The organism is Bradyrhizobium canariense (assembly GCF_019402665.1).
In the GTDB taxonomy this organism is placed as follows: Bacteria; Pseudomonadota; Alphaproteobacteria; order Rhizobiales; family Xanthobacteraceae; genus Bradyrhizobium; species Bradyrhizobium canariense.
In genome coordinates this window covers 56,929-102,240 of the sequence record NZ_VSST01000031.1, presented here as the reverse complement: position 1 = coordinate 102,240, position 45,312 = coordinate 56,929, and the positions used below count along the sequence as shown (strand labels likewise).

Genomic DNA, 45,312 nt, shown 5'->3' with positions numbered 1-45,312 from the left:
CGCGGAGACAGACCCCTCACCCGAGCGAGTCTGCGTCCACCAGCGGAGATGCCCTCTCCCGCAAGGGGCGAGGGCACAATGACACGCAGCCGATTGCAACCAGCGCCTTGGCGCCCTCGCCTCAGTTGACCACGTACACATCCGGATCGAAGCTGGAGCTCGGCTTCTTGAAGGCGTTGCGCAAGGCGCCCGACATCGGGACGTTGTAGTTGAGGCCGTTCGGCGGCGTCGGCGATTCCAGCCACTTCTTGTAGAGGACCTCGATCTCCTGGCTGGCGTATAGCTCTGCAGTCGCGCGGTCGGCGAGCGCCTTGAACGGCGCGTCCTCCCGCCGCAGCATGATCCCGTAAGGCTCGGGCTTCGAGAACGTCTCCTCGCTGATCATGAACAGCTGCGGCTCCTTCGAGCGCGCGATCGCGACCGCGAGCTGCACGTCGTCGAGCGCGTAGGCCTGGGCGCGGTCGGTTTCCAGCAACAGGAAGGCCTCGGCCTGGTCCTTGGCCGGCATCACGTTGATGCCGAGATTGCGCTCGGTGTTGACCTTGGCGAGCTGCGTCAAATTGACCGAGCCGGCCACCGCGGTCACCGCTTTGCCCTTGAGATCGTCGATGGTGTTGATCTTTGCGGCTTTCTTGGCCGCAAATCGCGTTGCGCTGAGGAAGTGCGTGTTGGTGAAGGCGACCTGCTTCTGGCGATCGGCATTGTTGGTGGTCGCCGAGCAATGCAGGTCGAGCGTCCCGTTGACCATCAGCGGAATCCGGTTCGACGACGTCACGGCGAGAGTGTCGACCGCGATGTCGGGCATGCCGAGCTGCTTCTTTACGGCATCCACGATTCTAAGGCAGATATCCATGGCAAAGCCGACCGGCTTCTGGTTGCCATCGAGATAGCTGAACGGGACCGAAGCCTCCTGATAGCCCAGCGTGATCTTCTTGGTCTCTTTGACTTTCTGAAGCGTACCCGACAGGTCTTCGGCGGAGGCGGCAGTTGCAAGGCATGTGAAGGCCAGGACAACAGTGGGTAAACGCATTGGGAACTCCTCGAGGAGGCTCGCGCCTCCATGCCGGGCGCAGCAATCGCACCGTTGATAACGCAGGGGCGCGGCAGCCGCCAGACGAGCTTGCGTCTACCAGCTATCGCGGCTTGCGATATGGTGACCGGCCGTTTGTCTCTGTGGAGTCAGGGCAGCTCAAGCGCCAGGATGGCGCTTACGCATCGATACCGCGCTGGACCAGGATGCGCTCGGCGCTGTCGTTCCAGACATCCATCTTGGTGATCTGGCCATTCCGGACCACGAAGCGGTCGACGTAGCGGTTGCCCTCGAATGAGGTCCCATCTTTCCATTCGCCGTAGAGCGTGCCGACACTATAGACCACGGTCTCGCCGTCGCCGGGGCAGACGTCGAACCGATCCATCTTCTTCTTGACCCAGCGGTAGCGCTTGGCGTTGAACCCGGCCGGGCCCCGCGGATGATCGAACTCGCGCCCGCCGGTAAAGGTGATCACCGTGCCCGGCGCCATATAGGCCGCCGCGGCGTCCGGATCGGGGATCATCGACGCCGTGAGATAGGCTTCAACGATCTCGGCGTCGGACGACGGACCGGCTTCGGCTTTTGCGGTAGCGGACATGGCTCATTCTCCCGGGGTTGCGGAATACTAACGCCGCTCTCGGGGAATACGTGCATATATTTTGAACATTTCCGTCGCTACACTGCCGACAATCTGGAGCCGCCAAACGCGGCCGAATGCACTAAATTCCTTCCCCAAGAGCCATGACAACGCAACCCGCCTTTGACCTCATCTTTCGCAACGCCTTGCTGCGTGGTGCCGCCGACCCGATGGACATCGGCGTCACGCGCGGCCGGATCACCGCCATCGAACCGACGCTCGCCTGCGAGGCCGTTGAGGTCGATGTCGGCGGGCGTCTCGCCCTGCCCGGCTTCGTCGACAGCCACATCCATCTCGATAAAGCCTGCCTGCTAGGCCGCTGCGGGCATGATCACGGCAGCGTCTCCGAAGCGATCCGCGCCGTCTCCGGGATGAAGAAGGATTTCTCGGTCGAGGACGTCTACGCGCGCGGCGCCCGGGTGCTCGAACGTGCCATCGTCCACGGCACCACGCGCATGCGAACCCACGTCGAGATCGATCCGCGCATCGGCTTGCGCGGCTTCGAGGCGGTGAAGGCGCTGAAGCGTGACTATGCCTGGGCGATCGACCTGTCGCTCTGTGTCTTTCCGCAGGAAGGCCTCACCAACGATCCCGGCAGCGAGGAGCTTCTGATCCAGGCGCTGCGCGACGGGGGCGCGGTGATCGGCGGCTGTCCTTACACGGACACCGATCCGAACGCCCATCTCGCACGCATCTTCGACCTCGCCGAGGCGTTCGACGTGGACGTCGATCTCCATCTCGATTTTGATCTCAATCCCTCCTGGTGGCACCTCGACGAGGTCTGCCGGCAGACCGAGCGGCGCAACTACGGGGGCCGCGTGGCAATCGGCCATGCGACGAAGCTCTCCGCACTGCCACCGGAGCGGCTGAGGGCCGCCACTGCGCAACTGGAGAAGGCCGGCGTAGCCGTCACCGTGCTGCCGGCAACCGATCTCTATTTGATGGGGCGCGAGGCGACCCACAACGTGCCACGCGGGCTGACGCTCGTCCACAAGCTCGCCGGCGACGGCGTGCTGTGCTCGATCGCGACCAACAACGTGCTCAATCCCTTCACGCCGTTCGGTGATGCCTCACTGCTGCGAATGGCGAATTTCTACGCCAACGTCGCGCATGCCTCGGTCAACGACTTCGATACCTGCCTTGATCTCGTGACCGAGCTGCCGGCGCGGCTGATGAACCTCGGGGATTACGGCATCGAGGTTGGGAATCCGGCCGATCTCGTTGTGCTCGACACGCAAGACAGCCGCTTCGCCATCGCCGAGCTGCCGGATATCGTGATGGGCTTCAAGAGCGGCCGACAGACTTTTGCACGGCAACGGCCCACTCTATTTCGCCCTGGTTCCTGATCCGCTCTCAATGCATATCTGCATTGAAGGGCGTCTGATTCCCCCGCAGCTTCCGTTCGATGTTACCGCCCATCGTTCCGCAATTCCGAATCCGGTAGATTCCCGGATAGTAGATTCTTGCTGATTCTCGATAGCTGCGCGCATTGCAAGTCCCGCGGTGCCCGTCATAGTAGGATCGGCACTGATGTCTGCATTCAACGGGGAAGCATCGACATGTTCAGCGCATTCAGCGGCATCGAGCACCAATCCAATCGAGCGAGAACGCCCAGCGAGGCCGCGGTGAAGCGGCTCGACGGCATCGGGCACGTCCTGTCGGACCTCGATCTGGCGGGCGTCCGGACACAGGATGAGCTAACGCGCATGCTCCTGACGCTCGATACCGCCGACAAGTGTATTCGATCGATCCGCGCAGAATTCCGGACCGAAGCCGCGAATGATCGGCTGGCCCGCAAGACGGAAGACCTGATGGCGTTGATCGAACGCGCCCGCGACGAGCTCACCGGCAGTCGCACGGCAAAGTCCTGAGCAGGAGCCGCCCTAGCTCTCGCGATTGATCTTCGCCAGGATTCGGTCCGCCTCGGTGCGCCAATCAGCGCTGCAGGCGAACTCCTTGGTGCCTTTCGTTCCGAACAGGCCCTCATCGGCGAGGTCCGCCACCCAGGCCTGCCGCTCGGCGGTGCCCTGCGCGGACCACGGCGTCAGCCCCGCTTCACGCACGGTCTCGGCGACCTCGCGTACTTCCTCGGCGCGGCGGCGGCCATGCTCGATCACGCGCTGGAAGCAATAAGCGCCCTGCTTCTCCCAATCGATCGTGGGAAAGGTTTCCGCCAGCGAAGCCAGTACCGCATCCTCGACGCCATAGGCGCGCGCGGTGGTGAAGCTCTCGATCACCATGGCTTCCAGGCCCTTGATCATGATGCTGCGACACATCTTCACCGCCGAGGAAACCCCGAGCTTGTCGCTCGCAACCTTTGCCGCAAAACCGATCGCGTTCAAGAGCGGCTCGAGTTCCCTGGCGTCGGGACCACCGAGCAGCAACGGCACCTTGATGCGATAAGGCGGCACCGACGTCATCACCGCGCCCTCGACATAACGTCCGGCGGCCCCATCGATCAGCGCGGCAGCGCACTGCTTGGCGCCGGGAGACGCCGAATTGAAATCCAGGAACCAGGTGCCTTGATTGATCGCGGCCGCGCAGGCCTCTGCCACCGGCACGGCCTGGCTCGCCGTGACCGCGGAGATGATGAAATCGGACTTCGCGGCCAGCTCGGCGTGAGACACCGCCAGCGCCACACCGAATTTCGCCGCATGCTCCATCAGCGGTGCGCCCTGCTCGCCCCCGAGCTTGATGTCAAAGGCTGTGACCGTGATGTCCTGCTGGCGCAAATCCTCGGCCAGGATCCTGCCGACCTCGCCGTAACCGACCAGTCCGATCTGCCATCGCCTGGGATCGCCCGCCATCAGTTCAGTCCTCGTGTTGTTGCGTCGAACAGCTCCTCGACAGCATAGCGGCGCGGGATCAGCGCCTGCTGGAACGCGTAGTCGACGATCAGCTCCAGCGACCTTCTGTTCGCTTCGATTCCGAACGGAACAAGGTCCGGCGTTGCCGCAGGCCCCGCCTGCGCCTTGTTTTGCTTGAGCAGATCATAGACGCCCGAAACCACGTCAGGACGCGATTTCGCCAGCTGCTCGGTCACGACCACGAGATGGTTGACCGGGACCACGCTGCGGCGCGCGTACCATATGGCGGCTTCCGCGGCCGGATCGGGGAACAGCGGCCTCAGTTTCGGATCGCTCGAGGCCTCACCGAGGACGGCGTCGAGCTCGCCGTCGAGCAGCATCTGCAAGATCTTCTTGCCCTTCGGCGCGCGCTCGGTGGTGTCGACATATTCGGCGACGTGCGGATCCTCGAAGGTGACCCAGCGGATCTTGCCGAGGTTGACGCCGTAGTCGTTGGCGAGGATGCCCCTGATCCAGGCTCCGGTCGTGGTCGTGAAGGAGCGGATGCCGATGCGCTTGCCTTCCAGATCGGACGGCCCAAGCGTTCCACGCGCAGGATTATAGAGCGCGTAGGAGTGCTGAAAGCGGCCGAGCATGGCTGCAGGCAGCAGCACCAGCGGCTTGCCATGCGCCTTCGCCATCAGATAGGTGACGATTGCCATCTCGCAGACGTCGAAGGCCTGCTCGCGCACCATCGGTTTGAACGCAGTGTTGGTCGGCGTGTATTCGATAAAGTCGAGGTCGAAGCGGTCGGAGCGGAGCTCGCCGCTCTTCACCGCCTCGACATGGCGGTGACTGCCGAGCACGGCCTTCAGCTTGAGACGATCCATCGGCCCACTCCGCTTCTCGAGAGCATGATCCGGAAAAGTGTGAAGCGGTTTTCCGAATAGATCATGCTCAAAAAATACTACGCTCAGACATCCTCAGGATCGTCGACGTAAACGAGCCCCGCTTTCGCCAAGGCCTCACGCATGCTGTACATGTCGAGGCCCAGCTCGCCCGAAGCCAGCCGCTTGCGCTTGCCGCCTTCGTCGGCGTTGCGCTTCTTCGCCTTCTCGGCGACCTCGGCTGCGTAGCGCTTCGGCACGACCACGACGCCGTCGTCATCGGCCACGACGATGTCGCCGGGATCGACGTTGACGCCGGCGCAGACCACGGGGACATTGACCGAGCCAAGCGTCGCCTTCACCGTGCCCTTCGCCGAGACCGCGCGCGACCACACTGGAAAGTTCATCTCGTGCAGCGCTTTGACGTCGCGGCAGCCGGCATCGATAATCAGCCCCTGCACGCCGCGCGCCTGCAGCGAGGTTGCGAGCAGCTCGCCGAACATGCCGTCGGTGTTGTCGGTGGTGCAGCCGACGACGAGAATGTCGCCCTTCCTGCACTGCTCGACCGCGACATGAATCATCCAGTTGTCGCCGGGTTGCGCCAGCACAGTGACGGCGGGACCGGCAATCGCGGCGCCAGCCCAGACCGGCCGCAAATACGGCTTCATCAGGCCGAGCCGGCCATAGGCCTCGTGCACGGTCGAGACGCCGTACTCCGCCATGGCGGCGGGATCGGCGCGCTTGATGTTACGAACGACGACGGGCTTCATGCCAGCTCCTCCGCTACCGTCGGGAACAGCCGCTGATAGGCCTCGCCATAGGTCATCGGCACGCCGGTGTTACGGCTGCCCTGGATGCCACGATTGAGCGCGACGCGCTCGTAATAGCCCCAGAGATGCTTCTGCGCAGCGAGGATCTGGAACGCCTCGTACTTCTCCTTCCAGACCTCGTCGATCTTGAGAAGCAGGTCCGGCTTGTAATTGCATTGCTCCGGCTGGTGCGGCTCGAACAGGAACACCGGCGGCGCCGAATATTTGTACTGCGCTCCGGGCTTGTGACCCATGGCCTGCGCGACCACGCGGGTTTCCTGCGCGAAATGCGCCGCGTTCGGATGGTCGAAATTATAGGGGTCCTCCAGCGCATGCGTCAGCACGAAGCTCGGATTGAGCTCGCGGTAGATGTCGACCATGCGGTTGAAATGCGCCTCGGTCAGCTTCAGCGGATAGTCGCCGCAGTCGAAGAACTCGATCTCGGCGCCGAGCAGTTTTGCAGCACGCTCCGCCTCGTCCTTGCGGCCGGCCTTGACCGATTCCAGCGTCGCGCCCTTCTCCTTCCAGGCGAACTGGCTCTCGCCGCGCTCGCCGAAGGACAAGCAGACGATCTTCATGCGATAGCCCTTCTTCGCATGCAGCGCGATGGCACCTCCAGCGCGCCAGACGAAATCGCCCGGATGGGCCGTGATCACGAGACCTGTTTTCATGGGACAAACTCCCCTCTTCTGTTCGTCAACGTCATAAATTCATCGAGCCGCGGCCGCGGGCTCCTCGCCGTCGAGCACCCGTCGCAGGCGCTCGTGATCGAGCGCGCCTTCCCATTTGGCAATCGCGATCGTCGCGACCGCGTTCCCGATCAGATTGGTCGGCGTCAACCCCTGCGACATCAGGCGGTGGATGCCGAGCACGAGCGCCACGCTCGTCACCGGAATGCTGCCGGTGGCGGACAGCGTTGCCGCCAGCACGACAAAGGCGGCGCCCGCGATTCCCGCCGCGCCCTTGGAGGTCACGAGCAGGATCAAAAGCAACTCGATCTGCTCGGCGAGCCCGAGCGGCGTGTTGGTCGCCTGCGCCAGGAAAACCGAGGCGACGGCCAGGTACAGGCAGGTGCCGTCGAGATTGAAGGAATAGCCGGTCGGGATCACCAGGCCAACGACGCTCTTCTCGCAGCCGGCCTTCTCCAGCTTGGTCAGCATGCGTGGCAGCACCGTCTCAGACGATGTCGTGGCAATGCAGATCAAGAGCTCTTCCCAGACGTAGCGGATCAGCTTGAGCAGCGAGAAGCCGCACAGCCGCGCGACTGGACCGAGCGCCACGACGATGAAGATCACGCAGGTGAGATAAAAGCCGCCGAGGAGTTTGCCGAGGGAGGCCAGCGATCCGACGCCGAACTTGCCGACCGTGAAGGCGATGGCGCCAAAGGCGCCGATCGGCGCCGCCCACATCACGAAGCCGACGACGGTGAATACCATTTTGGCGGCGATGTCGATGAGATAGACCAGCGGCGCGGCGCGCTCGCCGAGCTGCACCAGCGCAAATCCGCACAGTACGGCGATGAAGAGCACCTGGAGGATGTTGCCCTCGGCAAAGGCGCCAATGAACGTCGCGGGCACGATGTTCATCAGGAACGGCACGAAGCCGATCACGCCGGTCTGCTTGACATAGGGTTCGATCGCGCTGGCATTGATGGTGGCTGGATCGATGTTCATGCCGACGCCGGGCTTGAGCAAGCAACAAGGCCAATGATCAGCGCAATCGTGGTCATGATCTCGAAATAGACGATCGCCTTGACCGCGACGCGGCCCACCCGCGCCATGTCGGCCATATGGGCAATGCCATGGACGACCGTGCAGAAGATGATCGGTGCGATCAGCATCCGGATCGCCTTGATGAAGGCGTCGCCCAAAGGCTGCATCCTGGCGCCCGCCTCGGGATTGACGATCCCAAGCGCGACGCCGGCGGCCATGGCGATGAGCACCTGGATCCAGAGCTCCTTCCACCAGGCCCGTCCACGCGGCTTGTCGATCGCCAGCGCCGTCATTGGTCGAACTCGAACAGGCGCGCTGGATTATCGACGAGGATCTTCTGCTGATACTCCGGCTCCGGCGCGAACAGCGGGATCAGGTCGACGAGGTCGCCGTCGTTCGGCATCGCCTTGACGTTGGGATGTGGCCAATCGGTGCCCCAGATGACGCGGTCGGGCGCGGTCTCGACGATCTTTCGCGCGAATGGCACGGCGTCGGTGAACGGCGGACCGGCCGATGACACCCGCTCCGATCCGCAGATCTTGACCCAACACTTCTCGTCGCGCTGCATCAGCTCGATCAGGATCTTGAACGGAAGCTGATCGAGCCCTTCGGACGCCTTCACCCGTCCCATATGGTCGATCGTGTAGCTCAGCGGCAGCCTTGTCAGCATGTCCGCATATTCAGGCAGATCGATCGCGTCGAAATGCAGGTCGATGTGCCAGCCGAGCGGCGCGACCATCGCGACGATGCGGTCGAACACACGCTTGTCGGGAACGCCGCCGAGATGGTGGACGAAATTGAAGCGGCAGCCGCGGAAGCCGCCCTCGTGCAGCACGCGGAGCCCGCGCTCCGTGATGGTGTCATCGATATTGGCAACCGCGCGATAGGCGCCGTTGCTCTGCGCGATGGCGTCGAGCGCCACCGTGTTATCGGTGCCATGCACACTGGCATTGACGATGACGGCACGTTCGACGCCGAGCTTGGCATGCAGCGTGCGGAAATCGGCGAGCGGCGCATCGGGCGGCGTGTAGGAACGGACCGGCGCGTAAGGGTATGTCGCGCCGGGCCCGAAGATGTGGCAATGCGCATCGCAAGCCAGCTTCGGCAGCTTGAACTTCGGCGTGCGCGTGTTCGGATCGGGCGGCGGGATGGTCGGTGTGTACATCATTGCCATCGGATAAACCGCCGAACGAGACCGAGTGTTCAAGTCTTGCTGCTGACGACCGGTCGTCGCCGTGCCGGTGCAGCCTGATCGAGCGCCGGCGCCTGGAACGCGGCCACGGTGGCTTGCACCAATTGTTCGATGGCGCTTGCGGCATCGCTGCCGTCGGCCTCGCCGCGCGACAGGCGCGAGACGCGATCCGGCGTCACCAGCGAGTAGTAGAGCGCGCCGAGCAGGAAGTGGCTGCGCCAGACGATGTCGGTGCGCGGAACGTGCGGCAGGCTTTCGTGGATCGCGTCGATGAAGGCGTGGCTGGTGTCGTCAAACGTCTGCGCGATGATTTTCCGCGCGACCTCATTGCCCTCCGCAGACATCACCGCGCGCAGCCGTGTGAACCGCGCTCCGCCCCCGGCAAGATCGCTGCCCGAGGTGAAGGCCGGCACGACATAGGCCCGCACCACCGCTTCGAGCCGGTCCTGGAGATCGCGCACGCGTTTGGCGGCCGCGAGCAGCTCGGAACGGCGCAAATTCATTGGCCCGCAATGGCGCCGATAGATCTCCAGCAGCAGGCCGTCCTTGGTCTTGAAATGATAGGTGACGCTGCCGGGATTGGCGCCGGCGGCCTGTGCGATATCGCGGACCGACACGGCGTTGAAGCCGTTGGTGGCGAACAGCTCCTCGGCCGCGGCGAGAATTGCCTCGCGCATGTTCGGCTTGCGGGCCGTTTCCTTGCTGGCGGGGTTGCGCGTCATGTGATTTGTACTATCGTACAAAAGATCAGGTCTCGTCAACAAGAACCATAGGCGGCGTCCGGACGGCTCGAAAGACCGACGGTCCGCGCGCAGACGCCCGCAAGGAGTGCTGGAAATGCTGGGTTTGAACAAGAAGATCGGCAGCTTGATGCTGGGTGCCGGTCTGCTGCTGGGAGGCGGCGGCGCCGAGGCCGCCGACAACTATCCGAGCAAGCCGGTTCACATCCTTGTCCCTTATGCCGCCGGTGGCGCGGTCGACGTGCTCGCGCGCACGCTCGCACAGGCATTGGCGAAAACCTGGGGCCAACAGCCGGTGATCGACAACCGTCCCGGCGCCGGCGGCATCGTCGCCTCGCAGGCGCTGACGCAAGCCGCCCCCGACGGATACACGCTGATCCTGGTCGCGAGCGGTCATCCCCTCAATCAGTTCATCTATCCGAGCGTGCCCTACGACACGTTTAGGGATTTTACCGCGATCGCCGAGGTCGCCTCCTCACCGCTCGCGATCGTTGTCGCCAAGGACAGCCCCTACAAGACGCTCGGCGATCTCCTCGCTGCGGCGAAGAAGGACCCTGACAAGCTCTCCTACGGCATGTCGGGCAACGGCACCTCGGCGCATCTCGCCGGTGAGCTATTGAAATACATGTCCGGCACCAAGATCGTTGCGATCCCCTACAAGGGCGGCGCCCCCGCGCTGACCGCCGTAATCACCGGTGACATCCCGCTCAGCATCAATCCACTTGCGGAGGCCATCAGCCAGATCGAAGGCGGCCCGGTGCGCGCGCTCGCGGTGACTTCGGCCGAACGCTCGAAGGCGCTGCCCAATGTTCCGACTGTCGCCGAGTCGGGCGTGCCGGGTTACGACGTCTCCGTCTGGTGGGGCGTTCTTGGCCCCGCGAAAATGCTGCCGGAGATCGTGGCGAAGCTCGAAACCGATCTGAAGGCGGCGTTGCAGGACTCGAACGTACTGTCGACGCTCGGCAAGATCGGCGCAGCCCCGGTCGGCTCTTCCTCCAAGGATTTCGACGCCTACATGCATGCCGAGGCGACCAAATGGGAGCCGGTGCTGAAGGCCGCCGACATCCGCGCGCAATGAGGCTGCTTGGCATGAGGACCGGCGCGCTCGACACGATCCAGCAGCGAGCAGGCTTGCGCGGCGCCACGAAGGCGGCGCGCGAGTAGGTCAATTGCGTGCGCTCGCCCGCCTCTTCTCCGGCGGCGCGGGACGCCGCACGAAATCGGCGTCATCGTCGCCTCCCCCCGACGGGATCAGGATCGCGCGCTCGCGCGGCAGCGCTTCCGGCATCTCGTCGCGGATGAAGGCGATGAGCTTCTCTCTCATCTCGCAGCGCAGGTCCCAGGACTGTGGCGCGTTCCTGGCGCTGACGAGGGCGCGAAGCTCGATGGTGCGAGCATCCGCGTCGATCACCTGGAGATTGACCACCTCGCCGTCCCAGAACTTGGATTCCTTCACTGCTTCTTCCAGCCAGCGCCGGATCCGCGGAACGTCCGCGCGGTAGTCGACGTGGAGCGCGATCACGCCGATCAGGGACGCGGTGTCGCGGGTCCAGTTCTGGAATGGTTTTTCGATGAAATAGGACAGCGGCACCACCATGCGGCGCCAGTCCCACAGACGGATCACGACATAGGTCGAGGCGATGTCCTCGACCCAGCCCCACTCGTTCTCGATGATCACGGCATCCTCGATGCGGATCGGCTGTGTGATCGCGATCTGCATGCCCGCGATCAGATTGCTCAGCAGCGGCCGGGCGGCAAGACCGACGATGATACCTGCGGCACCGGCGGAGGCGAACAGGCTGACGCCATATTGCCTGACCGAGTCGAACGTCATCAGCGCGGTAGACACTGTGATGATGACGATGATGATATCGGTTACGCGCTTGAAGACGCGGACCTGGGTGACGTGCTTGCGCGCGACGAAATTCTCGGTGACGTCGCGAAAGTTCAGGAGATACCGTGCCGCGCTCATATCCACGATCCGGATCGAGATCCAGCCGATCAGCGCGATGAAAGCAACGACGAACAGGCGCGTCAGCGGCGTGCGGAAGGCGTCGTCCAGCGGCGCGAGCGGCAGCACCAACGCCACGGCGGCAAGACAGACGGCCAGCTGAGCAGGGCCCGCCGTGCGTTCGATGAACACGCTCAGGAGCGGGAGACGGGTTCCGAACGCGCGGTTGAACAGCCAAACCGCGAGACGGTAGATCGACAGGGCCATCAGGATCGTGCCAACGACCAGACACAGGCCGACGAACCACGACGGTATCCACCCGAACATCCTGTCGATGTCGGCCAAAAGGGTCTGCCGATTCATTAAAGTCCCCGTATTTGCATTCGCGCTTGCCGTTCAACGCGTCGCAGCGTGGTTCGCTCCCCCGCTCTGTGCAACGCAGCATCCCTCTGGTGCAATCATCGCCGAACTGCGCTATTTGTGGTCAATCATGACTCGACGGACCGGCAGCGCCGATCTTCCCCTTCACACCGGCCGGGTTCCACCCTGGCTGGCCACCCGCATGTCTTCGCTCGGCGCGATCGTCACGCAGGCGATCGTCCATCATTACGGGCGCGATGCATTCCTCCAGCGGCTCTCGCACCCGTTCTGGTTCCAGTCCTTCGGCGCCGTAATGGGAATGGACTGGCACTCCTCCGGCATCACGACGTCGGTGATTGGCGCGCTGAAGCGGGGTTTGGGCCCGCTGCAGGATGAGCTCGGAATCTACGTCTGCGGCGGGCGCGGCCAGCACTCGCGCAAGACCCCGGACGAACTGATGCAGCTCGGCGACCGCGTCGGCTTCGACGGCGCAATGCTCACGCGTGCGAGTCGCCTCGTTGCGAAGGTTGACAGCGCCGCGGTCCAGGACGGCTTTGACCTCTACCTGCACGGATTCTTCGTCACCGCCGACGCCAAATGGACCGTGGTGCAGCAGGGCATGAACGGCGACAAGCGGCAGGCCCGCCGCTATCATTGGCATTCCGAGGCACTGAAGAGTTTTGTCGACTCACCGCACAGCGCGATCGACGGGCCGCTGCAAGGCGAGATCGTCAACCTCACCGACCATCGCGCCGATATCTCGCGCTCCGCGCAGCTCGAACTGTTGAGTGATCTCGGCCCCGATCGCATTCTTTCCGAATTCGAGCGGCTCACCGGGACTGCGCCAGAGCCCGCGCAGGCGATGCTGCCGCACCTGATCATGCCCGCGCATCACGACGTCCGGCCAAAAGATGTGTTCGCGCGCCGCCTGCATGGCACACTCGCGGCCGCGGCCGAGCGCGGCCCGGTCGACTTTCCGGAGCTGCTGCTGACGCCCGGCGTTGGCGCGCGCACGGTGCGTTCGCTGGCGATGGTCGCCGAAGTCGTGCACGGCGCGCCCTACCGCTTCAACGATCCCGCCCGCTTCTCGCTTGCCCACGGCGGCAAGGACCGGCATCCCTACCCTGTTCCAATCAAGGTCTATGACGAAACCATTCGCGTGCTGAAGGGAGCGATTCAGAACGCAAAGCTCGGGCGCGAGGAAGAGATGCAGGCGATCAAGCGCCTCGACGACCAGGCGCGGCGGCTGGAGCGCACCGCGCACCGGCCATCGGTCGATACGTTCATCGCCGGAGAGCGTGCCGCCTCGCCCGATCTCGACGGCCGCTCCGTGTTCGGCTGGGAGCGCGATCTCGGGCCGGCAAAAAAGCGGACCGGCTGAAAACCGGTCCGCGAGTTCAGCGGAAAGGAGCGCCGCTCTCAGGTCTCGTCGCTGCCCGGCTCCTCATCGAGTCGGTTGGCCGAGTGATCCTGATATTGATCCGTCTGGATCGACTTGCCGTCCATGCCGCGAATGTCCGAATGCTGCTTCTTGTCGCGGTTCGAAAGGACCATGTTGTCGCCGATCTTGTCCTTGGACACGTCCGTCATGGCGCCGGTGCCGTCGCCCTTGCCGTGCATGCCCGATCTGAAATGCGTCTTGCTGCCATGACCACCTGGCATCTTTTTCTCCTCTTGCTTTGATCGCCCGTGAGGCTCAGTGCTTCTGCTGGGCCGGCGTCGGTTTCGGGGGCTTGTGGCCGCTCTGGCCGGTGTCGTTGTGCTTGTTGTGGTCGCTCTCCTGGTTGAGGCCGCCCCGGCTCACCGGAAATTCACTCTGCCGCGCCTCGGGTCGCGCGCGATGGACGGCCGTGTCCTCCGGATTGTGGCCGATGGCTTGGTCAAGCTCTCGCGCGTCTGGAACATCCGGCTTGCGCTCGAGGATGCGAACCTGTTGCTCGTGGGTCTTCTTGCCTTGCATGCTCGTCCTCCGGAGCTATCGGTCTCGTCGGTGCGTGCCACTGCGCGCGACGTCCTTGTCGATGCCGCCAGTGGCGTTCACGTCGTTCTCGACGTCGCCTTCGATCGTGTTCTCGCCCAGGGCGTCCTCGAGGTCCTCAGGCGAGATACCGGCCATCGTTGCGCCCTTCGATCCGCCGATCAGGGGATTTTCGTGCAGATCCTTTTCGGTCGGTGCGTAGAGTTTGGGTTGCTTATTGGTCATGCCTCACCTGCCTCCGCCCTTTCCGGCCTCGTCATGCCTGTGGTGTGAATCGTGCTCGCCACCTCCCCCGGAGACGCGGCTGTGGTTGCGCTGCGGGTCGTCCGCCGGTGGCTTCTTCACTTCGAGCGGTGCCTTCGCATTCTCATGCGAAGCGCCAGGTCCGCCCTGACGGATGCTGTTCGGTGTCTTGGTGGATGTCGACATGTCACCTCCTCAGCGATCCTGCTGATAGCCTTGATTGGTGGTGTTCTGCTTGATGTTGCCCTGCTGCCCTTGCTGGTCTGGATTTTGCGCACGCTGCTGGCCGTGCGGGGCAGTCGAGGACGCTTGCTTGCTGTCGCCGGTTCCCTTTGGGCTTTGGTTCTCGGCCGGAACAGGTGGCATCTTGCCGGTCATGATGCTGTCTCCTGTTGTTGACACGACATCGACCGGAGGAACTCATCCGGCTTTCGATGTCGCAAAAACAACTGGAGCAACGGCATGCCGTTCCTACCGACGAGTGCAGAGAAAATTTTCCGCAAGGCGTAAGTCTCAGCAGGCCACTGGCTGGGAACGAACCGTCATCGATCCAGCTGACGCTGTCGCCTGTGCTCCGTGGCCGTCGGGCACGACAGGGAGGTTCGCGATCGCACGCATGCCCGGTCGCTTGCGCCAGTGGATCTGAGACACGTCCACAGCAAGGCCAAGTTTCGGCCATCGCACGAACAACGCCTCCAGGGCGCACGCCGCCTCGATCCGGGCAAGTTGATGACCGAGGCAGAAATGGATTCCCGTTCCGAAGGACATGTGACGGTTCGGCTTGCGCGCGAGATCGATGCTGTCGGGACGATCATGCATCGCCGGGTCCATATTCGCGGCGGCGAGCATCACCATGACGCGATCGCCCTTCTCGAGACGCACGCCCGCGAGCTCGATATCCCGCCTCACATAGCGCGGCTTGGAGAACTGCACCGGCGACACGAAGCGCAGGAATTCCTCCACCGCGATCCCGACGCGGCTCCAGTCCTGTGCCAGCCAGTCGCGGACGCCGGGATTTCTGAGGAGCTCGTAGACGGAACCGCTGATGAGATGCGTGGTGGTCTCGGAGCCGGCCGCGAGCAGCAGGAACACCATCGACACCATTTCGTCCGGCGTGATCTGGCCGCCCTCGCGCTCGACCTGGACCAGCTCCGCGATCAGGCCCTCGCCGCCCCGCACGCGGGCAATCTGCAGCTGCCGTTCGAGGTAGGCTCGCATCTTGCGGAACGCGAACAGCAGGCGGAACAAGCTGACGACGTTCGTAAGCGAGGACATCGTATTGGCCCAGGCGATGAAGCGAGGGCGATCGGCCAACGGCAATCCGAGCAGCTCGGAGATCACCGCGAGCGGCAGGATGCGGGCATAGCGCTGGACGAGATCGGCCGGGCTTCCTGCCAAGAACAGCTCGTCGGCGAGACCGTCCGCGATGGCGCGGATACGCGGCTCCATCGCGACGATCGCGCGGCGTCGGAACGCCTCGTCCACGATGCTGCGCAGCCTTGTGTGGTCAGGCTCGTCCATCGTCAGCATGTTGTTGGCGATGGTTCTAACGTAGTTCGGCATCCACCAGCGCAAACCTGCGACGTCGCCATCCTCCTTGCGCAGCGTGAAATTGCTGCCCTCCTTCAGGACTTGCGCCGCGGCCTCATAGGTCGTGGTGATCCAGACATCGCCGACGAGAGGAAATCGCACCGCGACAACAGCACCGGACATGCGCAACGTCGCGATCGCCCTGGGTGGATCGCGAAAGAAGGCCTCGCTGGTGAAATCGAGGCGTGGTGCCATGTGATCACCGAAGCGGTTGATGGCGTCTCACCGAGATGGTGCACGACGCCGCCCGCGCAAGGGGTGCGGAACCTGCGCTTCGGCGGTGCAGGCGTAGAGAGACGAATCTACCCCCGCCCCGGCGAACGCGGGCTGATCTTGCGCTGCTGCTGGTTGGTGTAGGCGTCCCAATTGCTCCAGCTGCCCTTGCTGAGGCTTTGCAGGTCGGTGGTGAGCGGACGGCGCGTGCGCTTGTCGTGATCGGCGATGGCGCGCTCGGATTGCGCGATCTTGCGCCTGAGTTCCCCGACCGCCTTCTGGGTTTGGCCGTTCTGTTTCGAAGACGCGATCTCGCCCATCGTGAAGCGCGCGGTCTCGAGCGCCTTCAGCTCGGCGCGGTTCTTCTTCAACTGAACCCGGTGCCAGGCGATGTTGCTGTCGCTGTCCGCAACCATGTGGGAACTCCGCTGATTCGTTCCCACAGTGTATCGCGCGCCGAATCGGCGCCGCAACGGGCGTCCGGCGGCGAAAATACGGTCTTATTGCGCGAAAATTCCGGGCCTAGCGTTCGGCGAAGGCCTTTTCGACCACGAATTGGGCCGGCTCGCCGTGATTGCCCTCGACAAGCCCTCGCTCGCCGAGGAGCACGCGGGTATCCGCCACCAGCGCCGGGCTGCCGCAGATCATGACGCGGTCGTGGGCGGCTTCCAAGGCCGGCAGGCCGATGTCGGAAAACAGCTTCCCCGAGGTGATGAGGTCGGTGATGCGGCCGCGATTGCGGAAGGGATCGCGCGTCACGGTCGGATAGTAGATCAACTGACTACGGATGTACTCGCCGATCAGCTCGTCCTTGGGCAGCGTCTCCGTGATCATCTCGCCATAGGCGAGCTCCTTCACGTGCCGGCAACCGTGCAGCAGCACGACCTTCTCGAACCGCTCGTAGGTTTCGGGGTCCTTGATCACGCTTAGGAACGGCGCAAGGCCCGTGCCCGTGCCGATGAGGTAGAGGTTGCGGCCGTCCTCCAGATTGTCGATCACCAGCGTGCCGGTGGCCTTGCGGCTGACGATGATCTCGTCGCCTTCCTTCAGATGCTGGAGCCGGGAGGTGAGCGGGCCGTCCGGCACTTTGATCGAGAAGAACTCCAGCGTGTCCTCGTAATTGGCGCTGGCGACGCTGTAGGCCCGCAGCAGCGGCTTCTCGCCGACCTTGAGGCCGATCATGGTGAATTCGCCGTTGCGGAAGCGGAAGGTCGGGCTGCGGGTGGTCTTGAAGGAGAATAGCGTGTCGGTCCAGTGGTGGACGCTCAAAACGGCTTCCTGATTGAAATTGCTCATCTCACCCTTCCGTGGTGTGTCGTGGCGGTTTTCAAGGCGGCAGCTATGCGTCGTTTGTACACGATCATTTGTATACTAATGAATAATCCGGCTTGATCCCGCGGTCAAGGCTGCCCAAGATCGGAAGCGTTGCAGTTAAGGACAAGGACCCATTCCATGGCGCATGACGCACCCCAGGCCACCGGACCTTCGAAGCTCGTGATCCGCGATATCGGCCTGATCCTGTCCGGCGCGCTGGAAAAGCCGATCCTGGACGGCGACACCATCGTCGCCGAGAACGGCAAGATCACTGCGATCGGCCGCTTCAAGGACCTCAACACCGAAGGCGCGACAACGATCGTCGAGGCCAATGGCACTACGGTGGCGCCCGGCCTGATCGACAGCCATGTCCACCCTGTTGCGGGCGACTGGACGCCTCGCCAGAACCAGATCGGCTGGATCGACAGCAATTTGCATGGCGGCGTCACCACGATGATTTCCGCCGGCGAGGTGCATATGCCCGGCCGCCCGCGCGACGTCGTCGGGTTGAAGGCGATGGCGATCTTCGCCCAGCGCGCATTCTGGAATCTGCGGCCTGGCGGCGTGAAGGTTCACGCCGGCGCGCCTGTGATCGAATGCGAGATGGTGGAGGAGGACTTCAAGGAGTTGGCCGCAGCCGGCGTCAAGCTGCTCGGCGAAGTCGGCCTGGGCGGCGTCAAGGACGGCCCTACCGCGCGAAAAATGGTCGGCTGGGCGCGCAAATACGGCATCCAGAGCACGATCCACACCGGCGGTCCCTCGATCCCCGGCTCCGGATTGATTGACAAGGACGTGGTGCTGGAGGCCGACACCGATGTGATTGGCCACATCAATGGCGGTCACACCGCGCTTCCCGACGACCAGATCCGCTGCATCTGCGAGGGCTGCAAGCGCGGCCTCGAGCTCGTCCACAATGGCAACGAGCGCTCGGCGCTATTCACGTTGCGCATTGCGCGCGAGATGGGCGATCTGCACCGCGTCATCCTCGGCACCGATGCGCCGGCCGGCTCCGGCGTGCAGCCGCTCGGCATTCTACGCATGGTGTCGATGCTGTCCTCGCTTGGCGACCTGCCGGCCGAGGTCGCGTTTTGCCTTGCCACCGGCAACACGGCGCGGATGCGCGAACTGGATTGCGGCCTGATCGAAGTCGGCCGCTCGGCCGATTTCGTCATCATGGACAAGGCGCAGCACTCGGCCGGCAAGAACATCCTGGAGAGCGTCCAGCTCGGCGACCTCCCCGGCATCGGCATGACCATCATCGACGGTATCGTGCGCACCCAGCGCAGCCGCAACACTCCGCCGGCCGGCAGGGTGCCGGAGGTGGTGGCGAAGTGACGCAGCCGGAGCGGTTCGCCGCTCCGCGCGGTCCCTCGGAAAAAGCTGATCATCCAATCAGCGGCGCTTAGCGATTTCACAACGCACGTAGGTCTGGCGCTTGCCTTGCCCGACCGGACTGTCGTCCACCACCAGCTTGCCGTCAGCGGCAATGGAAACCCGGGGACTGGAGCGATACTTTTCGCCCTCGCCTTCGCAAGCGAGCTTCATTTTCCAGCTCAGGTGCCCGTCGGCCGTGACCTCGCTGGCGCGGCACCTGGTCTCGTACCAATAGAGGCGGTTGCCGCCCTCGATGCTCATGCGGTTGGCGCTGTCCTGGTCGCGGCAATCCTTTTTGGTTGACGCCCAGAACCCCTCATAGGCTTGCGCCGCCAGGGCGTGAGCACACTGGCTTGCCAGCACCGCACTCATACTCAGAACCATCGCAAAGCGGGTCGCCGCTCTCATCTCAAAAAACCTCGACAAGACCTTCACCGAGGTTAGTCGCACCTCACCGCAGCTTGTTCAACAGCGCCATCAGCATCTCGCGCTCCCTTGCCTCGAGCGGCGCCAGCGTCTCCCGGGTGATCGCGAGCGCATTCGGCGCGACCTTTTCCGCCAGCTGCTGGCCCGCGCGCGTCAGGCTGACCAGAAGCCGCCGTCCGTCCTCGGGATCCTGGCTGGTTTCGGTCAGGCCGCGCGCCGTCAAACGATCGATCACGCCCTTGATGGTCGCCACATCCATCGCCGTCAGGCGCCCGAGCTGGTTCTGCGAGCATGGCCCGGCCTCGGCGAGCTTCGACAGCGCCGCCCATTGCGTCGGCGTAATATTGGTGCCGATCTCGCGAGAGAAGATCGCGCTGTGACGCTGCCAGACCTGTCGAAGGATGAAGCCAACCTGCTCATCGAGCACGTAAGGCGGCTTTGCCGGTTTGACGCTTTTCTTCGCCGCGACGCTTCTCGCCATCCGCTCCCCGCCCCCTACAACGACAAATGTGCGTCGCGGATATCCGGACGCGCATCGAGCTCGGCCATGGTGCCGCCGAAACAGATGCGGCCGCGCTCGATGATATAGGCGCGATCGGAGATCAGCCGCGCAAAGTGCAGATTCTGCTCGGAGACGACGATGCTGACGCCCTCCTTCTTCATGGTCAGGATGGCCTCAACCATCTGCTCCACGATCTTCGGCGACAGGCCTTCCGAGGGCTCGTCGAGCAGCACCAGCGACGGATTGCCCATCAGCGTGCGTGCGATGGTGAGCATTTGCTGCTCGCCGCCGCTCATGCGGCCACCCGGGCGATTTTTCATCTCGCCGAGGTTGGGGAACAGCGAAAACAGCTTGTCGCGGGTCCAGTGCGGCGCGTTCGGGCGCTTCGGCTGGCGGCCGACTTCCAGATTCTCTTCCACCGTCAGATCGGTGAAGATACGCCGCTCCTCCGGCACGTAACCAAGCCCATCGCGCACGATCTCATGCGTTGGACGCGCCGAGACATCCTTGCCTTCGAACATGATCCGTCCTGAGCGCTGCGCGACGAGCCCGACGATCGAGCGGAACGTCGTCGACTTGCCGGCGCCATTGCGGCCGAGCAATGCCACGACTTCCCCCTCGCCGACCTCGAAGCCGATGTCGAACAGGATATGGGCCGGGCCATAATGACTATTGAGGTCTTGCACCGTGAGCTTCATGCCGATGCTCCCTCGCGATGCCCGGCATCGTATAGCAGGCCCTCGCCAAGGTAGACCGCCTGCACCTGCGGATTGCCGCGGACCTCGGCCGGCGAGCCCTCGGCGATCAGCGTGCCGCGGTTGAGCACGATGATGCGATCGGCGTGCTCGAACACCACGTCCATGTCGTGCTCGGTGAAGAGAACGCCGATCGATTTTTCCCGGGCGATCTGCGCGGTCAGTCGCATCAAATCGACGCGCTCGCGCGGCGCCATGCCGGCGGTCGGCTCGTCCATTAGCAGCAACTTTGGCTGGTTGGCGAGCGCGACGGCGAGCTCGAGCCGCTTGAGATCGCCATAGGCAAGCTCGCCACAAGGGCGATCCGCATAGCCGCCCATGCCGACCAGTTCGAGCAGTCGCCCGGCTTCGCCGCGGTCGAAGTTCGGCGCCGAGCCCCAGAGATTGAACAGCTGCTTGCCATGCGAGATCAGCGCGACCTGCACATTCTCGCGCACCGTCATGGTCGCGAAGGTCGCGGTGATCTGGAAGGTGCGGCCCACGCCCATCCGCCAGATCTCGCGCGGCTTCCTGCCGGTTGTGTCCTCGCCGAGCAGGCGGACGTGGCCGGTGTCAGGCTTGTTCTGTCCGTTGAGCATATCGAAACAAGTGCTCTTGCCCGCGCCGTTCGGTCCGATCAGCGCCAGGATCTCGCCTGATCGCAGCGAGAACGAGACGCCGCGCACGGCGTGGACGCCGCCGTAGGATTTGGTCAGTCCTTCGACCGCGAGAAGTGGGGGGGCGACGCTCATTCGGCGGACTCGATCGGCTTGGCAAGCAAGGGGGAGCCCGGCGGCGATGCCTTCCTGCGGCGCTGCGCCAGCATCTCCAGCATGCCGACGATGCCCTTGGGGAAGACGACGACGATCAGAACGATGAAGCCGCCGAGCACGAGTTTTGACAGATCGGTCTGGCTGACCAGCCAGATGTTCAAGGCCTTGTAGACGATGGCGCCGATCACCGCGCCCGACACCGTCTCGACGCCGCCGAGCAGCACCATGACCAGCGCATCGACCGAGAGCGAGATGCCGAGATTGTCCGGGAAGACGCTACCCTTGAGGTAGGCGAACAGCGCGCCGCCGATGCCCGCGGTCGTGCCCGCGATCACGAAGGCCGTCCACTGGATGCTCTTGGCGTTGATGCCGACCGCTTCGCTGCGCAGCAGCGAGTCGCGCGTTGCTCTCAGCGCATAGCCGAACGGCGAGAACACCATTGCCCGCAAAGCGATCGTCACGAGCGCAGCAACACCGAGCGACAGCCAATAGAAATGCGATGGGCTCGCGGCCCAGCTCGCGGGCCAGACGCCCAGGATGCCGTTGTCGCCGCCGGTGACGCTCACCCACTGGAACGCGATCGACCAGACGATCTGCGCGAAGGCGAGCGTCAGCATCGCAAAATAGACGCCCGAGAGCTGTACCGCGAAGAAGCCGAACACGGCAGCGCCCATGCAGCCGAGCAGCGGACCGAGCAACAGGCAGACGATCATCGGCAGCCCCGCCATCTTGGCGAGGAAAGCGACGCCGTAAGCGCCGAGGCCGAAATAGGCGGCGTGGCCAAAGGACGCGAGCCCGCCGACCGACATCAGGAAGTGCAGGCTGACGGCGAAGATCACGGAGATCGCGATCTCCGAGCCGACGGTCAGTGCATAGTTGCCGGCGAACAGCGGCAGCGTCGCTGCGATGACGAGCGCTGCAAGCGCAGCCAGCCGCTCATTCGACGTCAGCGGCCGCCAGGGATTGACGGTGAGACCCGGCGTCTTGCGCGCGGGGGCCTCTGGTTTGCCGAACAGGCCCCAGGGCCGCACGATCAGCACCGCCGCCATCACCAGGAACACCAGGATGATGGAGATTTTGGGAAAGATCAGGATACCGAAGGCGTTGAGCTCGGAGACCAGCACCGCCGCGACGAAAGCACCGATGATGCTGCCGAGGCCTCCGATCACCACGACAACGAAGACCTCGACGATGATGCGCAAATCCATCGCATGATGCACGGCATCGCGTGGGATCTGGAGCGCACCGCCGAGAGCGGCGAGGAAAACGCCGACCGCAAACACGCTCGTGAACAGCCATTTCTGATTGACGCCGAGCGCTGCGACCATGTCGCGGTCCTGCGTCGCTGCGCGCACCAGCACGCCCCAGCGCGTGCGCTGGAACAGGAGCCAGAGGATGCCGAGCACGACCGGGCTGAGCACGATCAGGAATAAATCATAGCTCGGGATGTTTTGGCCGAAGAAGTCGATCGCCCCCTTGAAGCCGGGTGCACGGCGCCCGACGAGATCGTCCGGGCCCCAGATCAGGACGACGAGGTCTTCGACCATCAAGGTCAGGCCGAAGGTCGCAAGCAGCTGGAACAGCTCGGGCGCGTGATAGATCCGCCGGAGCAGCACCATCTCGACAATGACGCCGATCACCGCCACGGCAAGCGCAGCGATGACGATCCCGCCCCAGAAGCCGAACGTCCCCGATAGGCGCTCGGTGAGCGTGAAGGCGATATAGGCACCAATCATGTAGAAGGCGCCGTGCGCGAAATTCACGATCCGCGTCACGCCAAAGATGATCGACAGGCCCGACGCCACCAGGAACAGCGACGCTGCGCTGGCGAGACCGGTCAGAAACTGTACGACATAAAAGGCCATCGGCGGTCCGGGTTAGTGTTGCATCACCTCTCCCCGCTTGCGGGGAGAGAGAGCTTCGTAGGGTGGGTTAGCGCAGCGTAACCCACCTCTTCTGGTTCTGCGGGTACAGACCGTGGTGGGTTACGCCTGCGGCTAACCCACCCTGCGGCAGCGGAGATTAATCCTTCGGACGCAGCTTCTCGACTTCGGAATCACTCGGAAGATAATCCGCGCCCTTCTTGTAAGACGAGTCTACCATCACGCCCTTTCCGTCCTTCAGCGCGGTCTTGCCGACATAGGCACCGAGCGTCGACTGGTGATCGATCTTGCGGAAGGTGATCTCGCCCAGCGGCGACGGCATCGACAGCCCTTCCGCCGCAGTGATCAGCTTCTCCGGATCGGTCGAATTGGCCTTCGCCAGGATCGCCGCCGCCGACTTGATGGTCTGGTAGCCGACGATCGAGCCGAGGCGCGGATAGTCGTTGTACCTGGCCTGATAGGCCTTCAGGAACGCGTCGTGCTCGGGCGTCTTGATCGAGTACCAGGGATAGCCGGTGACGATCCAGCCCTCTGGCGTCTCCTCCTTGAGCGGGTCGAGATATTCGGGCTCGCCGGTGAGGAACGAGACGACCTCGCGTCCCTTGAACAGGCCGCGGGTGTTGCCTTCACGCACGAGCTTCACGAGGTCCGCGCCGAAGGTGACGTTGAGGATCGCTTCGGGATTTGCCGCGGCAACCGCCTGCACCACCGGACCGGCGTCGATCTTGCCCTGCGGCGGCCACTGTTCGTCGACCCACTGGATGTCGGGCCGCTTCTCCGACATCAGCTTCTTGAATACGGCAACCGCGGACTGGCCGTATTCATAGTTCGGCGCGATCGTCGCCCAGCGCTTTGCCGGCAGCTTGCTGGCTGCTTCCACCAGCATCGCCGCCTGCATGTAATTGGAGGGGCGCAGTCGGAACGTGTACTTGTTGCCCTTCGACCAGGTGATGGCGTCCGTCAGCGGCTCGGCCGCCAGGAAGAACACCTTCTTCTGGTTGGCGAAGTCGCTGACCGCAAGACCGATGTTCGACAGGAACGTACCCGTCAGCATCGCCACGCCCTCGCTCGACACCAGCTCGTTGGCCGCGGTCTGCGCATCCGCCGGCTTGCCGCCGTCGTCCTTGGACACGACGATGAGCTTCTTGCCGTTGATGCCGCCGGCCGCATTGATCTCTTCGACCGCGAGCTGCCAGCCCTTGCGATAGGGCTCGGTGAATGCCGGCAGCAGCGAGTAGCTGTTGATCTCGCCGATCTTGATGTCTTCCGCCAGGGCCGAATGAGCCATGCCGCTTGCCAACAGCGCGAACGCCGCGCCGACAAAATAGTTCTTTGCTCGCATCCCAACCTCCACTTTTCTGAAAAGATTAACGCAGTCCGTCTTCGCCCTTGATCTCCGCAACGGTCAGCCCTCCGACGCGCGGCAAAGGACGGCCGCTGTCGGTGACGGCGACCGCGACCATGATCTCGTTGGCGCGCGGCGCGTCGTTGATCTGCACTTCCATGCCGTCGAAATGACTGCGCACGAAGGCTGCATCCTTGTGGCCCAGCGGAATGTCCAGCGTCGTGCCGGGTCCACTGCGCTTCTTCGACGACGGGATCAGCGCAGCGCCCTTGCCTAGCACTTTGCGCACCGGCGCACCCATTTTCGGGTGAAGGATGGCGGCTGCATGCTCCAGCTCGCCGTTCTCGCCGACGGCCGCGGCCTTGCCATAGCTCTGCGCCTTGGAACCCTCGATGCCGAGCGCCGCCACCGCACGCTTCGACAGCAGCTCGCCGAGCTCCTCGCCGATCGCGATCAGCGGCGAGAGATCCTCGACATATTTTCCGGCAAACGGGTTCTCGATCACGGCGATTGCCGCCGCACGCCGCGTCGGCGGCGAGACCTGGCGGCCCATCTCCATCTGCGTCTCTTCGACAACGGTGACGATCTTGCGGATGATCGCGCTCATGATTGTTTCCTCAAGCCGCTTCCCTGTTCAGGCATGAACCGCGTTCTCTTGTACAAGCGGGCGCGATCGTTGCCGTTCAATATCCTTGGTCCCGATGACAAGCATATCACCACAAAGCTGCAACACGGCACCGTCGATCAATCCGCGATCGAATAATTGCCGTGCACATTCCGCGCCAGATTCGAGCGCGGTGGCGATCTCGTTCTGCGACAATCCACCAACGTTGCGGGTCACGAGCCGCGCGCCGAGATCGCTGTCGGGCTGAAGCTCGCACGCAGGCTTTCGGATGATAGCCGGATGCCCCGGCAAATCGACGGCATTCGCAACGATCGTCGCGGCGGCGTCGGCTTGCGACGCCGTTCCGGCCAGCACGGTCACCGCGTCGGCAATCCCGAGCGAAAAGCTGCGGCCGTGCCTTCCGCTGGTCGCAATGCCCCGCACGGTATCATCGGCATCCACCCTGATTGTCCGCATCACGCCGCCGCGATCGGGCCGGTCCATCAGGCCGACCGAAAAATGCTGGCCGTCGCCGAGATGCAGGGCGATGTCGCCGCCATTATTGACATAGGCTCGATCGAGCGCCGCAGCGTTCAGCATTGCGCCGAGAATCTCCTCCGCCACGCCGCCGGCAACCGCCGCCATCGGCGTAATGAAGTCATCAGCTGCATAGGGCGCCACCGCGGCGTGCATGCGGCGCGCCACGACGCCTACCAGCAATGTCCGCTCCGGCTCAGCTGCCGCCCGCAGTTCTGGCAGTTCCGCGCAGAGCTCGTCGAGCAAACCCGTGAAGCGCCGGGCCGCAGCCTCATAGGCCGCGCGCACTGCGTCGGCAGCCCCCCTCGCCTCGACGATCAAATCAATCGGTCCATCCTGCAAATGCAGCCGCCGGCCATCAGACAGCAACGCGATTTGCGGGAGCCTTGTCATGCCCGAGGCCCCGGAATCGGGTTCTGCCAGGGCAATTGGCGGACATCCTCGCCGCCCTGAACTTCGGAGAGCGGTTTCACATAATCCATGTGCCCGCCGAGTGCCGCATAGTCCGACAGCTTCATCGTGAATTCGATGGGCGCGACCAGCGCCGGCGTCGGCACGTAACCAAACGCCCCCGCCGGCATCTGCGTCACGTCGACCATGTAGGTGATGCCGCCGCCCGGCCAGACATAGACCGGCGCGCCGCCACTGGTGACGCGCGTCAGGGCGTCCTTCACCGAGCGCGTCAGCCGCACTGGATTGTCGGTCACGCCCGCCCGCAAGGAACCACCGGCGCCGGCCATGAACAGCACCGTACACAGCGCTGGCTCGCAATTCTCCTGAATGCGCTCGACCGAGAACTTGAGGTCGTCAGGCATTTCGGTCTCGACCGGCTTCAAGGCTTCGTCGAGCACATAGTAAGAGGAGTGCTCACCCGTCGTGGAGACCATTAGCATCGAGAGGCCAGGCTTGGCCTCCCTCGCGTCGAACGGTCCCAGGATTGCGAGCGGATCGGAGATATTGGTGCCGCCCCAACCCGTGCCGGGGTCGGCGACCTGGAAATAGCGGCCGGGCGTCGAGCGGCGCCCCTTCATCTTGATGCCGGTATCGGCGATGTCGAGCAGCTTGCCGGCCTGGTGCTCCGAGAGCACGCCGGTGATATGGTCGTCGACCACGACGACCTCGTCGACCTTGCCGTGCCATTGCTTGGCGAACATGCCGATCGTCGCCGAGCCGCAGCCGACGCGCATGCGCTCTTCTTTCATGCCGTTGACGATCGGCGGCTGGCCGGCCTGCACCACCACGCTCGCGCCGCCGTCGATGGTGAGTTCGACCGCCTTGCAATTTGCGAGATCCATCAGCGTGTCGCAGGTGACGCGGCCCTCCTTCTTGGAGCCGCCGGTCAGATGATGCACGCCGCCGAGCGACAGCATCTGCGAACCGTATTCGCTGGTGGTGACATGACCGACCGCCTCGCCTTGTGCACGGACGGTTGCCGTCTCCGGCCCGAGATAGCGGTCGGTGTCGATCTTCACCTTGATGCCGCAATAGGAGAAGATGCCCTCGGTGACGACAGTCACCATGTCGACGCCGTCGACCTCTGCCGAGACGATGAACGGCGCCGGCTTGTAGTCGGGATAGGTCGTCCCCGCGCCGATCGCCGTTACAAAGGTGGAAGGCTCGTGGACGATCTTGCCGTCCCAATCTTCGGTGCGGCTGAACGGAACGAGCTTGCCGCCATGCGACACGGTGCGCTCCAGAATCACATGCGGATCGACGCGGACGAGCTTGCCTTCGTGATTGGCATAGCGGTCGCAGGCGCCCGCCGCGCCCGGCTTGATGTAGCACATCACCGGACACGCATCGCAGCGGATCTTGTCGATGGCGGCGCTCGTAGGTTCAGTCACCATGTCAAAGCCAGCCGACAGTGCAGTTATCATTTGTACACGAACGATGTTGCGCGCCCTCCCGATGGCTGTCAAGCGGCGGTGCGGCGCAAAACATACGCCTGCCGCATAAAACCTCATTTGCCTACCCGCCCTGTCCACAAAGAAGGCATTCGCGCTGCACTGCGGCATGCACGGCTTGCACGTTTGTGTACAAACGGTATCGTCGCAACGTAGATTTTGAGCGGACTTGGAATTCGCGAAGCTTTGGCCGCGGCGCTCAACGAGTCGACTTGGGAACGAGGATGACGCAGACACCGATCCGCCTCACCGTGAACGGCAGAATCCACGAGCTCACTGCGGCGCGAGACACGCCGCTGCTCTATGTGCTGCGCAACGATCTCGCGCTCAACGGTCCGAAATACGGTTGCGGCCTCGGTGAATGCGGCACCTGCACTGTCCTGATCGATGGCGCGGCGGCGCGCTCGTGCGTCATTCCGATCAGTGGCTGCGCCGGCCGCGACATCGTGACGCTCGAAGGGCTCGGTATCCGCGACAACCCGGATGTGGTGCAGCAGGCCTTCATCGACGAGCAGGCCGCGCAATGCGGCTATTGCCTCAATGGCATGATCATGACCACCAAGGCGCTGCTTGCGATCAACCCGCGGCCCACCGAGCAGGAGGCGCTGGCGGCGCTGCGCTACAATCTCTGTCGCTGCGGCACGCATATCGAAATTCTTCGCGCCGTGATGCGTGCGTCTGGCCAGCTCGCCGAGGCCGGTGATTGATGGCCTCCCCGCATCCGAACGGAGCTGAGCTGCAATCCGGCTCGCTCGTCGTCGTCCGCACGGTGGACGAGTGCACCTCCGAGACCTTCGTCCGCATTACCGCGGAGGGTTTGGTCAGCGCCTACAATGGTCATGTCGATCTCGGCACCGGCATCCGCACGGCGCTTGGCCAGATCGTGGCCGAGGAGTTGGATGTGTCCTTTGCCCGCGTCGTCGTCGTGCTCGGCGACACCGCAACGGTGCCGAACCAGGGCGCGACGATCGCGAGCGAGACCATCCAGATTACCGCAGTTCCCCTGCGCAAAGCCGCCGCGCAGGCGCGACACTTCCTGATCGCACGTGCGGCCGAGCACCTGGAGCTGCCGGCAGCCGATCTCAGGATCGAAGACGGCCTCGTGCGCGGGCACGACAATCGCAGCATCAGCTATGGCGAGTTGATCGGTGGAGAGACCATTCGTCTCGAGCTTGCCGACGACGTCGCCCTCAAGCCGGTGGGCGATTACGCCATTGTCGGCCAATCGATGCCCCGTGTCGACCTCCCGGCCAAGGCCACGGGCGAGCTGACCTTCGTGCACGACATCCGCGTATCCGGCATGCTGCACGGCCGCGTGGTGCGCCCGCCCTATGCCGGGGTCGACGCCGGCCCGTTCGTCGGCACCAGCCTGATTTCGGTCGACGAATCCTCGGTGCGCGACATTCCCGGCATCATGGCCGTCGTACGGATTGGCGATTTCGTCGGCGTCGTCGCGGAGCGCGAGGAGAACGCGATCCGCGCGGCGGAGCAGCTTGCGGTGAGCTGGCGACCGACGCCTGAACTGACCGATCTCGCCGACGTCGAGAACGCGCTGCGCGCCAATCCATCGACGCCGCGGACGCTGATCGACAAGGGCGACGTCGACGCTGCCATTGCCGGTGCGGCCAAACCGATGCAGCGCACTTACGTCTGGCCATATCAGATGCATGCCTCGATCGGCCCGTCTTGCGCGGTCGCCGACTTCCAGGACGGTAACATCCGTGTCTGGTCGGGCACGCAGAACCCGCACGTGCTGCGCGCAGACCTGTCGCTGCTGATCGAGCGTCCCGAGAGCGAGATCGAGGTCATCAGGTTGGAGGCCGCCGGCTGCTACGGCCGCAACTGCGCCGACGATGTCACCGCGGACGCGTTGTTGCTTTCGCGCGCGGTCGGCCGGCCCGTGCGCGTGCAGCTGACGCGCGAACAGGAGCACGCCTGGGAGCCCAAAGGCGCCGCGCAGCTCATCGACGTCAATGGCGGCCTGGACGCGGCGGGCGACGTCGCCGCCTACGATCTCGCCACGCGCTATCCGTCGAATGCCGCCCCGACGTTGGCGCTGTTGCTGACGGGGCGGATATCGCCGAGGCCGGACGTCCTCCAGATGGGCGACCGCACCGCGATCCCGCCTTACGATTACGACCACATGCGCGTCGTCGCACACGACATGGCGCCGATCGTGCGTGCGTCCTGGTTTCGCGGCGTCTCGGCCCTGCCGAACACCTTTGCGCATGAATCCTATATCGACGAGGCCGCAACCGAGGCGGGCGTCGACCCGATCGAATATCGCCTGCGTTACCTCAAGGACCAGCGCGCCGTCGATCTCGTCCATGCGGTCGCCGAGCGGGCGGGCTGGACGCCGCGGCCGGTGCGCGAAGAGAAAGACGGCGAGATCGTGCATGGGCGCGGCTTTGCCTATGCGCTCTACGTCCACAGCAAATTCCCCGGCTACGGCGCGGCGTGGTCGGCCTGGGTCACCGACGTTGCCGTGAACAAGGCCACCGGCGACGTCAGCGTGACGCGCGTGGTCGCCGGGCAGGACTCCGGATTGATGATCAACCCGGACGGCGTGCGCCACCAGATCCACGGCAACGTCATCCAGTCCACCAGCCGCGCGCTGATGGAGGAGGTCTCGTTCGAGCGCGGCGCAGTCTCGGCGCGTGAATGGGGTGCCTATCCGATCATCCCCTTCCCTGACGTGCCCAAGATCGACGTGTTGTTGCTGCCGCGGCCGGACCAGCCGCCGCTCGGCGTCGGCGAGTCCGCCTCGGTCCCAAGTGCGGCTGCGATTGCGAACGCGATCTTCGATGCCACCGGCGTGCGCTTTCGCGAGCCGCCGTTCACGCCCGAGCGTATCCTCAAGGGGCTGCACGGCGGCGCCCCAGCCACGCCGCAGGCGTTGCCCGCTCCCGCTACGCCACAGCCAGCCCGTCTCTGGGAAAATCCCTTCGCGAAACGCGCCGGCGTCTTCGCGACGATCGCGGCAGTCTGCACCGCGGCAATCGGCATCGGTGCGGCTCTTTTGCCGGGCCGGGCCATCGCGCCGATCACCCGACCCGATGCATCCGTCTATTCCGCCGCAACGATCGCGCGCGGGCAACAACTGGCCGCACTCGGCAATTGCGCGGAGTGCCACACCATGATCGGCGGTGCGCTCAACGCCGGTGGCCGCGCCCTGGGGACGCCGTTCGGCACGATCTACGCGACCAACATCACGCCAGATATCGAGACCGGAATCGGCGCCTGGTCCTATCCCGCGTTCGAGCGCGCGATGCGCGACGGGCTGCATCGCGACGGACGGCAGCTCTATCCCGCCTTCCCCTACACGCACTTTTCGAAGACTGGCGATGCCGACATGCAGGCGCTCTATGCCTATCTGATGGCGCAACCAGCAGTGCGCGCGACGCAGCCTACGAATACGCTCGCCTTCCCGTTCAATCTCCGCCCGCTGCTCGCGGGCTGGAATGCGCTGTTCCACCAGACGCGGGAGTTCAAGCCTGATCCCGCCAAATCCGAGGTCTGGAATCGTGGCGCTTATCTCGTCGAGGGCCTCGGCCATTGCAGCGGCTGCCATTCGCCGCGCAACGCACTCGGCGCCGAGCAGCGTGGCGCTTATCTCGCCGGCGGCTTTGCCGAAGGCTGGGAGGCGCCGCCGCTGACCTCGCTCTCGCATGCGCCGATCCCATGGAGCGAGGACGAGCTCTTCGCCTATTTGCGCACCGGCCACTCGCGATATCATGGCGTCGCCGCCGGACCGATGGCGCCGATCGTCAGGGATCTCGCGGCCCTGCCCGACCAGGACATCCGCGCCATGGCCGTCTATCTCAACTCGTTCAATGACGCCGCGACCGACGGGAAAGCCCAGGATGCGATTGCTCTAAAGCTCGAAGCTTCAACGCAAGTCACGATGGCGTCCTCAGCCGGCGCGCGACTCTATCAGGGCGCCTGCGCCGTCTGCCACGAGGTCGGCGGCCTGCCGCTGTTCGGCAGCCGCCCCTCGCTCGCGCTCAACAGCAATCTGCACAGCGCGACATCGGACAATCTCGTTCAAATCATCCTGCACGGCATCGCCGAGCCGGTGTCGAGCGATCTCGGCTACATGCCGGCATTCAAGAACAGCATGAGCGACGCACAGGTCGAGGAACTCGTCACGTTCCTGCGCAAGCAGTTCGCACCGGACAGGCCAGCATGGACCGGCGTGCGCGAGACAGTCACGCGCCTCCGGACCTCAGCACATTAAGCGTGCTTCTTCACGTCCACCGGCGGCGTGCCGTGAGTATGGAACGACTCGATCGTCTTCAGGCCCCACGCCTGTCCCTTCTTGCGCTCCTCCTCGGTCCACACGATCGGCTTCCAGTCGGGCGCGAGGATGAGACGGGCGCCGGCGTTGGCGACTTCGACGCGATTGCCGCCGGGCTCATAGACATAGAGGAAGAAAGTCTGCTGGATCGCGTGCTTGTGCGGGCCGGTCTCGATGTGGATGCCGTTCTCCAGGAAGATGTCGGCGGCGCGCAAGATCTCCTCGCGGCTGTCGAGCGCGTAGGTGACGTGGTGGAAGCGGCCGGGCGTGCCGGAATGGTCGAGCGAATAGGCGAAATCGTAGCTCTTGTTCGACATCGTCAGCCACATCGCCGCTTCGCGGCCGTCGTTGAGCACGATCTGCTCGGTGAGCCGACAGCCGAGATAATTCTCGAAGAACTCGCGGTTCGCCTTGATGTCCACGGCGAGGCAATTGAGGTGGTCGAGGCGCCGGACGTTGACGCCACGCGCGGGAAAGCGCTGCGCCTGGTTCTTCAGTGCGGGCTTCAGCTCGGGCGGCGCCTGATACCATTCGGTCTCGTAATAGAGCTCGACGATGTGTCCATCGGGATCGCGGCAGCGGAAGGTCGGCCCCTGCCCCATGTCGCCGTCGATCCAGCCGATGTCGAAGCCGGACCCCTTCAGCGCCGCAACGCGGCGCTCCAGCGCCTGCTGGCTGCGCGCACGCAACGCCATGTGCTCCATGCCTGACGTCTTCGACGCCGTCAGTTTGAGCGAATAGCGCTCGTAATCGTCCCAGCCGCGCAAATAGACCGACTCGCCCTTTTGTCCGCTGACGGTCATGCCCATGACGTCGACGAAGAATTTCAGGCTCTCGTCCGGCTTCGGCGTCAGCAGCTCCATGTGGCCGAGATGGGCGAGATCGAGGATCGGTTCGGGCTGCATGGTGTCCTCCAAGACGTGGCTTGCGATCCGCTGGACCGGATCCCCGCGATCCGGCGCAGGCTGTAATCCGCTCACGCGCCGGTGGCGGCACTGGGGTCGCCGGTTCATTTGTACTAATGTACAAATGATTAGGTCCCGTCAACAAATCAAACATCGCCCCCCCCGAGCGAATGACGGGCCATCCAGGATGACAACCCGCCCCCCGAACGGCGGACCGACTGCCCGAATGGTAAAATCTTCCTTAAACACTCCCAGGCCCGCCGGCCGGGAAAAAGCAGCATTTTCCGGCCGTTTCTGCCCGCAAGTATGTATTGGGAACAAACCTCGCACCCGAATTGTCGCGGATTTAACGAAGCGCCGGCGCCTGCCGTTTAACCGTTTGTCCAGCGGGGGCCGTGCATAGTCCGGGGCAACCCGTTGCTCTTGCCAGGTTCATTCATTGTGACATCCTTTGGACGCGTGATTTCAGTTCGCGGGTCGCTCGCCCGGGTCGGGCTGCTGGCTGAAAGCCGGATGCCGGTCTCGGAAGTTCGGGCCACTGTCGGCCGCTTCGTCAGCATCCGCTGCGCCAGCTCGGTCATCGTCGCCATGATCACCGAGGTGTCCTGCGAGAACCTCTCGAGCAACGACAATTTGATCGCCATCGCCTCGGTCGACCTGCTGGGCGAAATCCTCAACGCGACCGGCAAGGCCAAATTCCAGCGCGGCGTCACCAACTATCCGACCATCGGCGATTCGGTCGATCTGATCACGAGCCAGGAGCTGCGCACGATCTACGCGCCCACCGGTTCCGACCACATCAATGTCGGCTTCCTCCAGCAGGACAGCTCCGTCGTCGCCTATGTCGACATCGAGGAAATGCTCTCCAAGCACTTTGCGGTGCTGGGATCGACCGGTGTCGGCAAATCCACCGGCGTGTCGCTGTTGCTCAACGAGATCCTCAAGGCACGCCCGAACCTGCGCATCTTCCTGCTCGATGTGCACAACGAATATGGCCGCTGCTTCGGCGACCGCGCGCTGGTGCTCAACCCGCGCAATCTGAAACTGCCGTTCTGGCTGTTCAATTTCGAGGAAATCGTCGACGTGCTGTTCGGCGGCCGCGCCGGCGTGCCTGAAGAGCTCGACGTCCTCGCAGAAGTCATTCCGCTCGCCAAGGGCGTCTACACCCAATACCAGAACGCCGACCGCATCGGCTTGAAGCGCATCGATCCCAAGCAGATCGGCTACACCGTCGATACGCCGGTGCCCTATCGCCTGGTCGATCTGATGTCGCTGATCGACGAGCGCATGGGCAAGCTCGAGAACCGCTCCTCGCGCATCATCTATCACAAGCTGATCTCCCGCATCGAGGCGGTCCGCAACGACCCTCGCTACGCCTTCATGTTCGACAACGCCAATGTCGGCGGTGACACCATGGCCGAGGTGATCAGTCATCTGTTCCGCCTGCCGGCCAACGGCAAGCCGATGACGGTGATGCAGCTCGCCGGCTTCCCGGCCGAGGTCATCGATTCCGTCGTCTCGGTGCTCTGCCGCATGGCCTTCGACTTCGGCCTGTGGAGCGACGGCGTTTCGCCGATGCTGTTCGTCTGCGAAGAGGCTCACCGCTACGCCTCCGCCGATCGCAATGTCGGCTTCGGGCCGACCCGCAAGGCGGTGTCGCGCATCGCCAAGGAAGGCCGCAAATACGGCGTCTATCTCGGCCTCATCACCCAGCGTCCGGCCGAGCTCGACGCCACCATCATTTCCCAGTGCAACACGCTGTTCACGATGCGTCTTGCCAACGAGCGCGACCAGGCGCTGCTGCGCGCCGCGGTGTCGGATGCAGCCGCGAACCTGCTTTCGTTCGTGCCCTCGCTCGGTACCCGCGAAGTGCTGGCGTTCGGCGAAGGTGTCGCACTGCCGACGCGGCTGCGCTTCAAGGAGGTACCGCCGCATCAATTGCCGCGCGGCGAAGCCACCATCAGCAGCGTGCCGTCCGTCACCTCCGGTCACGACATGCATTTCGTCGGCGCCGTGCTCGAGCGCTGGCGCGGTGCCACCTCGCAGCGCGACGTGCCGAACGATCCGTTGTTCTCGGCGCCGCCCGCGAAGACGCTCTCCAACGTCGAAGCCCCGATGCTGCAACCGTCGATGGGGTTGGATCCGGACCGCTTCTCGCTGCTGAAGAAGCCGCTGCGGTAAAGCAACACTCGTTTTCCAGCTCCGGCATTGCCAGCCCGGCGTCACGTTGAGCATGGCACCGGCATCGACTATGGTTGCCGGCCCCAAGCCGGAATCCATGCCCATGACAAAGCCCGCGCAACGCTTCCCCGCTCCCGCCCTCGATGCGCTCCCTGACGACATCCGCACGCGTCTCCTCGGCGTGCAGGAGAAGAGCGGCTTCGTGCCGAACGTGTTCTTGACGCTGGCCTACCGCCCGGACGAGTTCCGCGCCTTCTTCGCCTACCATGACGCGCTGATGGAGAAGGACGGCGGCCTCACCAAAGCCGAACGCGAGATGATCGTGGTCGCGACCTCGGCGGCCAATCAGTGCCAGTATTGCGTGATCGCGCATGGCGCGATCCTGCGTATCCGCGCCAAGAACCCGCTGATCGCGGACCAGATCGCCACGAACTACCGCAAGGCCGACATCACGCCGCGGCAAAAGGCGATGCTCGACTTCGCGATGAAGGTCTCGGCCGATGCGCAGCGGATTTCCGAGGATGATTTCACCGCGCTCGCGCCGCATGGCTTCAGCGACGACGACATCTGGGACATCGCCGCAATCTCAGCCTTCTTCGCACTGTCGAACCGGTTGGCGAATTTCACCGGTATGCGGCCGAATGACGAATTCTATCTGATGGGACGGCTGCCGAAGAAATGACCGACTGCCGCGAACGCGGTAAGGACCGGGTCGCCGACAAATGCAGCGGATGAGTTCCCGTTTGACGGGAACTCTGTGTTTTCGCAATCGCATACGTTTTATTAAGAATCTCACCCTCAACTAGCACAAACGCTTTGGCACAACTTACGTAGTTTCCGTCACCGGAGACGTGGATGAGTCGTGCCTGTTGGGGGCTTCTCATGAACGTGCGGGCATTTGTTGTCGCGACCTGTATCGGCACGGCATTCTTCGCGGCCGGATACGCCTGGAACTATCAGCCGGAGATCATCAACGCGAACGAGATATGGAGCATGTTCGAATCGGAGCATGGCAAGGCGCGGGCTGCCGTCTTGCGCGTCCTCATTGCGCCGAATTCAGCTCACTTCAACGGCCTGCGAACGATCGATGCAGACAAAGCAAGATACGTATGCGGCTCCGTAAAGGCGATGGATAAGGAGAGGCAGTATGTCGAGGCCGCGTTCGTTTACACTGTCGCGATCGATTTTGCCCGTATCGACGACGACGGCCGGATGACGTCGCAGCGCTCTGCTTACAGGCCCTGCCCAGACGCGGCCGACGACAAAATTGCCGACCAGAACACGCTGATATCGCCAGGCGCGCTGTCGATGATCAAGACCGTCGAAAAAATCATCCCCAAGTCCAGCGGCGGAACGATGGAACAACAGCTTGGCCAGCTGGCCGGACAGACAGCGGCGGTCGCGCCAGGTTCGGCGGTCGCGCGGAGATCGGCCGGCTCATCGGGTTCGGCAGGCTCCGCAGGGGCAGGATGGGCGCCAGCAGCCCAGCATTCGAGTTCGGGCGTGGAGGCACGACAAGCAGATGAACTGACGTGGCGTGTCGACCAGCCGCCGAATGCATGGCCGAATTTCCCGTCGGACCATCCGCTGGCGAAATCGACCCAGAAGCGGACGAGCGCCGAGGCCATGGCTTTCGCGAAAGATATCGAGGGTCGATGGGAGGACGCCAAATCATCCGGCGTTCCGGCCAAGCGTCCTTCGCCTGAGGAGATCAAGGAAGCATGCCGCGCGCTTCTTACGATCGATCCCACGGACAAGGATTATCCGCGGGCCTGGGCCGCCTTTGTGCGGCTGCGCAAAATCGATCGCGACGCTGCTGGTTGAACCGGCGTGAATCTGTCCTAGCGGTTCGCCATCAACTCGAGCGCCGGGGCAAAGCGCTCTGAAAACGTCAATGTCTTGGCATGGTGAACTGCCGCGAACGATGCCGATATCCCGGCTGAAGCGACCACGAGCAGGGCAACGGCGAAAACCAGACGGCGCATTTCGGCCTCCTATGAGAGCTCGACAATCCCAACAGATGGCACGGTTTTGTTTCAGCACGGCTTCGCGCGGACGGAAGATGGTTTCGCTCAAGAGGCTGTGATCAGATCAGGTTTGCGCAGCTGCATGCCGTACTGCTGCGAGCGTTGGGTCTAATCATCCTCCGCTGGCCCACACCAGCCGGGCAGATAGATCGCATCCTTGCTCTTGGCTGAGGACATCGCCTTCTCGAGTGCCTTGTCGAAATTGGCATCCACAGCCTTGCGCGACAGCTTTCGGCGCAGATAATCGGCCCACAGGAATTCGGAGAACGGCGTGGTGTCCTTGGCGAAGCCGCCCATGCGGCGCAGCTCGCCGGCAAGGCTCCGGAAGGGATCATCCTTGAGATCGACGACGGATTTGGGCAAATCGCGGAACGGTCGCCGTTCACCCTTGGCGTCGTAGGGGTAAACCCAGCGCTTGTTGTCCATGACGCCCCAGAAAGCTTCGCGCTCGACCATCCTGAGGTCGCCGACGATGGTGACCAGCACCTCCTTGACGCCCTCGTCGTGCAGCGCGCGACCGAGATGATGATGGTCGATCACGTAATAGCGCTCGTCGGGGCCGTGCACGACGGGGATCATATGCTTGCCGAGCAGATCGGCCTGCTTCTTCTTGTCGTGCTCGCGCCAGCGCTTGCGCTTCTCCTTGACCTCGCGCATTCCGACCGTCATCTGCGTCGGCCGCAGCGACAGGATCGACACCGGATGCACTCTCGGTTCGCGCGTATTGGTCATGGTCGAAAGGCCTTTAACATGGTTGCAACTGCGTGGTCAGGTTCCCTGGACTATGCCATGGGCATCGCGCCGGCAAATGCATTCGGTTCGGTGGGGATTATTGCATCGCACCCTCTGCATGCCGGAACGACCACGGTTCCACGATCCTTCGTTCGCAGCCCTGCAGGATAGTGCGGACGCGCAATGCACGTGCGCGTTGAGAAGATTTTCTGCAACGCGTTCACCACGTATGCTATCTAAAAATCGCTGCTTCGGAGTGATCTCTGCACCATGACAACCCAGCGGCCCATAAGCTCGGATGACGAGCACCGGGTGCTCCAGTTCAGGCCGCGCACCTCGCCTTCCCCGACGGGCTACCGCGGCAACGGTAGCGTGCAGCAATTGCGCGTCGCGCCCGAGCCGCTCGACCTGTCGCGCTACGAGCAGCCCCGCACTGAACCGGACGATTTCCGCCATCGCATGCTCGCCAACATCGCGGCGCTGGCCTTCACCATCGCACTGACCGCGATCGGGATATGGCTCGCGGTGAGCATCGCCGACCTGCGTCGGACCCAGGATTGCGTGCTGATGGGCCGCCGCGACTGCGTGAAGATCACGACGCCGCACATCTAGGCAAGGCGTCTGGCGAGCAAGACGTCTGGCGAGGCCGCCGGCGGTACTTCGGCGGAAACGGCTCAGCCGGGCATCCCTGCCCTGTCCCCACACCCGCCGGCTCCATTGAACTCAGGGCGGCGCTCCGATATACGGGCTTTCGACCCGGCCAGAGGGGGGTTGAGGGCGTCATCGGGGCGCGATGCCCACCCACCGTTCCACTCTGGACAATCTGACAAATATCTGCAAAATATCAAAGGCTTAGTGATGTCCTCCACATTCGATCAGGTCGCTACGATCATCGCTGAAACCTGCGACATCCCGCGCGACACGATCACGCCGGATAGCCATGCCATCGATGACCTCGGCATCGACAGCCTCGATTTCCTGGACATCGCGTTCGCGATCGACAAGCAGTTCGGTATCAAGCTGCCGCTGGAGAAGTGGACCCAGGAGGTCAACGACGGCAAAGCGACCACCGAGCAGTACTTCGTGCTGAAAAACCTGTGTGCCCGCATCGACGAACTGGTTGCGGCCAAGGGCGCGAGCGCCTAAGCGCGCGGTCATGCAACTCGAATACTTTCACATGATAGATCGCGTCGTCGACCTCAACGTCGACGCGAAGACGATTGTCGTCGAGGCTCAGGTCCCGATGGAAAGCACCATCTTCGAGGGGCACTTCCCGGGCTATCCCCTGATGCCCGGCGTGCTCCTGATCGAATCGATGGCGCAGGCCTCGGGCTGGCTTCAGCTTGGCGTGCTCAAATTCGAGCGCATGCCGATCCTGGCTGCCGTCAAGGAGGCCAAGGTCCGCGGCTCGGTCTTCCCCGGCGATCTCATGAGCATCGAGGCGAGCCTGGCCCATCAGGGCTCGGGCTACGCCGTGACCGAAGCCAAGATCAAGGTCGGCGGCAAGCTGCGCGCGAATTCGACGCTGACCTTCACGCAGATTCCCTTTCCCCATGCGGATATGCGCGCCCACATGGACGCGGTCGCCAAACGCGTCGGCTTTCCGCAACAGGCCGTATCGCCATGACCGAGACTGCTTCGAAGCCCGCCCAGACGGAAGTCTGGATCACCGGCATTGGCCTGGCCACCTCGCTCGGCGAGGGCCTGGACGCCAACTGGGCCGCGCTTCAGGAGAAGCGTATCAATGTCGACGAGAAGGGGTTTGCGCCCTACATCGTGCACCCCCTGATGCCTGTTACCTTCGACAGCCAGATTCCGAAGAAGGGCGACCAGCGCCAGATGGAAGCCTGGCAGCGCATCGGCACCTATGCGGCCGGGCTTGCGCTCGACTCCGCCGGGATCAAGGGCAACAAGGACATCCTGTCGAAGATCGACATGGTGGTCGCCGCCGGCGGCGGCGAGCGCGATCTCAACGTCGACACCGGCGTGCTCACGGCCGAGGCCAAGGGCGCCAACGCGCCCGGCTTCCTCAACGAGCGGCTGATGAGCGATCTCAGGCCGACGCTGTTCTTGGCCCAGCTCTCCAACCTGCTCGCCGGCAATATCGCCATCGTGCATGGCATTGGCGGCACCTCGCGCACCTTCATGGGTGAAGAGGTTGCCGGCGCCGATGCCGCCCGCATTGCATTGTCGCGCATCGCCTCCGGCGAGAGCGACATCGCGTTGATCGGCGGCTCGCACAATGGCGAGCGCAAGGACCTGATGGTCCTCTACGAATTCGGCGACTTCAATCTGAAGGACAAGTTCGCCCCCGTGTGGGCGCGCAAGGACCACGCCGGCTTCGCGCTCGGCTCCGCTGGCGCGTTTCTGGTGTTGGAATCGAAGGCGCATGCGGAAGCGCGCGGCGCAAAGCCATTCGCAAAGCTGTCGAGCGTCGTTGCCGACCTTGCCCGGCGCAAGACCCCCGGCGACATGACCGCGACGCTGGAGAAGCTTTGGGCAAAGTTGCCGAAGCGCGACGGCAAGGGCGCGATCATATCGGGTGCGACCGGCGCTGAGCCGGCGACATCAGAAGAGCGCGGCTTCCTGAAGGGCCACGCCGAGTTCCCGGTGCGCTCGACCGGCACGATGTTCGGCCACACCATGGAGACGCAATTCCCGCTCGGCATCGCGCTCGCCGCGCTGTCGATCTCGCGCGGCGCCCTGTTTCCGCCGAACGATTCCACGGGCACCGAGATTGAAATGCAGGGAGCGCCCACCCAGATTGTGGTGGTGGGGGCCGGACACTGGCGCGGCGAAGGCATGGCGCTGGTCGAGGCAGTAAGCTAAAGCGCGTTGCGCTTTGGCAGGTTATTGTTTGGGCATGATCTTCTCGAAAAACCGCGTCACGCTTTTTCGGATCTTGCTCCAGCTCAAGCGGGGATCGACATGACTGCACCACGCGACAAACTCGGGCGTCCCGTCGTCGTCGTCACCGGCATGGGCATCATGACCTCGCTCGGCAACGGCAAGACCGACAATTGGGCGAAGCTCGTCGCCGGCGAATCCGGCATCCGCACCATCACGCGCTTTCCGGTCGACGGCCTGAAAACCACGATGGCCGGCACGGTGGATTTCGTCAGCGTCGATCCGTTCTCCTCCACCGCCCTGTCCGAGCGGATGGCCGAACTGGTGACGCAGGAGGCGCTGGACCAGGCCGGCATCGGCGCCAAGGCGGATTTCCCGGGTCCTCTCTTCCTTGCGGTCGCACCTGTCGAAGTCGAATGGCCGCAGCGCCGCGAGCTCGGCCGCGCCGTCGGTAAGCTCGACTTCAACTACGACGATCTGCTGCGCATCTCCGGCGGCGGCAAGTACAGCGCCTATCACCACCGCTTCATGTTCGGTTCGGTCGCGGCCTACCTCGCCGAGACCTTCGGCACCAAGGGCTCGCCGATCTCGTTGTCGACGGCCTGCGCTTCGGGCGCGACCTCGATCCAACTCGGCGTCGAGGCGATCCGCCGCGGCGAAACCGATGCCGCGCTGTGCGTGGCGACCGACGGCACCGTGAATCCGGAGGCGCTCGTGCGCTTCTCGCTGCTCTCGGCGCTGTCGACCCAGAATGACCCGCCGCAGGCGGCCTCCCGTCCCTTCTCCAAGAACCGCGACGGTTTTGTCATGGCCGAAGGCGCAGGTGCGCTGGTGCTCGAAAGCTATGAAGCCGCCGCCGCGCGCGGCGCAAAAATCCTCGGCGTGATCGCCGGCTGCGGCGAGCTCACCGATTCCTTCCATCGCACCCGCTCGTCGCCCGACGGCAAGCCGATCATCGGCTGCATGAACAAGACGCTGGCCGATGCCAGCATGACGCCGGACCAGATCGACCACATCAACGCGCACGGCACCGCGACGCCCGAGAACGACAAGATGGAATACAATACGACATCGGCCGTGTTCGGCGAACTCGTGTCGAAGATTCCGGTTACCTCCAACAAGTCGATGGTCGGCCACACCATCTCGGCCGCCGGCGCGGTCGAGGCGATCTTCTCGCTGCTCACGCTGGAGCATCAGCGCATCCCGCCGACGATCAACTACGACAATCCGGATCCCACGATCCTGTTCGACGTCGTCGGCAACAAGGCACGCGATGCCCGCGTCACCGCGGTGATGTCGAACTCGTTCGGCTTCGGCGGCCAGAACGCCTCGCTGATCCTGACCCGCGAACCGGCCTGACCGGACGCATGGCGCTGCTTCCTGCGAGGACGAAGGCGCGCGCGCGGCAGACGGCCAAATCGATCGGTGGAGGCCTGATCGGGGCTGCCACCGTCGGCATGTTGCGCACCACGCGTTACTTCGATCCGGCCAAGACCTCGGACTTTTTCGCACGCGCCACCAGGCTGATCGGGCCGCGCCTTCGCGAGCACCGCATCGGCCGCGCCAATCTCACCGCCGCCTTTCCGGACAAGTCGCCCGAGGAAATCGAATCCATCCTGATGGGCGTCTGGGACAATCTCGGCCGCGTCGGCGCCGAATTCGCCCACATGGACCACGTCTGGGATTATGACCGCGATCATCCCGACAACAGCCGGATCGAACTGCCCGACCGCAGCATCGAGCTGTTCGACCGCATCCGCGACGACGGCAAGCCGGCGCTGATCTTCGCCGCGCATCTGGCCAATTGGGAATTGCCGGCGCTCGCCGCCGTCGCACACGGGCTCGATGCGGCGATCCTCTACCGCCGCCCGAACATCGCCTCCGCCGACCGCATCATCCAGGAGATGCGCCAGGTCAACATGGGCACACTGATCCCCGCGGGGCGCGACGCGCCGCTGCGGCTCGCGCAGGCGCTCAAAGACGGCAAGCACGTCGCGATGCTGATCGACCAATATCTGACCGGCGGCGTCGAGGTCACCTTCTTCGGCCGCAAGACCCGCGCCAATCCAATGCTGGCGCGCCTGTTGCGCCAGGTCGAATGCCCGATCCACGGCGTCCGCGTCATCCGCCTGCCCGGCGGCCGCTTCACCGCCGAGATCACCGAAGAGGTCCAGCCGGTGCGCGACGCCGACGGCAAGATCGACATCCAGGGCACGACCCAGGCGATCACGAGCGTGGTGGAAGGCTGGGTGCGCGAGCATCCCGAGCAGTGGCTGTGGCTGCACCGAAGGTGGCGGTAGGCGCTCGATCGTCTTTCCGGGACGATGCGAAAGCATCGAACCCGGAATCTCGAGATTCCGGGTCTGGTGCTGACGCACCATCCCGGATGACGGAGAACTCACCGCTCCGGCAGTTCCGCGCCGACTTCGGCCTGAACGACGCGACCCCAGGCTGCGATACAGATCGGACTTGCGCGTTCTTCATCGGCGGCGAGACGTTGAGCCAGGTCGTGCCGGGCCGCAGCCGCGCAGTCGGTCGCAATCAGGCTCCGGCTTGTGCCTTGGCATCGGCGGCCAGAAGTCTTTCATCAAAAGTGACACCTGCAAGCTCGGCAATTTCGGCAAGTGGCCGCTGATACCGAGCATACTGACCGGGGGCAAACTCGATGCCGAAATCGTCGACCACGTTCTTCTGACTAAGAAGGAAGCCGTAGGTTAAGAGCCGCGATCGGCTTCCAGCGTCCTTGGCGGCCACCGCCACAACCTTCCAGAACAGAACAGGGTAAGCGATCGGTCCTGAGCCGAAGTCCGCCGTTGGATCATCGGCGGCGAGGATCGGCCCAGCGATGATGCAAGCCCTCGTATCATCGTGCTGCAGGCTCTTTTGAATATAGGCCTCGAAGCCGCCCCACAGGCCCTTGATGCCGCCGTACGCCGACCCGGGGGACTCACGATTGAAAGCCTGGTGCTGTGGCGTGCAATTCGTCCAATGAAAGGTGTCCGAGTTCGAGAACTCGAGTTCTTTTGCGGTTTCGCCCCAGGCGCTATCCTCGCGGCGAACGATATGTCCACGATCGATCTGCCCGGCAGGCTTATAGAAATCTGGATCGGCAATTTGGAATTTGTTGGGTATCCGCGGATCGGCGACCCAGCGGTCGGTTCCGAAAAATGCCCGACCATTTTGTTTTCGAAGATCGGGATTGTAGTCCACATTTGCGGCCGACCACATCTGGAGCCTACGAGCTTTATTCATCGCAAGGCTATAGTGGTGATATTTGAGAATTAGGATTTCACCATTTTCCTTGTACATCTCGCCAGACCGCGCGGCCACGATTCCTGGAACGGGTACGACCACGTCAGTACCCAAGAATGCTTCTTGATAACCCTCGCGATCCTCATAGTTCGGATCGAACCGCAACGTCTTTTCGAGGGCGGCGACAGCGGACTCCGCACCCGGCTGTGGCGGAGCCGTTTGCTCCGCATAAACATGGATGGTGACAGGGCCACTAAAATTCATGTTTGTACCGGACATGCTTCTCTCCTCAAATGCCACTCTTTGGGTTAGTAATTGGTTGTTTTCCGAGCCGCCAGAGCTTGCCGCAAAGACACTGGTAGGAGCGGCTCCCCTCAGCATTTGACTGACATCATCGGCGGGGTCCGTCGTGCCCGCGAGCAGATCGCTTAGGATTTTCGCCTGTTTGGCATCGGTCAATTTGACCTTGCCCAACGCCTGGACGATTGAGCTGATGCGGATACCCTCGTTGGCGACCCAATGAACCTTGTCTTCACCCATATCTTCGGTCCAGACGGAGCCATCGGTTGCGACGATGTCATCGCCCCGCATTTCAGGTATCCCGGCGTGGTGAAGGGCAACCAGTTCCCACGCCTCACTGAAGGCCGGCGATCCTGATGATCCCTCCAAAGTATCGGTCTCGTAATGTAGGAAGCCTTCATCGAGAACGTCGAGCAGCCGGTTGTTCATGATGGCATATTGCTTGCCACCGCCGTCAGGATACTGGATCACCTCAATGGGGTAGCCCTTGAGGACTTTGGACGTTGCCTCCGAGAGCGGGATTGCTCCGAGGCTCTCGATCGGCTCACCCGTATTCGCGATGGGGCTAACCCCGACCAAGGCAAAATCAAGATGATTGTCACAGACAAAGAAGCTGCTGGCATCGATCGCAAACGTCACACCCACCTTGAGACCATGCTCGTCGAACTCGTGCAAGAAATTGGCGCCAGTACCGTGAGACGAGGCTGCATCTGGAAACACGTGACAGTTCGTCAAAAGCAGCCTCGGCGAGACCAGGAACCCCGACGCAAACCCCTCCGGTTGGACCCTTGGATCGACAGAGCTGACGATGCGAGCGACGGGTCGCCCAACCTTGCGGGCCGCCTCGCTCGGTGCCATTGAAATCAAGTCGAGTGTCGGACCAATTTTTCGCTCGATGAAGATTGGAAGTCGGCCTCGTTCGCGGAGATTGGCGGCATGCGCCAGAAGGTCTTGCCGTACGGCAAACCTCGCCTGCCGCATCGGACTGTCCGCCGTGCCCGGCCCCGAACGCGCGATCGTAGCGGCATCGGACGTTCGGCTCTGTGTGCGGGCTTGCCAGCGTTTGGCGGCAGTGCGCACGACTTCTAATCTGCGGTCGCGGGCTCTATCGATTTCAGACATGTCGCCTCCGAAGACAGGTTAGATGTCGCAAGTTTCATTTATGCGACAATCAGAGCGAATGAACCGTAGTGCGCGCTGGATTACCGTGCCGAGACCAAGTTGATATTGCTCGATTTCGGCAAGTC

General features: G+C 63.6%; 47 protein-coding genes and 1 pseudogene (1 of these 48 only partly in view). 16 read left to right on the top strand and 32 right to left on the bottom strand.

Translation table 11 applies throughout. The features are described from left to right. Positions 1–121: 121 nt before the first annotated feature. On the bottom strand, positions 122–1,030 hold the full coding sequence (locus FXB41_RS17245) for an amino acid ABC transporter substrate-binding protein (RefSeq protein WP_007592406.1): 909 nt from the start codon (positions 1,028–1,030) through the stop codon (positions 122–124). 178 nt (positions 1,031–1,208) lie between these two features. Beyond that, positions 1,209–1,628: a nuclear transport factor 2 family protein gene (locus FXB41_RS17240; protein WP_007592408.1), complete on the bottom strand. Its 420-nt coding sequence runs from the start codon at positions 1,626–1,628 to the stop codon at positions 1,209–1,211. A 143-nt stretch (positions 1,629–1,771) separates the two neighbouring features. Between FXB41_RS17240 and FXB41_RS17235 the strand changes: the two genes are divergently transcribed. Both FXB41_RS17235 and FXB41_RS17230 read left to right on the top strand, forming a co-directional pair. Then, complete coding sequence (locus FXB41_RS17235; protein WP_007592410.1) at positions 1,772–3,013, top strand: amidohydrolase family protein; 1,242 nt, start codon at positions 1,772–1,774, stop codon at positions 3,011–3,013. A gap of 213 nt (positions 3,014–3,226) precedes the next feature. After that, positions 3,227–3,538, top strand: coding sequence for a hypothetical protein (locus tag FXB41_RS17230; protein WP_007592412.1), 312 nt, complete (start codon positions 3,227–3,229; stop codon positions 3,536–3,538). 12 nt (positions 3,539–3,550) lie between these two features. On the opposite strand, the gene FXB41_RS17225 is transcribed toward FXB41_RS17230, so the two are convergent. The 7 genes and pseudogenes from FXB41_RS17225 to FXB41_RS17195 form a co-directional block, all read right to left on the bottom strand. After that, positions 3,551–4,474 carry a DUF1932 domain-containing protein gene (locus FXB41_RS17225; protein WP_007592414.1) on the bottom strand — a complete coding sequence of 308 codons (924 nt, stop codon included), beginning with the start codon at positions 4,472–4,474 and terminating at the stop codon, positions 3,551–3,553. Next, complete coding sequence (locus tag FXB41_RS17220) at positions 4,474–5,343, bottom strand: substrate-binding domain-containing protein (protein ID WP_007592417.1); 870 nt, start codon at positions 5,341–5,343, stop codon at positions 4,474–4,476. The genes FXB41_RS17225 and FXB41_RS17220 overlap by 1 nt, the downstream gene beginning before the upstream one ends. Before the next feature lie 83 nt (positions 5,344–5,426). Beyond that, the gene (locus FXB41_RS17215) at positions 5,427–6,110 is read right to left on the bottom strand and encodes a 4-carboxy-4-hydroxy-2-oxoadipate aldolase/oxaloacetate decarboxylase (RefSeq protein ID WP_007592418.1); all 684 of its coding nucleotides are present in this window, start codon (positions 6,108–6,110) and stop codon (positions 5,427–5,429) included. After that, positions 6,107–6,820 carry a PIG-L deacetylase family protein gene (locus FXB41_RS17210; RefSeq protein WP_219682585.1) on the bottom strand — a complete coding sequence of 238 codons (714 nt, stop codon included), beginning with the start codon at positions 6,818–6,820 and terminating at the stop codon, positions 6,107–6,109. Before FXB41_RS17210 ends, FXB41_RS17215 begins: the two co-directional genes overlap by 4 nt. A gap of 39 nt (positions 6,821–6,859) precedes the next feature. Next, positions 6,860–8,154, bottom strand: a pseudogene (dctA, locus tag FXB41_RS17205) (C4-dicarboxylate transporter DctA). Further along, positions 8,151–9,035 (bottom strand): amidohydrolase family protein, encoded by an 885-nt coding sequence (locus FXB41_RS17200; protein ID WP_219682584.1) that lies wholly within the window; start codon positions 9,033–9,035, stop codon positions 8,151–8,153. Before FXB41_RS17200 ends, dctA begins: the two are co-directional and overlap by 4 nt. A gap of 29 nt (positions 9,036–9,064) precedes the next feature. After that, complete coding sequence (locus tag FXB41_RS17195) at positions 9,065–9,775, bottom strand: TetR/AcrR family transcriptional regulator (protein ID WP_219682583.1); 711 nt, start codon at positions 9,773–9,775, stop codon at positions 9,065–9,067. Positions 9,776–9,890: 115 nt separating this feature from the next. Between FXB41_RS17195 and FXB41_RS17190 the strand changes: the two genes are divergently transcribed. Further along, a complete protein-coding gene (locus FXB41_RS17190; protein WP_219682582.1) occupies positions 9,891–10,871 on the top strand; it encodes a tripartite tricarboxylate transporter substrate binding protein in 981 nt (326 codons plus the stop codon). Positions 10,872–10,958: 87 nt separating this feature from the next. On the opposite strand, the gene FXB41_RS17185 is transcribed toward FXB41_RS17190, so the two are convergent. Then, complete coding sequence (locus FXB41_RS17185) at positions 10,959–12,107, bottom strand: mechanosensitive ion channel family protein (RefSeq protein ID WP_219682581.1); 1,149 nt, start codon at positions 12,105–12,107, stop codon at positions 10,959–10,961. Between the two features lie 127 nt (positions 12,108–12,234). Between FXB41_RS17185 and FXB41_RS17180 the strand changes: the two genes are divergently transcribed. Beyond that, entirely contained in the window at positions 12,235–13,485 is a 1,251-nt protein-coding gene (locus FXB41_RS17180) for a DUF763 domain-containing protein (protein WP_219682580.1), read from the top strand. Between the two features lie 38 nt (positions 13,486–13,523). Here FXB41_RS17180 and FXB41_RS17175 read toward each other — a convergent pair whose 3' ends face one another. From FXB41_RS17175 to FXB41_RS17140, 8 genes are all read right to left on the bottom strand, one after another. Next, on the bottom strand, positions 13,524–13,766 hold the full coding sequence (locus tag FXB41_RS17175; RefSeq protein ID WP_007592431.1) for a hypothetical protein: 243 nt from the start codon (positions 13,764–13,766) through the stop codon (positions 13,524–13,526). Positions 13,767–13,800: 34 nt separating this feature from the next. Further along, on the bottom strand, positions 13,801–14,064 hold the full coding sequence (locus tag FXB41_RS17170; protein ID WP_035992883.1) for a hypothetical protein: 264 nt from the start codon (positions 14,062–14,064) through the stop codon (positions 13,801–13,803). A gap of 15 nt (positions 14,065–14,079) precedes the next feature. Beyond that, complete coding sequence (locus FXB41_RS17165; protein WP_219682579.1) at positions 14,080–14,307, bottom strand: hypothetical protein; 228 nt, start codon at positions 14,305–14,307, stop codon at positions 14,080–14,082. A gap of 3 nt (positions 14,308–14,310) precedes the next feature. Continuing rightward, the gene (locus tag FXB41_RS17160) at positions 14,311–14,511 is read right to left on the bottom strand and encodes a hypothetical protein (protein WP_007592432.1); all 201 of its coding nucleotides are present in this window, start codon (positions 14,509–14,511) and stop codon (positions 14,311–14,313) included. A 9-nt stretch (positions 14,512–14,520) separates the two neighbouring features. After that, a complete protein-coding gene (locus FXB41_RS17155) occupies positions 14,521–14,703 on the bottom strand; it encodes a hypothetical protein (protein ID WP_219682578.1) in 183 nt (60 codons plus the stop codon). A gap of 135 nt (positions 14,704–14,838) precedes the next feature. Further along, positions 14,839–16,110: a cytochrome P450 gene (locus FXB41_RS17150; RefSeq protein WP_219682577.1), complete on the bottom strand. Its 1,272-nt coding sequence runs from the start codon at positions 16,108–16,110 to the stop codon at positions 14,839–14,841. Between the two features lie 107 nt (positions 16,111–16,217). After that, on the bottom strand, positions 16,218–16,544 hold the full coding sequence (locus tag FXB41_RS17145; protein WP_219682576.1) for a hypothetical protein: 327 nt from the start codon (positions 16,542–16,544) through the stop codon (positions 16,218–16,220). A 106-nt stretch (positions 16,545–16,650) separates the two neighbouring features. Next, positions 16,651–17,424 carry a ferredoxin--NADP reductase gene (locus FXB41_RS17140; RefSeq protein WP_007592440.1) on the bottom strand — a complete coding sequence of 258 codons (774 nt, stop codon included), beginning with the start codon at positions 17,422–17,424 and terminating at the stop codon, positions 16,651–16,653. A 156-nt stretch (positions 17,425–17,580) separates the two neighbouring features. Between FXB41_RS17140 and FXB41_RS17135 the strand changes: the two genes are divergently transcribed. Beyond that, positions 17,581–18,777 (top strand): amidohydrolase family protein, encoded by a 1,197-nt coding sequence (locus FXB41_RS17135; RefSeq protein WP_219682575.1) that lies wholly within the window; start codon positions 17,581–17,583, stop codon positions 18,775–18,777. A 57-nt stretch (positions 18,778–18,834) separates the two neighbouring features. On the opposite strand, the gene FXB41_RS17130 is transcribed toward FXB41_RS17135, so the two are convergent. The 9 genes from FXB41_RS17130 to FXB41_RS17090 all read right to left on the bottom strand — a co-directional run bounded on the left by FXB41_RS17130 (position 18,835) and on the right by FXB41_RS17090 (position 27,467). Beyond that, the gene (locus FXB41_RS17130) at positions 18,835–19,224 is read right to left on the bottom strand and encodes a hypothetical protein (protein WP_219682574.1); all 390 of its coding nucleotides are present in this window, start codon (positions 19,222–19,224) and stop codon (positions 18,835–18,837) included. 43 nt (positions 19,225–19,267) lie between these two features. Continuing rightward, positions 19,268–19,723, bottom strand: a complete 456-nt coding sequence (locus FXB41_RS17125; RefSeq protein WP_027517315.1) for a MarR family winged helix-turn-helix transcriptional regulator — start codon at positions 19,721–19,723, stop codon at positions 19,268–19,270. Between the two features lie 14 nt (positions 19,724–19,737). Continuing rightward, positions 19,738–20,442: an ABC transporter ATP-binding protein gene (locus FXB41_RS17120; RefSeq protein WP_007592446.1), complete on the bottom strand. Its 705-nt coding sequence runs from the start codon at positions 20,440–20,442 to the stop codon at positions 19,738–19,740. Then, positions 20,439–21,230, bottom strand: a complete 792-nt coding sequence (locus FXB41_RS17115) for an ABC transporter ATP-binding protein (RefSeq protein WP_007592447.1) — start codon at positions 21,228–21,230, stop codon at positions 20,439–20,441. The genes FXB41_RS17120 and FXB41_RS17115 overlap by 4 nt, the downstream gene beginning before the upstream one ends. Further along, positions 21,227–23,116, bottom strand: coding sequence for an ABC transporter permease (locus FXB41_RS17110; protein ID WP_219682573.1), 1,890 nt, complete (start codon positions 23,114–23,116; stop codon positions 21,227–21,229). Before FXB41_RS17110 ends, FXB41_RS17115 begins: the two co-directional genes overlap by 4 nt. A gap of 157 nt (positions 23,117–23,273) precedes the next feature. Further along, complete coding sequence (locus FXB41_RS17105; protein WP_219682572.1) at positions 23,274–24,476, bottom strand: ABC transporter substrate-binding protein; 1,203 nt, start codon at positions 24,474–24,476, stop codon at positions 23,274–23,276. A gap of 25 nt (positions 24,477–24,501) precedes the next feature. After that, positions 24,502–25,086, bottom strand: coding sequence for an amino acid synthesis family protein (locus FXB41_RS17100; protein WP_219682571.1), 585 nt, complete (start codon positions 25,084–25,086; stop codon positions 24,502–24,504). A gap of 27 nt (positions 25,087–25,113) precedes the next feature. Next, complete coding sequence (locus FXB41_RS17095) at positions 25,114–26,013, bottom strand: UPF0280 family protein (RefSeq protein WP_219682570.1); 900 nt, start codon at positions 26,011–26,013, stop codon at positions 25,114–25,116. Next, complete coding sequence (locus tag FXB41_RS17090; RefSeq protein ID WP_219682569.1) at positions 26,010–27,467, bottom strand: 6-hydroxynicotinate reductase; 1,458 nt, start codon at positions 27,465–27,467, stop codon at positions 26,010–26,012. The genes FXB41_RS17095 and FXB41_RS17090 overlap by 4 nt, the downstream gene beginning before the upstream one ends. A 281-nt stretch (positions 27,468–27,748) precedes the next feature. Between FXB41_RS17090 and FXB41_RS17085 the strand changes: the two genes are divergently transcribed. Further along, on the top strand, positions 27,749–28,231 hold the full coding sequence (locus FXB41_RS17085) for a (2Fe-2S)-binding protein (protein WP_007592457.1): 483 nt from the start codon (positions 27,749–27,751) through the stop codon (positions 28,229–28,231). Continuing rightward, positions 28,231–31,761 carry a molybdopterin cofactor-binding domain-containing protein gene (locus tag FXB41_RS17080; RefSeq protein ID WP_219682568.1) on the top strand — a complete coding sequence of 1,177 codons (3,531 nt, stop codon included), beginning with the start codon at positions 28,231–28,233 and terminating at the stop codon, positions 31,759–31,761. Before FXB41_RS17085 ends, FXB41_RS17080 begins: the two co-directional genes overlap by 1 nt. On the opposite strand, the gene FXB41_RS17075 is transcribed toward FXB41_RS17080, so the two are convergent. Beyond that, complete coding sequence (locus FXB41_RS17075) at positions 31,758–32,726, bottom strand: catechol 2,3-dioxygenase (RefSeq protein WP_007592461.1); 969 nt, start codon at positions 32,724–32,726, stop codon at positions 31,758–31,760. The two genes, FXB41_RS17080 and FXB41_RS17075, sit on opposite strands and share 4 nt — an antisense overlap. A 441-nt stretch (positions 32,727–33,167) precedes the next feature. Here FXB41_RS17075 and FXB41_RS17070 point away from each other — a divergent pair, with 441 nt between their 5' ends. The 3 genes from FXB41_RS17070 (at position 33,168) to FXB41_RS17060 (ending at position 36,731) form a co-directional block, all read left to right on the top strand. After that, entirely contained in the window at positions 33,168–34,907 is a 1,740-nt protein-coding gene (locus FXB41_RS17070) for an ATP-binding protein (RefSeq protein ID WP_219682567.1), read from the top strand. 103 nt (positions 34,908–35,010) lie between these two features. Beyond that, entirely contained in the window at positions 35,011–35,589 is a 579-nt protein-coding gene (locus FXB41_RS17065) for a peroxidase-related enzyme (protein WP_219682566.1), read from the top strand. Positions 35,590–35,789: 200 nt separating this feature from the next. After that, positions 35,790–36,731 carry a hypothetical protein gene (locus FXB41_RS17060; RefSeq protein WP_219682565.1) on the top strand — a complete coding sequence of 314 codons (942 nt, stop codon included), beginning with the start codon at positions 35,790–35,792 and terminating at the stop codon, positions 36,729–36,731. A gap of 17 nt (positions 36,732–36,748) precedes the next feature. Here the strand turns inward: FXB41_RS17060 and FXB41_RS17055 are convergent, their stop codons facing one another. Both FXB41_RS17055 and FXB41_RS17050 read right to left on the bottom strand, forming a co-directional pair. Beyond that, entirely contained in the window at positions 36,749–36,892 is a 144-nt protein-coding gene (locus tag FXB41_RS17055; protein WP_007592467.1) for a hypothetical protein, read from the bottom strand. A gap of 150 nt (positions 36,893–37,042) precedes the next feature. After that, a complete protein-coding gene (locus tag FXB41_RS17050; RefSeq protein ID WP_211399711.1) occupies positions 37,043–37,666 on the bottom strand; it encodes a ParB-like protein in 624 nt (207 codons plus the stop codon). A 270-nt stretch (positions 37,667–37,936) separates the two neighbouring features. Between FXB41_RS17050 and FXB41_RS17045 the strand changes: the two genes are divergently transcribed. The 6 genes from FXB41_RS17045 to FXB41_RS17020 all read left to right on the top strand — a co-directional run bounded on the left by FXB41_RS17045 (position 37,937) and on the right by FXB41_RS17020 (position 42,813). Further along, positions 37,937–38,278: a hypothetical protein gene (locus tag FXB41_RS17045; RefSeq protein ID WP_007592473.1), complete on the top strand. Its 342-nt coding sequence runs from the start codon at positions 37,937–37,939 to the stop codon at positions 38,276–38,278. A 246-nt stretch (positions 38,279–38,524) separates the two neighbouring features. After that, positions 38,525–38,812, top strand: a complete 288-nt coding sequence (locus FXB41_RS17040) for an acyl carrier protein (RefSeq protein WP_007592476.1) — start codon at positions 38,525–38,527, stop codon at positions 38,810–38,812. Between the two features lie 10 nt (positions 38,813–38,822). Next, positions 38,823–39,293, top strand: a complete 471-nt coding sequence (locus tag FXB41_RS17035) for a 3-hydroxyacyl-ACP dehydratase FabZ family protein (protein WP_007608856.1) — start codon at positions 38,823–38,825, stop codon at positions 39,291–39,293. Further along, on the top strand, positions 39,290–40,495 hold the full coding sequence (locus FXB41_RS17030; protein ID WP_219682564.1) for a beta-ketoacyl-ACP synthase: 1,206 nt from the start codon (positions 39,290–39,292) through the stop codon (positions 40,493–40,495). The genes FXB41_RS17035 and FXB41_RS17030 overlap by 4 nt, the downstream gene beginning before the upstream one ends. Positions 40,496–40,594: 99 nt before the next feature. Then, positions 40,595–41,872, top strand: a complete 1,278-nt coding sequence (locus FXB41_RS17025; RefSeq protein ID WP_219682563.1) for a beta-ketoacyl-ACP synthase — start codon at positions 40,595–40,597, stop codon at positions 41,870–41,872. 8 nt (positions 41,873–41,880) lie between these two features. Further along, positions 41,881–42,813, top strand: coding sequence for a lipid A biosynthesis lauroyl acyltransferase (locus tag FXB41_RS17020; protein ID WP_219682562.1), 933 nt, complete (start codon positions 41,881–41,883; stop codon positions 42,811–42,813). A 241-nt stretch (positions 42,814–43,054) separates the two neighbouring features. On the opposite strand, the gene FXB41_RS17015 is transcribed toward FXB41_RS17020, so the two are convergent. Continuing rightward, complete coding sequence (locus FXB41_RS17015) at positions 43,055–45,187, bottom strand: DNA/RNA non-specific endonuclease (RefSeq protein ID WP_219682561.1); 2,133 nt, start codon at positions 45,185–45,187, stop codon at positions 43,055–43,057. A gap of 80 nt (positions 45,188–45,267) precedes the next feature. After that, a protein-coding gene (locus FXB41_RS17010; RefSeq protein WP_219682560.1) for a hypothetical protein crosses the window boundary here: on the bottom strand, positions 45,268–45,312 show its 3' end. It continues 936 nt past the right edge of the window; 45 of the gene's 981 nt are visible here — the last part of the coding sequence; its start codon lies off the right edge, out of view; its stop codon occupies positions 45,268–45,270.

What these genes read in the sequence shown, in the direction of transcription:
- FXB41_RS17140 (WP_007592440.1), bottom strand. Translation starts at nt 17,424, where the DNA reads ATGAGCAATTTCAATCAGGAAGCCGTTTTGAGCGTCCACCACTGGACC.
- FXB41_RS17145 (WP_219682576.1), bottom strand. Translation starts at nt 16,544, where the DNA reads ATGGTTGCGGACAGCGACAGCAACATCGCCTGGCACCGGGTTCAGTTG.
- FXB41_RS17210 (WP_219682585.1), bottom strand. Translation starts at nt 6,820, where the DNA reads ATGAAAACAGGTCTCGTGATCACGGCCCATCCGGGCGATTTCGTCTGG.
- FXB41_RS17195 (WP_219682583.1), bottom strand. Translation starts at nt 9,775, where the DNA reads ATGACGCGCAACCCCGCCAGCAAGGAAACGGCCCGCAAGCCGAACATG.
- FXB41_RS17035 (WP_007608856.1), top strand. Translation starts at nt 38,823, where the DNA reads ATGCAACTCGAATACTTTCACATGATAGATCGCGTCGTCGACCTCAAC.
- FXB41_RS17215 (WP_007592418.1), bottom strand. Translation starts at nt 6,110, where the DNA reads ATGAAGCCCGTCGTCGTTCGTAACATCAAGCGCGCCGATCCCGCCGCC.
- FXB41_RS17190 (WP_219682582.1), top strand. Translation starts at nt 9,891, where the DNA reads ATGCTGGGTTTGAACAAGAAGATCGGCAGCTTGATGCTGGGTGCCGGT.
- FXB41_RS17180 (WP_219682580.1), top strand. Translation starts at nt 12,235, where the DNA reads ATGACTCGACGGACCGGCAGCGCCGATCTTCCCCTTCACACCGGCCGG.
- FXB41_RS17030 (WP_219682564.1), top strand. Translation starts at nt 39,290, where the DNA reads ATGACCGAGACTGCTTCGAAGCCCGCCCAGACGGAAGTCTGGATCACC.
- FXB41_RS17080 (WP_219682568.1), top strand. Translation starts at nt 28,231, where the DNA reads ATGGCCTCCCCGCATCCGAACGGAGCTGAGCTGCAATCCGGCTCGCTC.
- FXB41_RS17245 (WP_007592406.1), bottom strand. Translation starts at nt 1,030, where the DNA reads ATGCGTTTACCCACTGTTGTCCTGGCCTTCACATGCCTTGCAACTGCC.
- FXB41_RS17040 (WP_007592476.1), top strand. Translation starts at nt 38,525, where the DNA reads ATGTCCTCCACATTCGATCAGGTCGCTACGATCATCGCTGAAACCTGC.
- FXB41_RS17100 (WP_219682571.1), bottom strand. Translation starts at nt 25,086, where the DNA reads ATGAGCGCGATCATCCGCAAGATCGTCACCGTTGTCGAAGAGACGCAG.
- FXB41_RS17015 (WP_219682561.1), bottom strand. Translation starts at nt 45,187, where the DNA reads ATGTCTGAAATCGATAGAGCCCGCGACCGCAGATTAGAAGTCGTGCGC.
- FXB41_RS17160 (WP_007592432.1), bottom strand. Translation starts at nt 14,511, where the DNA reads ATGTCGACATCCACCAAGACACCGAACAGCATCCGTCAGGGCGGACCT.
- FXB41_RS17200 (WP_219682584.1), bottom strand. Translation starts at nt 9,035, where the DNA reads ATGGCAATGATGTACACACCGACCATCCCGCCGCCCGATCCGAACACG.
- FXB41_RS17170 (WP_035992883.1), bottom strand. Translation starts at nt 14,064, where the DNA reads ATGCAAGGCAAGAAGACCCACGAGCAACAGGTTCGCATCCTCGAGCGC.
- FXB41_RS17150 (WP_219682577.1), bottom strand. Translation starts at nt 16,110, where the DNA reads ATGGCACCACGCCTCGATTTCACCAGCGAGGCCTTCTTTCGCGATCCA.
- FXB41_RS17155 (WP_219682578.1), bottom strand. Translation starts at nt 14,703, where the DNA reads ATGACCGGCAAGATGCCACCTGTTCCGGCCGAGAACCAAAGCCCAAAG.
- FXB41_RS17105 (WP_219682572.1), bottom strand. Translation starts at nt 24,476, where the DNA reads ATGCGAGCAAAGAACTATTTTGTCGGCGCGGCGTTCGCGCTGTTGGCA.
- FXB41_RS17095 (WP_219682570.1), bottom strand. Translation starts at nt 26,013, where the DNA reads ATGACAAGGCTCCCGCAAATCGCGTTGCTGTCTGATGGCCGGCGGCTG.
- FXB41_RS17165 (WP_219682579.1), bottom strand. Translation starts at nt 14,307, where the DNA reads ATGACCAATAAGCAACCCAAACTCTACGCACCGACCGAAAAGGATCTG.
- FXB41_RS17240 (WP_007592408.1), bottom strand. Translation starts at nt 1,628, where the DNA reads ATGTCCGCTACCGCAAAAGCCGAAGCCGGTCCGTCGTCCGACGCCGAG.
- FXB41_RS17135 (WP_219682575.1), top strand. Translation starts at nt 17,581, where the DNA reads ATGGCGCATGACGCACCCCAGGCCACCGGACCTTCGAAGCTCGTGATC.
- FXB41_RS17060 (WP_219682565.1), top strand. Translation starts at nt 35,790, where the DNA reads ATGAACGTGCGGGCATTTGTTGTCGCGACCTGTATCGGCACGGCATTC.
- FXB41_RS17085 (WP_007592457.1), top strand. Translation starts at nt 27,749, where the DNA reads ATGACGCAGACACCGATCCGCCTCACCGTGAACGGCAGAATCCACGAG.
- FXB41_RS17115 (WP_007592447.1), bottom strand. Translation starts at nt 21,230, where the DNA reads ATGAGCGTCGCCCCCCCACTTCTCGCGGTCGAAGGACTGACCAAATCC.
- FXB41_RS17065 (WP_219682566.1), top strand. Translation starts at nt 35,011, where the DNA reads ATGACAAAGCCCGCGCAACGCTTCCCCGCTCCCGCCCTCGATGCGCTC.
- FXB41_RS17230 (WP_007592412.1), top strand. Translation starts at nt 3,227, where the DNA reads ATGTTCAGCGCATTCAGCGGCATCGAGCACCAATCCAATCGAGCGAGA.
- FXB41_RS17220 (WP_007592417.1), bottom strand. Translation starts at nt 5,343, where the DNA reads ATGGATCGTCTCAAGCTGAAGGCCGTGCTCGGCAGTCACCGCCATGTC.
- FXB41_RS17075 (WP_007592461.1), bottom strand. Translation starts at nt 32,726, where the DNA reads ATGCAGCCCGAACCGATCCTCGATCTCGCCCATCTCGGCCACATGGAG.
- FXB41_RS17130 (WP_219682574.1), bottom strand. Translation starts at nt 19,224, where the DNA reads ATGAGAGCGGCGACCCGCTTTGCGATGGTTCTGAGTATGAGTGCGGTG.
- FXB41_RS17175 (WP_007592431.1), bottom strand. Translation starts at nt 13,766, where the DNA reads ATGCCAGGTGGTCATGGCAGCAAGACGCATTTCAGATCGGGCATGCAC.
- FXB41_RS17225 (WP_007592414.1), bottom strand. Translation starts at nt 4,474, where the DNA reads ATGGCGGGCGATCCCAGGCGATGGCAGATCGGACTGGTCGGTTACGGC.
- FXB41_RS17050 (WP_211399711.1), bottom strand. Translation starts at nt 37,666, where the DNA reads ATGACCAATACGCGCGAACCGAGAGTGCATCCGGTGTCGATCCTGTCG.
- FXB41_RS17120 (WP_007592446.1), bottom strand. Translation starts at nt 20,442, where the DNA reads ATGAAGCTCACGGTGCAAGACCTCAATAGTCATTATGGCCCGGCCCAT.
- FXB41_RS17090 (WP_219682569.1), bottom strand. Translation starts at nt 27,467, where the DNA reads ATGGTGACTGAACCTACGAGCGCCGCCATCGACAAGATCCGCTGCGAT.
- FXB41_RS17045 (WP_007592473.1), top strand. Translation starts at nt 37,937, where the DNA reads ATGACAACCCAGCGGCCCATAAGCTCGGATGACGAGCACCGGGTGCTC.
- FXB41_RS17110 (WP_219682573.1), bottom strand. Translation starts at nt 23,116, where the DNA reads ATGGCCTTTTATGTCGTACAGTTTCTGACCGGTCTCGCCAGCGCAGCG.
- FXB41_RS17025 (WP_219682563.1), top strand. Translation starts at nt 40,595, where the DNA reads ATGACTGCACCACGCGACAAACTCGGGCGTCCCGTCGTCGTCGTCACC.
- FXB41_RS17020 (WP_219682562.1), top strand. Translation starts at nt 41,881, where the DNA reads ATGGCGCTGCTTCCTGCGAGGACGAAGGCGCGCGCGCGGCAGACGGCC.
- FXB41_RS17125 (WP_027517315.1), bottom strand. Translation starts at nt 19,723, where the DNA reads ATGGCGAGAAGCGTCGCGGCGAAGAAAAGCGTCAAACCGGCAAAGCCG.
- FXB41_RS17055 (WP_007592467.1), bottom strand. Translation starts at nt 36,892, where the DNA reads ATGCGCCGTCTGGTTTTCGCCGTTGCCCTGCTCGTGGTCGCTTCAGCC.
- FXB41_RS17235 (WP_007592410.1), top strand. Translation starts at nt 1,772, where the DNA reads ATGACAACGCAACCCGCCTTTGACCTCATCTTTCGCAACGCCTTGCTG.
- FXB41_RS17185 (WP_219682581.1), bottom strand. Translation starts at nt 12,107, where the DNA reads ATGAATCGGCAGACCCTTTTGGCCGACATCGACAGGATGTTCGGGTGG.